The sequence below is a fragment of the Streptomyces siamensis genome, assembly GCF_039543605.1.
Classification (GTDB): Bacteria; Actinomycetota; Actinomycetes; order Streptomycetales; family Streptomycetaceae; genus Streptomyces; species Streptomyces siamensis.
Window position 1 is genome coordinate 340972 of record NZ_BAABKB010000005.1, and the last position, 55055, is coordinate 396026.

The window sequence follows — 55055 nt, forward strand, 5'->3', positions numbered from 1 at the left end:
TCGCGATCGCCAGCCGGACGCCGACCGCGCTCCAGGTGCGGATCAACGGGTCCGCGAAGGCGGTGGGCCAGGCGGAGGGCACCGCTTGGAGCTCCTGGTAGGTGAGCCGCTCCTCCAACTCCGCCACCAGATCGCTGCGCGGGTCCCGCCGGTTGACCGCGTACAGGACAGCCATCGGATCGGGGTGGACACGCTCGTCCTCGGTCAGCAGCCCGAGCAGCCCGTGCTGCTCCAGCCACTCCACGAGGTCCTTCGCCACGTCCTCCGCGGAGTGCCCCGCGAAGAGCCGGCAGACGGGACCGTCGAAGTCGAAGAGGACGTAGCGGGCGCGGGTGATCACTTCCCGAAGGTTCTCTGTCTCTGTTGCCACCGATTCAGTCTGCGCCGTATCAGAAGTCACTAGGAGAGTGTCAGGTCCGTGGTGATGGTTTCCCAGAGGGCGTCGAACCACTTCTGGGATTGCTCCACGAAGGCGGCGTCCCGCTGGCCGGCCCGCTTCTCGAAGGAGAAGAGGAGGGACGCGGAGCCGAGGGCGTCGTACATCTCCAGGATGCCGCTGTCCATGGCCTCCTCCCGCTTGGTGACCATGTAGTACGCGATCAGCGCCTCGGCCTCGTTGAGCAGGTAGAGCTTCACCGGCGGGGTGAAGGGCAGGGCGCGGAAGGTCACCCTGACATCGATGCCGTGCGAGGAGCGCAGGGACTGGAGGTTGTGGCGCAGCACGACGACCTGGGCGTTGCGCTGGTCCAGCCAGCGCTTGTGGACGGGGTCGTCCTCGCCCTGGGCCTCGACGGGAACCGGGAAGGCCAGATTGATGTCCCGCGACGGCAGCAGGATCCGGACGTCGATCGACGCCGGGCGGATCCTGCCCTCGTGGATCTGGCGGACCGGATCACCGAGGGCCAGCATCAGGGTCTCCGCGGTGAGACAAGCGGCGTCGATGCGCACGTGGGGCACGGAGAACGCCTCGGTGAGACGCGGCGCGAGGCCCACCATCGTCGGCTGCGGTTCGTCCCGCACCGGGGGGACCTCGGCGATCCGCGGCGGGCTGCCCTTGCTGACGTTGCTGAGGAGACCGTCCTCCTGGAGCGCGCGGAGGGCCTGGCGGACGGTGCCGCGCTCGACACCGAACTCCTCCGCCAGCTCCGCCTGGGTGGGCAGGCGGTCGCCCGCCCTGAGGTCGCCGGCGCGGATGCGCTCGCGCAGCACGTCGGCGATCTCCTGGGGAGAGATCTTTCTGCTGCCGTTCACTGCCACGTTCTCCTGGGTCACGGCCAAACGTTACAACTTGCGTCCATCTACCGGGAGTTGTTCGGAAGTTGTTTATGGATATCAACCAACTGGGGACAACCTATACATAGTTGGTAGCCAACTCGGTCAAGTTGGCGGAAGTTTTGCCTCCCCTCCCGGCCGTGCTCCAGCCGCCCCCACCGGCCCCGCACCGGTCTTCCCTGAAAGAAGGACCTGAAGCAGGAGGAACCACCATGCCCGCCATCGCCCTCCTCTCCGCCGTCTTCGTCGTCGGCTTCGAACAGCTCGTCCAGTGGCAGTACGGTCCCATGGGCATCGTGGGACTGCTGCTGCTCACCATCGGACTCAAGGCGAAGAGCCCCGCGTGCAGTTCCATCGGGGCCGTCGTGCTCGCCCTGATGGTCGCCGGCCCTGCCCTGTGAGCTACGAGGACCGCCGGCCCGACGGCCTTCGCCCGCAACACCTCCGCCCGGGAGACCTCAGCTCGTGAGCACCAGCTCCGAGCTGATGGTCTCCCACAGTGCGTTGAACCACAGGTGGGACTGCTCGACGAACGTGGTGTCCCGCAGCCCGGCGCCCTGGGTGAACGGGAAGAGCATGGACTGGGTGCCCTGGACGTCGTACATCTCCAGATGTACATGGTCGATCTCCTCTTCACGCTTGATGAGGGTGTAGTACGCGAAGAGGGCCTCGGCGCCGTTGAGCAGGTACAGCTTCACGGGCGGCGTGAAAGGGAGCGCGCGGAAGGTGACGTTGACGTCGATGCCGTGCGTGGAGCGCAGGGCGAGCAGGTTGTGCCGCAGCACCTGGCCCTGGGCGTTGCGGTTGGCCAGCCAGTTGCGCTGGAGCCGGCCGTCGGACGAGGCGTCGACGGGAGCCGGAAAGGCCAGGTCGATGTCGCTGCTCGGGAGCAGCACCCGGACATCCACCTTGGCCGGTTTGATACGCCCGGCGTGGATCTGACGCAGCGGCTCGCCCATGGCGAGGGTCAGCGAGATCGACGTCAGGCACAGCGCGTCTATCTCCACGTGGGGGGCGGCGAAGGCCTCCGTGATCCGCGCGCCGAGCGCCACCGTGGTGGGCTGCGGCCTGGCCTCGGGGCCGGTCAGGGCCTTCTCCGGCTGGTCGGCGACGGTCGCCGGGCTCCCCTTGGACATGTTCACGAGCAGCCGCTCGGACTGCAGGATGCGCAGCGCCTGGCGCACGGCCGCGCGCTCCACGCCGAACTCGTCGGCCAGCTTGGCCTGCGTGGGCATGCGCTGACCTGCTCGCAGCTGACCGGACCTGATCCGCCTGCGCAGCTCGTCGGCCACCTCACGGTGTGACGCGTGTGGCCGTGGTGACCTGTTCCGCCCATTGACGGGGGCATGTTCCGGGTCCACGACCAAACACTACAACTTCCCGCCATCTTTGGGCAGTTACCGGATAGGTGGTTATGAGTCGACCCAACGCGGAGATAAGTAAGAGTGAGTTGGTCGCCAACTTCAGCAACATGGTCAAACTTCCGGGGGGTTGGCCGTCGGAGTCACACCTGTCAGCCAGGTGGGCCGGACGGACGGTCCTCAGCGGGGTCCCGCCCGCTCCGTCCCGAAGGAGGGACCGTCATGCCGTTCATCGCCCTCGCCGTCGCCGCCCTCGCCATCGGATTCGAGCAGCTCGTCCAGTGGAAGTACGGGCCGATGGGCATCATCGCGTTCGTCGCACTGTCCATCGGGCTCAAGGCCAAGAACACCGCGATCAGCGGCATCGGGGCCGTGATCCTCGTGATGCTGCTCGCCCAGTCCGGCTGACGGGCGCCCACCGTCCGGCAGTCCGGCTGACCGGGCTCCCTTCCGGAGGGGAGCCGGGAGCTCGGTCAGTCCGCACCAACGGGCACCGCCCGGCACGACAGGGCACCGCCCGGCACCACCACAACTGAATCGCTACGGATCGACGTCGTCGCCCATCGGGCCCACGGCCCCGGCCTCAAAGGAGGTACGAAGGTACGGAATCAGCTCAGAACAGGTCCGGGCACCACGGTCGCCTGGACGTGCGGAGCAGGGCGTCGGCAACGGAGGCGGCGCCCTCTCGTTCTTCCCGCACCCGCCCCAGCGCGGCGAGCCGCACCGCCGACTCGTCGCCCAGCCACAGCGCCGCCAGTTCGCCCACGTCCAGCGTGAGGTCGGCGGCCCGTGTCGTCGGCGCGCAGGACGCGCCGTCCGGCCCCGCGTCGAGCGCGTACCGGCCGGCCGACAGCCCGTCCCGGTCCGTGACCTCCAGGACCAGCGTCCCCGAACCCGCGTAGGTGCGGGCCTCCAGAGCCCGTACGACGTCCAGGACGCGCACCCACAGCCAGTCCGACTGGGTGGTGATGCGCGCGGCGCGCGGATCGGGCAGGAAGTGCGGCAGCAGGTCGTCGGGAGCCCGCCAGCCCGTCTTGACCCGGGCGATCCAGTCGATCGAGCAGAGGTACCGCCACAGTGCGCGCTCGGCCCGCGGGGTGACCGCCATGAGCCAGTTCACGTCGGCCGTGTTCAACGGCTGCTTGGCGTCACCCCAGTTGTCGTCCGCCTCGTACGAGACCAGGCCCTCGACCTCGCCCTCGGCCGAGCGGTACATCGCGTAGAACGGCTCGGTCCACGGCGAGCGGTCCAGCACGAGCGCGCCGGTGTTGGCCTGCCACCAGCGGTCGTCACGGCTGACCGCGCCGGGCTGGGCGCGGCGGAGCCGCTCGTGCAGTTCGGGGCCGGTCTTGCGGACGTCCTCGCCGTCCACCAGGTCGATGCGGCCGCCGTCGTCCGGGCCCGCCCAGCGGGGATCCAGGCCCGTGCGCGGTACGTCGATGGTCCACTGGGCGGTGCTGGTGGCGGGACCGAAGCCGTACCGGCCGTAGATCGGGTACTCCGCCGCGATCAGGGTCGCGACGACGTCTCCCCGCTCCTTCGCCGCCGCCAGGTCGGCCGCCATCATGTGGCTGAGCAGGCCGCGGCGGCGGTGCGTGGCGGTGACCGTGACGTTCGTGATGGCGTCGGCGGGTACGGCGGCACCGCCGACGACGGTGAGCTCCTGCGGGAAGGACCGGAACGTCGCCACGCACCGGGCACCGTCGAAGGCGCCCAGGGTGCGCTCGGGCACGATGTAGGAGCTGCGGTCCGCGAGCTCCCGCTCCGACACGGCCGGCGACCGCAGGAACCCTGTGTTCAGCGCGCGGATCCAGTCCGCGATCTCGGCCTCGGTGATCGCTCGTACGTCTGTGGTGTCGCGGGGGCTCATGGCGCCACGCTAGGTGTACGGCGCGGCGGATGTCGCGACGTTTTTCACCGCACCACCCCGCCGCCCGCGTCCCGCCCCGGTGCGGACCGGGCGCGTTCCGTCAGAACGCCACCCGGATCTCCCCCACCTCGCGGCCCCCGCCCAGCAGCGGCGAGCGGCCGATGCGTGAGACGACCGGGGCGTCCACGCCGAGCAGGCCGAGCGCGCGGGCCAGCACCGGTCCCAGGGCGCGGCCCCCACCGTCGTCGATCTTGAAGGCGAGGGCGCGGCCGTCCGGCAGAGCCACCGCCTGGACGGCCTCCGCGCCCATCTTGGACAGGGCGCCCGGGATCTCCCGCATCAGCCAGGTGTCGGGGCGGCGCGTACCGGCGACGTACTCGGGGTGGGCGCGCATCGCGTCGGCGACACGGCGCTCGGCGGAGCCGGGGGCCGCGAGGACGAAGGAGCGGAAGGCGCGGGCGAGGCCGGTGAGGCTGATGGCCATCAGCGGTGCCCCGCAGCCGTCCGTGCCGACCGCGGCGACGGGCTCGCCCGCCGCCTCCTCGACCACGGAGTGGATCAGCTGCTGGAGGGGGTGCGCGGGGTCGAGGTAGGACTCGGTGGGCCAGCCGCGCTGTGCGCACACCGCGAGCATCGCCGTGTGCTTGCCGGAGCAGTTCATGGTGACGCGGTCGCGGACCTCGCCGGTGGCCAGGTAGGTCTCGGCCTCGGCCGGGTCGAGCGGCAGGTCCGGCGGGCACTGGAGCTGGGTGGCGGCGAGCCCGTGCTCGTCCAGCATCTTGTGGACGAGATCGCGGTGGAAGGTCTCGCCGGAGTGGCTGGCGGCGGCGAGGGCGAGCCGCTCCCCGGCCAGGTCGAGGCCGGCGCGCAGCACGCCGGCCGCCTGCATGGGCTTGTTCGACGAGCGGGGGAAGACCGGCGCGGTCACGTCGCCGAGCGCCAGCTCGACCGTCCCGTCCGCGGCGAGCAGTACCAGGCTGCCGCGGTGCCGCCCCTCGACGAATCCGGAGCGCACGATCTCGGCGAGGACGGGGTGCGCTGGCGCCGGGGCGGGCTCGCGGGATATGGCGGGGTCTGCGGTGGTGCGGGCGGGAACGGCGGACATCGGCGGTGGCCTTCCGGGACGGGGACCCGTTCAGGCGGCCGGACCCGGAACGTCGCCGGATCCGGGGCCGGGCTCTCGCGCACCGGGCATTTCGGGCCGGGACACGGTCGCCGCCGCCACGGAACCCGGCACCGGGCCCGGTCGCGGCCGTCGCGGACGCGGACCGGTCCCGCCGGGCCGGGCACGGCGCCGCCACCACGTCCCGGATCTCCCGGGCGGGGGCTCGGCCACCGCCACCACGGCCCCGGTCACCGGGCCGCGTGCGACCACCGCCACCGCGGCCCCGGGTCTTCCCGGGCGGCGGCGCGGGAGCCCCGGATCCGGTCCGGCCGGCCGGGAGGTCCCCGGGCCCGGCCGGCCCCGGGGGGCCGCCGCGACCGCCGCACGGCCCCGGGATCACCGGGGCCGCCGCGTCACATGAGCAGGTCGTCTACTTGTGCTTCTCCCTCACGGTACCTGCGGGCGATCTCGGCGCTGCAGTCGTCGGCCGTGCGCTGGAGCTGCTGGCGCCGCCGGGAGACCTGCTGCTCGTAGCGGACGAGCCGTCCCAGGCCCGCGGCGAGCTCCTCGTCGGTGCGGGCGTCGAGGTCGGAGAGCTCGACCTCGGCGAGCATGTCGGCGGCCAGCCGCCGGTACTCCTCGCCATGGGGTGTGCCCACGGTCACGTGGCGGGCCGACGAGCGGTGCCGGGCGGGCGCGTCCGTGAGGATCTCCGGGAGCCGTGCGACGACCGACACCTCCACGGAGTCGGGAGCCTCGGGCCCGCCCGGCTCCGGTGAGGGGATCCGCAGGCCGCCGCGGCGGGCCAGTTCCGCCCGCAGGATGTCGATGCGTCCCTGCAGGAGCCGCCGCACATAGCTGAGGTCGGCCTCGTCGCGCTGGGCGTCCCGGCGCAGCGTGCGCAGTTCGGGCAACCGGAGCACGGCCAGGTCGTGCGGGGGCGGGCCGACGGACAGGGGGCTGTCGGTGCGCTGCGCCGGCGGCCGCGCGGCCGCCCTTCCGGCCCGTGGGCTCGTCCGGGTCAATGACACGGCTGCGGGCGGCTGCCCGGTACCAGGTGTGCTCATCTGCCTCTACCGTCCCCTCGACCGGCGCGGTCCACCCCACGTATGCACCGCAACACACTGCATCGTGCCATCCCAAGTGGTCGCTATGTGACCGAGTGCCCCCGATCGGCCCCAGATGGGGGGTTAGCGCCCCCGGAAATCACGCGAAGGGAGCCGGGCGCGCGTGGACGTCCGCGCAGCGCCCACGCGGGGCTCGCACGGCGCCCGTGGCAGAACTGCGCGGCGTGCGGGACGACCCGCGCGACACCTCTCGGGCGCGGCCCGAGGCGCGTGACGGGACCCGTACGGCACGCGTGGAGGCGACTGATGAAGGCGGGGCCCGCGATGCGGGTGAGGCGCGTGAGAGCCCGCGCGACGTCGCGGCGCGGCGGCACGGCATCATGGGCGGCATGCGTGCGGTGGTGCAGAGGGTGGACGGCGCGAGCGTCGTCGTGGAGGGCGAGACGGTCGGCGAGATCACCGGTGAGGGACTGTGCGTCCTCATCGGGGTCACGCACGAGGACACCAAGGAGAAGGCGGCCCAACTCGCCCGCAAACTCTGGTCCATCCGGATGCTGACGGACGAGAGGTCCTGCTCCGACGTCGACGCTCCGCTGCTCGTCATCAGCCAGTTCACGCTGTACGGCGACGCCCGCAAGGGCCGCCGCCCCACCTGGAACGCGGCAGCGCCCGGCGATGTGGCGGAACCCCTCGTCGACGAGGTCGTCGCCCAGCTCCGCGCGCTGGGCGCGACGGTGGCGACGGGCCGCTTCGGCGCGCAGATGCGGGTCTCGCTGACGAACGACGGCCCGTTCACCGTGCTGCTGGAAATGTGACCGCGGGGCACCGCCCCGCGGTCAGGAGCCGAGAGCCGGGCTAGGGCTCGACCACGACCTCCTGGGCGGCCGCCGTCGAGTCCGCCATGAGCGGCGCGTCCACCGGCACGTTCCGCTTCACCAGGGCCAGGGCGACGGGGCCCAGTTCGTGGTGGCGTACGGACGTGGTGATGAAGCCGATCTTGCGGCCGTCGGGGCCGTCGGCCGCGAGTCGCAGTTCGGTGCCGTGCGGCGGCAGATGCACCTCGCTGCCGTCGAGGTGCAGGAAGACGAGGCGGCGCGGGGGCTTGCCCAGGTTCTGCACGCGGGCGACGGTCTCCTGACCGCGGTAGCAGCCCTTCTGGAGGTGCACCGCGGTGCCGATCCAGCCCAGTTCGTGCGGGATGGTGCGGTGGTCGGTCTCGAAGCCGAGCCGGGGACGGTGGTGCTCCACCCGCAGCGCCTCGTAGGCGAGCAGCCCGGCGGGCGGCCCGTGCTTCGCGGCGTCCTCGGCGTACGGCTCCAGGTCGGAGCGCGGGAGGAAGAGGTCACGGCCGTACGGCGTCTCACGCACGACGACGCCCTCGGGGACCTCGGCGATGGAGCCGGCGGGAAGATGCACCACCGCGAACTCGGCCGTCGAGTCGGCGACTTCGACGCGGTAGAAGAACTTCATCGACTCCAGGTACGCGATCAGCGCCTCCTGGGTGCCCGGCTCCGTGTGCATCCACACCGTCTCACCGTCGTCGACGAGGTACAGCGCGTGCTCGATGTGGCCGTGCGCGGAGAGGATCAGCGCCTCGGTGGCACGGCCCACCGGGAGGTCCGTGACGTGTTGTGTGAGCAGCAGGTGCAGCCAGCTCAGCCGGTCCTCCCCGGTGACGGTGACGACACCGCGGTGGGAGAGGTCGACGAAGCCCGCGCCGTCGGCGAGGGCGCGCTGCTCGCGGAACAGGTCGCCGTAGTGGGCGGCGACGCCTTCGTCCACGCCCTCGGCGGGGACAGCGCCGGGCAGGGACAGCAGGGGGCTCTTCATGCGCCTAGCCTACGACTTGGTAGTTGAACTCTTGAGGGTGCAGTCACGGCAGCGCCCGAAGATCGCGAAATGCTTCATGTCCGTCTCGAAGCCGAAGGTCTCGCGCAGCTTCGCGGTGAACTCGGCGGCGACCGACACGTCGGCCTCGATGACGTTCGTGCAGTCGCGGCACACCAGGTGGATGTGGTGGTGCCGGTCCGCGAGGTGGTACGTCGGCGCGCCGTGTCCGAGGTGCGCGTGACTGACCAGCCCCAGCTCCTCGAGGAGTTCGAGGGTCCGGTACACCGTGGAAATGTTGACCCCCGACGCCGTCTTCCTCACTTCCACGAGGATGTCGTCGGGGGTCGCGTGTTCCAGGGTGTCCACGGCTTCGAGCACGAGTTGCCGCTGCGGGGTCAGCCGGTAGCCGCGCTGCCGCAGATCGCTCTTCCAGTCGGTGCTCACCACACCAGAGAGTCTAGGACCACTCCGGGAGACGATGACTACTTGAAGAACGCGATGCCGTCGTCCGGCATGTCGTCGGGCAGGGCCTTCGCCCAGCGCTCGACGTCCTCCGGGGTGACGACCTTCTTCAGGTGCGCGGACATGTAGGGGCGCAGCTCGACGTCCGGGGTCTGCTTCTCGCCGACCCACATGAGGTCGCTCTTCACGTAGCCGTACAGACGCTTGCCGCCGCTGTACGGGCCGGACGCGGCGGTGCGCGCCACGGCGTCCGTGACCAGGTCGATCTGCGGCTTCTTGTCGGCCAGCTCGCCGTACCAGATCTCGACGACGCCGTCGTCACGGGTCATCACGGCCTCGACCTTGCGGTCGGCGTCGACGCGCCAGAAGCCGGACTCGCTCTCCAGCGGCCTGACCTTGTTCCCGTCGGCGTCGAGCACCCAGGTGTGCGAGTGGTACTCCAGGAAGTCGCGCCCGTCGTGTGTGAACGTGACCTCCTGCCCGAAGTTGCACTTCTCGGAGCCGGGGAAGTCGTGAACGCCCGCGCCGGCCCAGGTGCCGAGCAGGAAGGCGAGGGGGACCAGGTCCTTGTGGAGGTCCGACGGGATCTCGATCATGAGCAGCTCAGAAGTCTCGTAGCGTCAGTTCGGTGACTGCGGTCAGCGCTGGCCCTGGTACAGCTTCTTCACGGTCAGACCGGCGAAGGCGAGCACGCCGACGCAGACCAGGACCAGCAGGGTTTCGAAGAAGATCTCCACAGGGTGCTCCTCGGATGAGCGGATCGGCGGTACACAAGGCCGGGCCCCAGCTTACGCGGCTGGGGCCCGGCTCTCTCGGTCAGGTACGCCCTCGTGGGGCCGCCCGGCTCAGCGGAGCAGCTGACTCTGCAGGATCACCGTCTGCTGGAACGGGACCGCCTTCGCAAGGCCCTTGTGGGACTGCACGACGAGGGCGACGGTGTCGCCCGCCGACAGGTACGCCTCCCGGACCTGCTCGGCGCCGTACGGCTTGCTCTCCGTGTACGCGAACCGGGTGATCTCGTCGACCGCGGCGCGATCCGGGAACTTCTCGTCCCGCTCGGTGCCGGTGACACCGCGCACCGCGAACTGCGCCGAGTCGTAGTTCGCGAGCTGGGTGGAGGCCAGGTCCTCCGCGACGGTCGCGGTGTCGAACTGGAGCAGATAGATCCGCGTCCGCGTGCCGTCGGGCGTGGTCCAGCCGCGCGCGGCGATGTGCCGCAGGCCGTAGTCGGTCAGCAGCTGGCCGACGGTGTCCCGGTCGGTCTTCTCGGCGTACTCGGCCAGGAACGCCTTCCGCGTCAGCCAGCCGTCCTCGCCGCGCAGCGCCGCGTCGGCCTTCGCGCCCTTGGGCGCGGGCAGCACGAGCTCGCGCAGGTCGGCGTAGTGGCTGCCGCTCGCGTTCGTCTCGGCGAACGGACCCGGACTGCCGGACGGCAGCGGCGGCTTGCTGATCGTCGGGTAGTCCCAGCGTCCGTCGGCCTGCGTCGCCAGACCCGGTACGTCGGTGCGCTCCATCCGCGTGATGCCGTACGCGGCGGCCGTACCGACCGCCGCGAAGACCACGGTGGCGGCCGTCCAGCGCAGCACGGCGCGCAGGACCCTGCGGTCCTTCTTCACCTTCACCGCGCTCGCCTCGGGCCCCTGGCCCTCAGCCGTCACGGGCACGGGCACCTGTCCGTCGGCCGTCGCGGGCACCTGGCCCTGGACGGGGGCGGGCGGCGCCTGCGGCAGGTCCGGCACGGGCGGGGCCACCGGGGCCGGCGGCGCCTGGACCGCGGCCGGCGGTGCGGCCGGGGCCTGCGGCTCCGCGGGGGCGGGCGACTCGCTCTGGAGCGGAGCGGCCGTGGCCTCCGGCTCCGCGGGCGTCCCGGTCGGTGTCGTCTGCTCGGTCATACCGCCTCCCCCGGCTCCTCGATGCGGTCGAGCTGCTCGCGCAGGAGCTTCGCGACCCCCTTGGTGTTCAGTGGCTTCGCCGCGTACGCGGTGGCGCTGACCAGCACGTCGCCCTGGTAGGCGGAGCAGACCATCATGTCGAGCTTCTCCTCCTTGTCCTTGGGCGGCAGGAAGCACTTGGCGTTCTTGTGGCCCTCGATCTTCGGCCCGTGCCGGAAGACGGAGAGGGCCTCCAGGAACTCGTTCTGGAACGTCGACATGTTCCGCACGGCCCGCTTGTCCTCGATCTGCGCCAGCTCGACGCTGACGGTGTAGGTGCCATCGTCGTCGAGCGTGGAGCCCCCGTAGAGGTAGCTGCGCATCGCCATGCCCTTGGTGTGCTGCTTGTCGATCTCCTTCTCGATCCGCCGCCGCTGGGAGCGGGGCAGATCGCGGACCGACTCCTTGCGCAGGGCGGCCGCCTCGCCGCCGCTGAGCGCGGTGTCCGAGCCGAACCCGGCGATGTCGGGGCCCCGGGTCCAGCCGTCGTCGTACGGCACGAGCATGGAGGCGAGGGACGAGGAGCTCTTCGCCGCCTTGGCCTCCTCCTTCTGCCCCTTGGGGAACTTCCAGGTGGGCGCGCCCGCGTCGCGGTCGGCGTCCTGGACCGTCACGACGGTGTAGCCGACACCGCCGACGAGCGCGCCGACGAGGACGAGGGAGCCGACGACGGCGGCGACACGGCCACGGCGTACGGGCTTCTTCGCGGGCGCGGGCTCCTGGGCGGGGTCCTGTGCCGGTGCCGGGGCGACATCCTGCGCGGGTGCCGGGGCGACATCCTGCGCGGGAGCCGGGGCGACATCCTGCGCGGGAGCCGGGGCGACATCCTGCGCGGGAGCCGGGGCGCTGTCCATGGGGGTCGCGGGCCGCTGCGCCGGGGTCGCGGGCTGCTGCGGGGGTTCCGGGGTCGTCGGTTGCTCGGTCACAGCCGCTCCATCTGCCGCTTGGCCAGGTCCATGATCTTGGACTTCGGGATCGGCTTGGTGTCGTAGATCCAGATCTCCATGGCGATGTCACCGCGCGAGGCGGACGCCTGCGCCTTGTAGAGGGGCAGGTAGCCGGCCTTCCTCTCGACCTTGAAGAGGTAGACCATGCCGTCGCCCGCGCCCGGGATGGGCCAGCTGCTGGTGTCGTCCGTGTTCCACCAGGAGACGCGGTCGGAGGCCCCGAGGCTCTCCTCCTGGCGGTACTGCACCAGCCGGATCTCGACGCTCTGGTTGCTGCCGACCAGCCAGCTGGTGCCGGCGGCCCGGCGGTACTCCGACTTGACGAGGTCGCCGAACTCGCGGCCCGAGTTCTCCAGCTGGTCGGCGTAGTCGGCCATGTTCAGCCAGCCGTCCTCGCCGGGCTCCCAATCGGGCACCTTCGTGCCCTTGGGCCGCTTGATCAGCAGCTTGCGCAGGTCGCCGTCGGTCTTCACCCGGCGGTCCTGGGCGGCGGACAGCGGCTCGGGGCCTTTGCCCTTGGCCTGCGCCACCACCGGCTGCGACAGCGGCGGCAGCTTGGTGGGCTCGCGGTCGGCCTGCACCAGATAGCCGGCGCAGGTCCCGGCGACGAGGCCGAGCACGGCCGCCGTGGCGACGAGCAGAGTCGTACGGCCGCGCCGGCGCGCGGGCCGCACCGTGGTGCCGTCCGGCCCGGCCGGCACGGCGGACGACTCGGCCGGCACGGCGGACGACTCCGTCGGCACGCTGGCGGACTCCGTCGGCACGGCGGCGGACTCCGTCGGCTCGGCGGACGGTACGTCGGCCGGCTGGGCCGGCGCGGACGGACCGGCCCCGCCCGGAGCGGCCGTGCCGGAATCGGCAACCGGCACAACTCCAGGTACGACCGGTCTTTCAGGTGTTTCGGGTCCTTCAGGTACTTCCATGACGTCCCCCCACAGAACGTGAAGCGCAGATTCCGTATCCGCGCGCACAGGAGACCCATGGCTCATGCATGGAGTTGTACGGGACTTGATTACGATTCGGACTACCATTCGGCCATGGCGAAAAAGCTCGTGATCAAGGTGACGGCGGGGGCCGACGCCCCGGAGCGCTGCTCACAGGCGTTCACCGTCGCGGCGGTGGCCGTGGCCAGTGGCGTCGAGGTCTCCCTGTGGCTGACCGGCGAGTCCTCGTGGTTCGCCCTGCCGGGCCGCGCGGCCGAGTTCGAGCTTCCGCACGCCGCACCGCTGCCCGACCTGATCGACTCGATCCTGGCGGGTGGCCGCATCACCCTGTGCACCCAGTGCGCCGCACGGCGGGAGATCACGGAGGACGACGTCCTCAAGGGCGTCCGGATCGCGGGCGCGCAGGTCTTCGTCCAGGAGGCGATGGCGGACGGCACCCAGGCCCTCGTCTACTGACACCGCCGGGGGCGGCAGGGGCGCGGGCTCACTGGCGCGGCTTCTTGCCGTCCAGCTCGTCCCACCACTTGTCGGACTCGGGATCGCCGGAGGGATCGTCCCACCAGCGGTCCTCGGGGCCGCGCCGGTTGGCCACCATCGCGGCCACCGGAGGAATCACCATCGCCACCACGCACATGCCCACGGCCACGGGAATCGACCAGAGGCGCACGACTCCCCAGGCCAGGACGAAGAGCCCGATGCACGTCCCCATCATGGCGAAGTACACGTGACGCCTGCGTGCGTACATACCACCAGCGTAGGCCCGTGGAAGCCGGGTGGCGCAGGGATGCGCGGGCCCCGGGCAAGCCGAAGGGCCGCACCCCGATCCGGTAAGCGTCCAACCCCCGGGGGTGCGGCCCTTCGGCCGTTCTGGCGGTGCCGTCAGACGGCGATCGCGACCTCGGCGAGGCCGCCGGTCTGGGCGACGACCGTGCGGTCGGCGCTGCCGCCCGGGACCAGGGCGCGCACGGTCCAGGTGCCCTCGGCCGCGTAGAAGCGGAACTGCCCGGTCGCCGAGGTCGGGACCTCGGCGGTGAACTCGCCGGTCGAGTCCAGCAGGCGGACGTAACCCGTCACCGGCTGGCCGTCGCGGGTCACCTGGCCCTGGATCGTGGTCTCACCGGGCTTGATCGTCGAGGCGTCGGGGCCGCCGGCCTTCGCTCCACACATATTTCGATTCCGTCCTTCAGGCCTTGGGGGTTACTTGTTGGCGCCGAGCTCGATCGGCACGCCGACGAGGGAGCCGTACTCGGTCCAGGAGCCGTCGTAGTTCTTGACGTTCTCCACACCGAGCAGCTCGTGCAGCACGAACCAGGTGAGCGCCGAGCGCTCACCGATGCGGCAGTAGGCGATCGTGTCCTTGGCCAGGTCGACCTGCTCGTCGGCGTAGAGCTCCTTGAGCTCGTCGTCCGACTTGAAGGTGCCGTCGTCGTTGGCGTTCTTCGACCACGGGATGTTGCGGGCGGTCGGGACGTGGCCCGGACGCTGGGACTGCTCCTGCGGCAGGTGGGCCGGGGCGAGCAGCTTGCCGCTGAACTCGTCGGGCGAACGGACGTCGACCAGGTTCTGCGAGCCGATCGCGGCGACGACGTCGTCGCGGAAGGCGCGGATCGCGGTGTTCTGGGCCTTCGCCTTGTAGTCGGTGGCGGCGCGCTCGGGCACCTGCGAGCCGTCGACGAGGTCGCGGGAGTCGAGCTCCCACTTCTTGCGGCCGCCGTCGAGGAGCTTCACGTTCTCGTGGCCGTAGAGCTTGAAGTACCAGTAGGCGTACGACGCGAACCAGTTGTTGTTGCCGCCGTAGAGGACGACGAGCGTGTCGTTGCCGATGCCCTTCGACGACAGGAGCTTCTCGAAGCCCTCCTGGTCGATGAAGTCACGGCGCACCGGGTCCTGGAGGTCCTTGGTCCAGTCGATCCGGATGGCGTTCTTGATGTGGTTCTTCTCGTACGCCGACGTGTCCTCGTCGACCTCGACGACGGCCACGTTCGGGTCGTCCAGGTGGTCCTGGACCCAGTCGGCGTCTACCAGGACGTCGCTGCGGCTCATGCTCTTTCTCCTCCGGGGCAGTTGCGGCGGGGCGGGGCGTTAGAGAGAAATGCGCGGTCATGCCGGTGAGGGCTGCGCGGCGCAGGGGTGGCCCCGACGAGAGAGGTCGAGGGCCCGGCTCGCGGAAGTCGGAACGCTTCCGCTCAGAAGGTGCGACAGAGCATGGCGGCGACGCGGCACAGGTCGACTGCCCGCCGCTTCGTGAGATCCGCCTGTCGCTTCATGCGTCCGATCGTAGGGACGGACAGGCGGGCATGTCACCGGTGTGTCGCATGTTGAGATGCGATCATCCACACTGCGGGACGCAACGGCCGCCGAGGCCACGCCCGCACGGTTTCCGGGTTCGCGGATCCGTCATCCCATCTGCTGTACGGACCGGGCCGTCTCGCCCATCGGACACCCGGCCGTCAGGAGGCTCCCACAAGGCCCTCGGGCCGCTGTCGGCGCGCCTGCCCGGCCCACGCCACCGCGCCCCGACCGGCTGCTCGGCCGACTCCCCGACCGGCTCCTCAGCCGACTCCCGACCGGCTACCCGACCGGCTACCCGACCGGCTACCCGACCAGCTTGACGTCCGAACCCTTCACCGAGATGTCGACGCCGTCCTCGGCCGCCTCGACCTTGTCGAGCTCGATGCCGCCCGGCAGCTCGTCGATCTTCTGCTGGAAGTCGGTGATGGACCGGATACGGCCCTCGGCGAGCTCGACGCCCAGCTTGGGCAGGGAGTCGGCGTGCACCCTCACCGTGTCGCCGTGGACGCTGACGGAGCTCAGCACCGAGACCGGCTGGGGCAGCTTGGTGCCGAGGACCGTCGCCGAGACCGTGACCTTGACCTTGCCGTCGCCGCCGTCGGAGAGGCCGATGACCTGGGCGGTGACACCGGGGGCCACCTGCGCGGGCTCGGACTTGGCGGCCTTGAGCAGCTCGTCGTAGGAGATGGTGGCGGTCCCCGTGGCGCTGTCGGCGGTGGCGGAGCTGTAGTCGCCGCTGAACGCGACACCGTGCATCTCGGCGTTCAGGTCGTCGATCCGGATCTTGGCGGTGGCGGCGTTCGTGCCGCCCGTCGACGCCTCGTAGTCCTTGATGCCGATCTTCACGTCGTCGAGCTCGCCGCTGACCACCTGGGTGAGGAAGGGGAAGCCCTCGATGGACACGTCGGGGGTGCTGGACAGACCCTCGGTGCTCTTGATCCGGTCGGCCGCCTCGTCCTCCGCGAATCCGACCGCCACCCGGTCCGCGATCACGAACAGGCCGCCCAGGACCACGACGACGATCAGGATTATTCGCAGCGCGCGCATGCTCGGTGTTCCCCCACCTCGGCCGGCTCGGTCGGTCTGGACGACCCGGGTGGCCGTCCAGCGCGAGCCTAACCCCGGCCGAGCGCGGGCCGGGGGTCCACAGGAAGTTGTCGATCACCTGTGACAAGGCCGCCGGACGGGGCGGCGGGCCTCAGCCCAGCGCCCTGCCCAACAGGTAGACCGCCGGGGCCGCCGCGGCCAGCGGAAGGGCGACACCCGCGGTGAAGTGGACGAACCGGGACGGGTAGTCGTAGCTGGCCACCCGGTGGCCGATCAGCGCGCAGGCACCCGCGCCGAGACCGAGGAGGGCCCCCTTCGCGCCCAGGTCCGTCGTACCGCCCAGCGCGACGCCGGCTCCCGCGGCGGCGAGCAGGGCCACCGCGACGGAGGCCGCCGTCGGCAGCGGCAGCGCACGGGCCAGGATCGCCACGGCGACCGCGGCCGCGCCCACCGTGACGGCGTCCGGTTCGGCCGCGAGGTGTCCGGCCGCGACGATCGACAGCGCCGCCGAGGCGACGGTCGCCATCAGCCCGTACATCCGGGTGTCCGGGTCGGCGTGGCTGCGCAGCTGCAGGACGAGGGTGAGGAGCACCCACACGCCGAGCGTGCCGAGGATCGCGGCGGGCGCGTTCTCCCGGCCGGCCACGAGCAGGGCGACGTCGGCGGTCACCGCGCCCAGGAAGGCGAGGGCGATGCCCTGCCGGGCCGGCCACATGCCGTTCAGCCGGAACCATCCCGCCGCGGTGACGGCCTGGAGAAGGACGAGGGGGACGAGCAGGGCGTACTCCCCGACCGCCGCGGTGCCGGACATCAGGAGCCCGAGCGCCGCCGTCAGCCCGGCGGGCTGGATCCCGGGCTCGATGATCGGCGAGCGGCCCTCGGCGCGGGCCCGCTGCGCGTCGGTGATGCGCGCGTTGCCGGTGAGGGTCGGCGGACCGTACCCGGACGCCCCGTCCTCGGCGGGCGCCCCGGGCTGCTGCGGCTGCGCCTGGACATGTGTCGACTGGGCCTGCGCCTGCTGGTGCTGCGGCTGGACCGGCTGCTGCTGGTACTGGGCCTGCTGGACCGGCTGCTGCTGGTACTGGGCCTGCGGCTGCTGCGCCTGCTGGTGGTGCTGAGCCTGCGGCTGCTGGTGCTGGACGGGCTGCTGCGCCTGGTGGCCCTGCTGCTGGTACTGGGCCTGGGTGTTGTCCCAGCCCTGAGCCGCACCGTGCGCGTTCACCTGCGGAAGCGGCTGCGCCGTGACGCCCGGCCCGTACCCCTGCCCGTACCCGTACGGCTCCTGGTACCCCTGGCCCTGATACGCCTGCTGATACCCCTGCGGCGGAAGGTAGGCCGTGTCCGCGGCCGGCACCGGGGGCTGCATCTGGGTCTCCCAGGTCTGCCCCTCCCACTGCTGGGTGTGCTGCTGCCAGTCGGGCTCGGGCGCGTTCTGCTGCTGCGGGTGGCCCGCCGACGGCTGCGACGCCTGCGACTGCTGCCGATACGGGTCGTATCCCTCGTGGGGATGCTCGTACCTGCCCTCGTGCGGCTGGTTGCTCATCGTCTCGCTCACCCTCCTGCGAACGGCGGGAGCACCTCGACCGTGCCGCCCTCGGCCAGCCGTACCGTCTCATGCTCGCGGGTACCCACGGGGTCACCGTCGATGAGGAACGAGCATCGCCGCAGGACGCGGACGAGTTCGCCGGGGTGTCGCTCGCGGGCCGCGTCGAGCGCCTCGGCGAGCGTGCCCGCGTCGTACGGCTCCTCCGCGACGCCCGCCGCGGACTTGGCGGCGGCCCAGTAACGCACCGTGCCCTTTGCCATCTCGTTCCTCAATCAGTGGCTTCGTGAGAATCAGTGGATCCTGTGAACACCGTCAGGCTAGCTGGCGTGCGTGACGGCCCAGTCGCCGATACGGGCCAGCAGCCCGTCGTCACTGGCGTTCTCGGCATGGCCCATGCCGTGCTCCAGCCACAGCTCGGCCCGACCGCCGGACGCGTCGGCGAGCATCCGCGGATGGTCCAGCGGGAAGTAGCCGTCCCGGTCGCCGTGGACGATCAGCAGCGGGGTGGGCGCGATGAGGGGGACGGACTCGACGGGGGACGCGGGCACCGGGTCCCACTCGCGGTGGTGGATGCGGGTGCGCAGACCGTAGCGGCCGACGACGCGACCGACCGGGCGGGTTACCAGCCAGTGCAGGCGCCGCATAGGGGCGGTGCCCCGGTAGTACCAGCGGGCCGGTGCGCTCACCGAAACCACCGCGTCCGTCCGCGCATCCGTGCGCCCCTCGTGCTCCTGGTCCCGTTCTCCCGGTTCTCCCGGCCGCACGGCCCGCTCCGCCGCGCCCGGTCCGTACAGCGCCGCGTGCCGCAGCACCACGGAGCCGCCCATGGAGAAGCCGACGGTCGCGATCCGTGTGTGTCCGAGCTCCCGTGCCCAGGCGACCGCGGCCGCCAGGTCGAGGACCTCCCGGTCGCCGACCGTGGAACGGCCCCCGGAACGGCCGTGACCACGGAAGGAGAAGGTGACGACCGCCGCGCTGCGCCCGAGGACCTCCGCCGCACGGCGCACGTGGGGGCGGTCCAGATCACCCGTGAAACCGTGCGCGACGACGATCGCGAGGTCACCCGAAGGCGTCGTTCCGGGGTCGTACGCGGCTTCGACGGACACTCCGTCCGTGGTGCGCAGAAACGTGCGCAGCGGGCCGCGCGACGCCGTCTCAAGGGGTGGACGACGGGAAGATCGCGTCACTTGACCTGCCGGACCTGAGCTCATGTGGGCTATTCTGCTGGGCAGAGGACTCGGGCAGCGTAGCCCCCGGGTCCTTTTGTGCTTTCGGAAGCGTTGTATACGAAGCGGGAAACCGCAGGTGTACGGGCGTCGGACGCGCAGCGGATCCCAGGGCGCGGGAACCGCACGTACGAAGCAGTGCCGCAAACGTCCTCGCAGGGACCGAGGAGGAACGAGACGTTATGGGCGAGCGAACCGTGCACGAACATATGACGACCCGGGCAGGAGGGGCGCGATGAGTTCTCTGCTGCTCCTCACCAATGCCCTCCAGCCGTCGACGGAGGTGCTTCCCGCTCTCGGCCTGCTCCTGCACAACGTGCGAGTGGCTCCGGCGGAAGGCCCCGCTCTCGTCGACACCCCCGGCGCCGACGTCATCCTCATCGACGGCCGCCGTGATCTGCCCCAGGTCCGCAGCCTGTGCCAGCTGCTGCGTTCCACGGGACCGGGCTGTCCGCTGATCCTCGTCGTCACGGAGGGCGGCCTCGCCGCCGTCACCGCCGACTGGGGCATCGACGACGTGCTGCTCGACACCGCGGGGCCGGCCGAGGTCGAGGCGCGGCTGCGCCTGGCCATGGGCCGCCAGCAGATCGTCAACGACGACTCCCCCATGGAGATCCGCAACGGCGACCTCTCCGTGGACGAGGCGACCTACAGCGCCAAGCTCAAGGGCCGGGTCCTCGACCTGACCTTCAAGGAGTTCGAGCTCCTGAAGTACCTCGCGCAGCACCCGGGCCGCGTCTTCACCCGCGCCCAGCTGCTCCAGGAGGTCTGGGGCTACGACTACTTCGGCGGCACGAGGACGGTCGACGTCCACGTGCGAAGGCTCCGCGCGAAGCTCGGACCCGAGCACGAGTCGCTGATCGGCACCGTCCGGAACGTCGGTTATCGATTCGTTACGCCCGAAAAGCTGGACCGCTCGGCGGACGAGGCGAAGGCCAAGGCGGCCCGGCCAAAGGCGGATGATGCGGACGAGACGGCTCGCCTGGACGCCGTGGACGCCACCGAGGTGACCGCGGAGGCCTAGAAGCCTCCCGTACGCCCTGCCCAGAGGCGGTCCATCCGCGTAGACTCCGCGCGTGGCCAAGGTGACTCGGGATGATGTGGCGCGACTGGCGGGGACTTCCACCGCGGTCGTCAGCTATGTCATCAACAACGGACCCCGGCCGGTCGCCCCGGCCACGCGCGAGCGCGTCCTCGCCGCGATCAAGGAGCTGGGATACCGGCCCGACCGGGTCGCCCAGGCCATGGCGTCGCGCCGCACCGAACTCATAGGCCTGATCATCCCGGACGCGCGTCAGCCGTTCTTCGGCGAGATGGCGCACGCGGTCGAACAGGCCGCCGCCGAGCGCGGGAAGATGGTACTCGTCGGCAACACCGACTACATCGCCGAGCGCGAGGTCCACTATCTGCGGGCCTTCCTCGGCATGCGGGTCTCCGGACTGATCCTCGTCAGCCACGCGCTGAACGACCACGCGGCCGCCGAGATCGACGCCTGGGACGCCCGCGTGGTGCTGCTGCACGAGCGCCCGGAGGCGATCGACGACGTCGCGGTCGTCACGGACGACCTGGGCGGCGCGCAGCTCGCGGTCCGCCACCTGCTGGAGCACGGGTACGAGTACGTCGCCTGTCTCGGCGGCACGGCCGAGACGCCCGCGGTCGGCGACCCCGTCTCCGACCACGTCGAGGGCTGGCGGCGCGCCATGCAGGAGGCCGGGATCCCCACCGAGGGCCGGCTCTTCGAGGCGCCGTACAACCGCTACGACGCGTACCAGGTCGCCCTGGAGCTGCTGGCGGGGCCCGACCGGCCGCCCGCCATCTTCTGCTCCACCGACGACCAGGCGATCGGTCTGCTGCGCGCGGCCCGCGAGCTGCGCATCGACGTGCCGGGCGAGCTGGCCGTGGCGGGCTTCGACGACGTGAAGGAAGCGGCCCTGACGGACCCGCCGCTGACAACGATCGCATCGGACCGCTCGGCCATGGCCCGCGCCGCCGTGGACCTCGTCCTCGACGACGGCCTGCGGGTGGCCGGCTCCCGCCGTGAACGGCTGAAGCAGTTCCCGTCGCGCCTGGTGGTCCGCCGCTCCTGCGGCTGCGAATAGCTGCCACGGCCGCGTACGGCCCGCGGCGGCCCGCACGGCTGCGCCGGCCCCGCGGGGATCGCGGGACCGGCGCGTCCGGGACGGCTCAGAACAGCAGGTTGTACTGGTTGAAGCCGCTGCCCAGGCCGATCCGTGAGCCGAAGAGGCTGCTGGAGGCCTTGTTGGTGCCCGGGTAGAGCCACAGCTTGCCGCCGGAGTCGCGGGTGACGACATCGGCGATGCCGTCACCGGTCACGTCGCCATTGGCGACGTACGAGGTGAAGTTCCAGCCCGTACGCGCCTGGATCCGCGTCGACCAGGGGGTGTGCTCCTGCTGGGTGCCCCGGTAGAGGTACAGGACGCCCGAGCTGTTGCGGACCAGCAGGTCGGCACGGCCGTCGCCGGACAGGTCGCCGTGGCCGAAGATCTTGACGTTCTTCCAGGACTTGTCGACGACCTTGACGCGCCCGTAGAACTGGCCGTTGCCCTTGCCCGGGTAGAGGTAGACCGAGCCGTCGGCGTCCACCGCGACCAGGTCGGGGCGGGCGTCACCGGTCATGTCGCCGGGGATGGCGTACGACTTGTAGCCGCCCCACACCGAGCTGATCTGCATCCACGTGAACTCGCCGGTGGAGTGGTCCAGGTAGTCCCGGTACAGCTTGCCGTCGCCCTTGTCGCGGACGATCAGGTCCTGGTAGAAGTCCCGGTCCAGGTCGGCCTGCAGGCCCCAGCTGATGCCCTGCCATCCGCTGCCCTGGAAGGCGCGCTGGGCGAGCGAGGTGCCCTTGCTGTCCTGCTCGAACAGCCCGCCGGAAGGGGTGCGCTCCAGGATGTCGGCCTTGCCGTCGAAGGACAGGTCGGTGTCGTCGATCCGCGGCTGGGCGGCCCAGGTGTACGAGGACACCTTGGTGAACACCGGGAAGGCGCCCTTGGCCGTGCAGCCCGAGACGCCCCACGAGACGATGCCGACGACCTTGCCCGCGACGATGACCGGGCCGCCGGAGTCGCCGTTGCAGGGACTCTTGGTGCCCTCGTCGGTTCCGGAGGCCGGGGTGCCGGCGCAGAACATCGAGCCCTCGATGAAGTCGTCCTCGCCGAGGACCGCCCTCATGGCGGAGTCGCAGGTGGCGTCGTCGCGCAGGGTCAGGTCGACCTTGCGGAGCTTGGCCGACAGATCGGCACCCTCGGCGCCGGAGGTCAGGCCCCAGCCGTAGACGGTGGCGGTGCTGCCCGGGTGGTACCAGGGGGTGTCGTTGGCGGCGGCCAGACGCATCCACTGCTGGTCCAGCGGGCGGTCGAGGGTGAGGACGGCGATGTCGTTCTGGATGGTGTCCTCGTTGTAGCGCGGGTGGTTCCACTGGCGCCAGACGCCCGCGACCGTGCCGCTGGTGCCGTCGTACAGGTCGGCGGTGCCGGCCACGACCGCGCCGTTCTTCTTCCAGTCGAGGCCCGCGACACAGTGCGCCGCGGTCAGGACCTTGTTCGGGGCGACGAGCGTGCCGCCGCAGAAGTAGCCCGCGCCCGTCGTGTCGTCGTAGTAGGCGAGCTGGACCATCCACGGGGCGCTCGAGATCGTCGTCTCGCTGCCGCCGATGATGAACGGCGTCTTCTTGGGGGCCGTCTCCGGGGTCGCCTGGTCCTTCGCCGCCTCGACCACCCGGCGGTGCAGTTCCTTGTCGGGGGCGGTCGGGGCGGGGTTCACGGACTGGGCGACGCTCGCGTCGGGCAGTCCGGCCGGGTTGTCGGCGGCGGTCGCGGGCTGCGCCGCGACCGCACCGGCGCAGGTCAGCGCCAGTGCGAGAGCGGCCGTGGGCAACGCCGTGACGGGGCGTCTGAAGCGACCGCGCAGGGCACGTATCACTCGGGGCTCCTGAGGTGGGTGCGTGTGGTGGTGTTCCGTGTCGTGAGAGGCCCGAAAAGGGCGTACGACGCACCGGCCCGAATGACGCGACAGCAGTCGCTGCATCGATTCAGGCCTACCGCGGAGCCCCCCTCCGGCGCGGAGAGCGTAGGCCTCAGGAGTCCCTGTGCACACGCCCTCCACAGCGGTCGGACAAGTATTCGTCCGTCGCCCTCCGTGTCATCACCCTCACGCAACCCGCTGTTTCCCGGGCGCGCGGGCCTTTATATCGGGCATACGAGGTTCTGTCGGGCTTCTCAGGGCACACTCAGGGAGCTCTCATGATCCCGGGACACTCTCAATTGCATGACCGAGAGCTTCCGCCGCAGCGGCGACCACCCCCAGGGCGACGACCACCAGCCGGCACACCCCCTGCACCCGGGGGCGGCTCATCACCGGCAGCACACCTCTTCACCGGTGAACCCCGAGTGGCCTCCCCCGCCGGCGTACGAGCCGGCCGCGCCGTACGCCGTCGAGCCGGGCACCACCGTGTGGCCGGGTACCGGTCAGGGCGGTGACGGAGGCGACGGCCACGGCGGCGGCTGGACCGGGTACCCGGAGCCGGACTCCGCTCCCACCGCGGCGTTCGCCACCGTCCAGGCCGAGCCGGCCGCACCCGCGAAGAAGCGCGCCAAGGGCCCCCTGGCCCTGCTCGCGGCGGTCGCCATAGTCGCCGCGGCCATCGGCGGCGGCACCGCGTACGGCATCCAGGAGCTCACCGGCAACGACACCGTGGCCTCCAGCAGCACCAGCACCAACGTGGTGCCCACCAGCCAGAAGGGCACGGTCGCCGGGGTCGCCAAGGCGGTGAGCCCGAGCATCGTCGAGATCGGCGCGACCTCGAACGCGGGCTCGTCCACCGGATCGGGCGTGATCATCACGACCGACGGCGAGATCATCACCAACAACCACGTCGTCTCCGGCGCCTCGTCGATCAAGGTGCAGCTGAGCAACGGCAAGTCCTACACCGCGCAGGTCGTCGGCACCGACAGCAAGAAGGACCTCGCGCTGATCAAACTGGAGGACGCGCCGTCCGGTCTGAAGACCGCGACGCTCGGCAACTCCGACGGCGTCCAGGTCGGCGACCAGGTCGTCGCGATCGGCTCCCCCGAGGGCCTGACCGGCACCGTCACCAGCGGCATCGTCTCCGCGCTCGACCGTGACGTGACCGTCTCGACCGACGAGAGCCAGGGCCAGCAGCAGGGCGACGGCGGCGGCCGGTGGCCGTTCGAGTTCGGCGGCCGCGAGTTCAACGGCGACACCGGGTCGTCGACGACGACGTACAAGGCGCTCCAGACCGACGCCTCGCTCAACCCGGGCAACTCCGGCGGCGCCCTGATCGACATGAACGGCAACATCATCGGCATCAACTCGGCGATGTACTCGGCCGCTTCGGACTCGTCCTCCTCGTCGAGCGCGGGCAGCGTCGGTCTCGGCTTCGCCATCCCGATCAACACCGTCAAGGCAGACCTGGCCGATTTGCGGGCAGGTGGCTCGGACAGCTGACCGCACGCCCGGACGAGCGTGCACCACCGCCCCCGAGGGGCACCGATCCAGGAGGTTCGTCATGATCAAGCAGATAGCGCACGCGACGGTCGCCGGCATCGATCCGGCCAAGCTGGACCTGGCCCTGGCGGTCGTCGGGGAACTGCACGCCCCCTCCACGACCCGGGCGCCCGAGATCGCGCCGCAGCTGATGGGCCTCCGCACCCCCGCCACCCGGACCCACCGCCGCCGCGTGCGCCTGCACCGGCTGGACGCCCTGCGGGGCTGACCGTGCCCGCCAGGCAGCCGGCGCCGGACCGGTCCGCCGTACGCACCGGGGGCAGCACGCCCCGGCCGGCGGGCCCCCGGCGGCCCGCCGGTCCTCTCCGCGCCCGCCCGGAAACGTGCGAGGCTGAATGAGTCGAGCCCCGTCCCGTCGCACCCCCTAGGAACCGACGCCCATGAGCCCCGCCGATGGCGACCGTGACCCCCAGCGCATCCTGATCGTCGACGACGAGCCGGCCGTGCGCGAAGCACTCCAGCGCAGCCTCGCCTTCGAGGGGTACGAGACCGAGGTCGCGGTCGACGGCGCGGACGCCCTGGAGAAGGCGACGGCCTGCCGACCCGACCTGGTGGTCCTGGACATCCAGATGCCGCGCATGGACGGGCTGACGGCGGCACGCCGGATGCGCGGCGCGGGCACGACCACGCCGATCCTGATGCTCACCGCGCGTGACACGGTCGGCGACCGCGTCACCGGCCTGGACGCCGGCGCCGACGACTACCTCGTGAAGCCGTTCGAGCTCGACGAGCTCTTCGCCCGGGTCAGGGCGTTGCTGCGGCGCAGCTCGTACGCCGCGGCGGCGGTCGGCAGCCAGGAGGACGACGCACTCGTCTTCGGCGACCTCCGGATGGACCTGGCGACCCGTGAGGTCACCCGGGCGGGCCGTCCCGTCGAGCTGACCCGCACGGAGTTCACCCTGCTGGAGATGTTCATGGCCCACCCGCGCCAGGTCCTCACCCGCGAGCAGATCCTGAAGGCGGTCTGGGGCTTCGACTTCGAGCCCTCGTCCAACTCCCTCGACGTGTACGTCATGTACCTGCGCCGCAAGACCGAGGCGGGCGGCGAGCCGCGCCTGGTGCACACGGTGCGGGGTGTGGGCTACGTCCTCAGGTCGGGCGGCGCGGAGTGATCCGCAGGTTCCGGGCCCTGCCGCTGCGGTCGCGACTGGCGTTGCTGGTGGCGGCGGCAGTGGCGTTCGCCGTGGCCGCCGTGTCCGTGACGTGCTGGTTCATCGTGCGCGGCAAGCTGTACGACCAGGTCGACAGCGAGCTGAAGTCGCAGGCGAGCCACCCCATGCGGCCCGCCATCGTCGACAGCATCGCCAACTGCGGCCAGACCGACCAGAGCGACCAGGCACCGGATCCGGGCGAGCTCCGCGCGAACACCGAGTACTACCTCCAGGTGGTCAAGGTCGACGGCGAGTCCTGCGTCTCCTCGAACTCCTTCGGCACCGTCAAGGTCACCGACAGCGACACCGGCCTGGCAAAGAACCCGGTCCGCGACGAAGGCATCCTCCGCAACGGCGTCGACACCAAGGGCAACCCCGTACGCGTACTGACGGCCCCCCTGACGATCGACGGGCCCAACGGCCACCCGACCGTGGTGGCCGACGCCGCCGTCCTGAACGCCCTGCCGCTCAGCGGCACCAACTCCACGCTCAGCGAGCTGGCCGTGTTCCTCCTCGTCGTCGGCGGCGTCGGAGTGGTCGGCGCCGGGGCGGCCGGGCTGGCCGTCGCCCGCGCCGGGCTGCGCCCCGTGGACCGCCTCACCGAGGCCGTCGAGCACGTGGCCCGCACCGAGGACCTCACCATCCGCATCCCCGTGGAGGAGGACAGCGAGGACGAGGTCGCCCGGCTGTCCCGCTCCTTCAACTCGATGACGTCCGCCCTCGCCAGCTCCCGCGACCTCCAGCAGCAGCTCATCGCCGACGCGGGCCACGAACTGCGGACGCCGCTCACCTCGCTGCGGACGAACATAGAGCTCCTCTCCCGCAGCGAGGAGACCGGCCGGCCGCTCCCCCCGGCCGACCGCAAGGCGCTCCTCGCCTCGGTCACCGCGCAGATGACCGAGCTGGCGGCACTGATCGGCGACCTCCAGACGCTGTCACGGTCGGACTCCGGACAGCCCTCCGACCGCTTCGAATTCGTCGCCCTGGAGGACACCGTCGAGGCGGCACTGCGCCGGGCCCGGCTGCGCGGGCCCGAGCTGACGATCACGGCGGACCTCCAGCCCTGGTTCGTGAAGGCCGAGCCCGCCGCGCTGGAGCGGGCCATCGTGAACATCCTCGACAACGCGGTGAAGTTCAGCCCCGAGGGCGGCACGATCGAGGTCGTGCTGAAGGAAGGCGAGCTGACGGTCCGCGACCATGGGCCGGGGATCCCCGCGGAGGAGCTCCCGCACGTCTTCGACCGCTTCTGGCGCTCGCAGTCCGCCCGCGCGCTGCCCGGGTCGGGGCTCGGTCTTTCGATCGTGGCCCGTACGGTGCAGCAGTGCGGGGGCGAGGTGTCGCTCGGGCCCGCGCAGGGGGGCGGTACGGTCGCGACGGTTCGGCTGCCCGGGGCGCCGACGCCGCCGCCGGAACTCTTCGGCACGTACGAGAAGTTCGAGCCCTACGAAACGGAATGACACCCTGGGCTCACCTGAGTAATCGAGCTCACCGGGACACCCCGTCACCCGCAGACACTCCCGGCCCACCCCGGCACCCGCGAACACTCCCGGCCCACCCCGTCCCCCTCGGGCACTCCCGGCCCACCCTGGCTCACCTGGGCATTCCCTGCTTCCCTGCTTCCCTGCCCGTCGCGCCCAACGCCGCGGTCGGCCCACGACGCTTCGCCGCCCCCACCGCCCCTGCCCGGCCCGTCGACCTGAACGGCCTCGTCCTCAAACGCCGGACGGGCCGGAAGTGATTTGAACACGTTCAAAATCTATGTCAGGGTGCGGCATGCGTTCTTGAGCCCGCCCGCCGGTCGCGCACGCGGCCTGCGGAACCCGCTGGGGGTGGAGTGTGTTGCGTCGCTGCCGTAGTGCGCTGATCTTGCTCGCCATGGCCCTTGCTCTCACGGCCTGCGGAAGGTTCACGGTCATGCCGCCGCCCGAAGGCGAACCGGTCGTGCTGAAACCAGCCGAACTTGCGACCACGTGGACCGATGCCGACGGCGGCACCCTGACGCTGAAGCAGGACGGGACGTTCATCGCCGACAAAGTCTGCGTCGCGGTCGGCTGGTACGACAGTTTGGCCTGGTCCGGAACAGGCACCTGGGAGCAAGGCTCCGACAAGAAGCAGAGCTTCGTCGGTGTGACCTTCCACGCCGCTCACTCCTACGACGCCGCTCATCCCGAAAGGGATGAGCGGCGGCCCGATTCCTACGCCGCCTTGAGGCAGGGCAAGGTCCTGAAGCTCTGGGCCCCCGTCGGCGATCCGGACAACGACTACCCGCACTGCATCCTGGCCAGCCCGGCGAGCTGACCCGGCTGCCGCGCGGCCGGGTGACCACGGCAGGGGAAACCACCCGCGGGTCGGGGTCGGGAGCGGGCGCCGGACGGGACGTGAGCCGGCGCCGGACGGCACGGGCGCTGCCGCCGGTCAAGCCAACGGCCGGCCCTCGGCCCCGATCACACCCGCACCCGCCCTCTCACGGAAGGGGCCGTGCCGGTGAATCAAATGCCCGTTGCGGACGGCGCCACGCACCCACCGAGGTCCTACCAGCACCGCCCCGCACGAGGGCTGCAACGGGCGGATCACCGGCACGGACCCGACCCACCCACCGGAGCGGCGGCGGCGAGGTCCGGTGCAGCGAGACGCGCGTACGTGCCGCCGTGGGCGATCAGCTCCTCGTGGGTACCCGACTCCACCAGGCGTCCACCATCGACGACGAGGATGCGGTCCGCGTCGGGCGCCAGCGACAGGTCATGCGTGATCATGACGGTCGTCCGGCCCGCCATCAGGCGGCGCAGCGGCCCGACCACCCGGCGCGCGGCGACCGAGTCGAGCCCGGCCGTCGGCTCGTCGAGGACGAGGACCGGCGCGGCGCGGAGCATGGCGCGGGCGATGGCGATCCGCTGCAGCTGGCCGCCGGAGAGTGTCGCCGTGCCGGGCGCGATCTCGGTGTCGTACCCGTCGGGCAGCGCGCTGATGAAGTCGTGCGCGAAAGCATCCACCGCGGCCTGCTCGATCGCCGCCACGGACGCCCCCGGCCGACCGCAGGCGATGTTCTCGCGGATCGTGCCGTGCAGGACGAGCGTCTCCTGGGGCAGCAGCGTCACGTTCTCGCGCAGGAACTCCAGGGACATGTCGCCCAGCGGGACGCCGTCGAGACGGATCACCCCGTCCGTCGGGTCGTAGAAGCGGGTCAGCAGCTTGGAGAGCGTGGACTTCCCGGCGCCGCTGGGGCCGGTGACGATGACGAGTTCACCGGGTCCGGCCGTGAAGGTCACGTCGCGCAGACAGTCCCGCTCGTCCCCCGGGTAACGGAACGAGACGCGGTGCAGCCCGACCCAGCCGCCCACGGGCCACGCCCGCACCGGTTCGGCCGGGTCACGGACGGCGGGCTCGGCGTCCAGGATCTCCTGGAGCCGCTCCGCCCCGGCGGTGGCGGCGGTGACGGTGAGCCCCAGCTGGCCGAGGGCCCGCACCGGCGGGTACAGGTAGCCGAGGAACGCGGCGAAGGCGAGCAACTGCCCGAGGGACATCCGCCCCTGGGAGATCTCCCAGGCCCCGAGGCCGATCACCGCGAGCACGCACAGCGTCTCGAGGACCTCGACGAGCTGCTCGTACTTCTCGCTCGCCCGCGCCCCCCGCACGGACGCCCGCATCCAGGCGCGCGCCTCACGGTCGAGCCGTCTCTCCTCGGCACGCCGCCGGTTGTACGCCTGGGTGAGCACCACGTTGCCGAGCGCCTCCTCGACGACCGAGGTGATCGCGCCGTCGGCGGCCCGCTCCTCCTGGGAGGCGGCCTTGATCCGCCCGGAGAAGCGGCGTGCCGCGACGAGGAAGAGCGGCGCGAGGACGAAGGTGACGAGCGCCAGGTCCCAGCGGAGCCAGAGCGCGGCGGCCGCGTAGAAGAGTGCCGAGAACGCGGCCGAGACCGTCCCGACGACGCCCGACACGACCATCCGCTCGATGGCCTCGACATCGCCGGTGAGCCGTTCGACCAGGTCGCCCCGCCGGTGGCGCCGGAAGAAGTGCGGGGGCAGCTCCTGGACGTGCCGGAACACCGCCGCACGCAGCCGCAGCACGAATCTCTCGGCGGTCCACACGGCGAGCGAGTTGCCGAGGTAGCCGACGAGCGCGCCGAGCACCGCGACACCGAGCCAGGCGCCGGCGGGGCCCCAGAACGCGGACACCGACCCCGCCCCGAGCGCGTGGTCGGTGAGATCCGCGAAGAGCAGGATGGACGCCGTCTCGGCGAGCGCGGCCAGCACCACGCAGCCGGTGATCAGCACCAGCCAGGTGCGGTCCCCGCGCGTGAGCGGCCAGAACCGCGCGAACGCCTCCCGAACTTCCCGCATGAATCCTCAACTCCCTTTCGGAACCCCGGAATGAACCCCGGAAACGGCCGAGGCGGGGTCACCGGAAAAATTCCGGGACCCCGCCTCGCGGCTGCTGCTAGCGGCCCTGCCGACCCACCGGACGCGGCTTCGGCGCGGCGGCGGCCTTCTTCTCGACGGGCTTCGGCGCAGGCTTGGGAGCGGCCTTGCGGTGCTTCTTGACCGGGGCGATCTTGTGGAAGCTCATGGGTTCTCCTTCTTCCCTGTGGGTGAATTCCCTTTGTCGTTCGCGCTGTTCGCTTTCGACATGGAAAACATTACGGGAGCCCGGACCCTGAAATCGCCAATTCTGCTGAGACCTCGATGAATTACGACTGAAAGTAATTCTCAGAGTGGCGGCGGAACTGAGCCGCCACTCACACAGAACTTATTACCGGCCTCACTTGGAACTTACCTGGGAAACGGACATCCATTTCCCAGGCGCATTCCATGACCGGTGCCGTCACTTCAGAATCGTGATCCGGTTCGCCGCGGGCACCGGGTAGGGGTTGGTGGCCGAGGAGTTGGCCGTCAGGAAGGACTCGAAGGCCGCCAGGTCGTCGCTTCCGACCAGGACACCGGTGCCCTTGCCGAGCTCGGCGAAGCCGTCGCCGCCGCCCGCGAGGAAGGAGTTCATCGCGACGCGGTAGGTGGCGGCCGGGTCGATGGCCGCGCCGTTGAGCTTGATCGAGTCGGTGACGACACGGGCGGCGCCCGTCTTCGTCAGGTCCAGCGTGTAGGTGAGGCCGGAGGAGATCTGGAGGATCTTCGGCGCGGCCTCGTTGGCGCCGCTGACCTGCTGCTGGAGCGCGGTGATCAGCTGCGCGCCGGTCAGGTTCACGAGGTTCACGGTGTTGGAGAAGGGCTGCACCGTATACGCCTCGCCGTACGTCACCACGCCGTCGCCCTCGCCGCCGCTCGCGGCGTAGGTGAGACCGGCGCGGATGCCGCCCGGGTTCATCAGCGCGAGATCGGCCTCGGGATCGAGCGACTTGGCGTGGGCGAGCTGCGCGTCGGCGATCACGTCACCGAGCGGGGACTCGGTGCCGGCGTTGCCGATCTCTCCGGCGATGTAGCCGATGGGACGCGAGGCGATCGGGGCGGAGAGGGTCTTCCACTTGCCGATCAGCGCCGTCATGTCGGCGGCCTTCGCCACGTCACGGGTCACGACGTGGTTCGCGGACTTCACCGCCGTACGGGCGATGTCCCCGGTCCAGCGGTCGTAGGTCAGCGTGGTGTCCGTGTAGAGGCGGCCGAAGGAGGACGCCGAGGTGACCATGCGGGGGTTGCCCGCCGGGTCGTCGATCGTGCACGCGTACGCCTGGTGGGTGTGGCCGGTGACGAGCGCGTCCACGGCCGGCGAGACGTTCTTGGCGATGTCGACGATCGGGCCGGAGATGCCGCTGCCGGGGCCGGGGCTGTCGCAGTCGTAGTTGTACGACTGCGAGACGGGCGCGCCGCCCTCGTGGATGAGCGCGACGATCGACTTCACGCCCTGGCGCTGGAGCACCTTGGCGTACTTGTTGATCGTCTCGACCTCGTCGCCGAACTTCAGGCCCTTGACGCCCTCGGCGGAGACGATGTTCGGGGTGCCCTCCAGGGTCACGCCGATGAAGCCGACCTTGACGCCGTTCTTCCGCCACACCCAGTACGGCTTGAGGATCGGCTTGTCGGTCTTCTCGTCGGTGACGTTCGCCGCGAGGTAGGGGAAGTCGGCGCCGCGGAACTTCGCGTGGTCGTCGTAGCAGCCGTCCTTCGGGTGGCAGCCGCCGTTCTGGAGCCGTGCGAGCTCCTTTGCGCCCTCGTCGAACTCGTGGTTGCCGACGCTCGTCACGTCCAGGTCGAGCTTGTTCAGCGCGTCGACCGTGGGTTCGTCGTGGAAGAGCCCGGAGATCAGCGGGGAGGCGCCGACCATGTCCCCGGCCCCGGCCGTGATCGAGTACTTGTGGTTCTTGCGGGCCTCGCGCAGATGGGTGGCGAGGTACTCCACGCCGCCCGCGTCGATCGTCTTCGTCGTGCCGTCGGCCTGCTGCTCGGTGACGCGGCCGGAGGAGCCGGACGGCGGCTCCAGGTTGCCGTGCAGGTCGTTGAAGGACAGCAACTGCACGTCCTGGTAGCGGCCGCTGCCCTTGTGGTGCGACGGAGTCGCCGTGTCCTGGCCGGCGCTCGCGGGCATCGCGGAGGCCAGCGCACCGACGGTGGCCAGTCCTGCCGCTGCAGCGAGCATGCGATGAGTACGTCTGAGCCGGGGCGTCGGCTGCATGGGATCCCCCCTGGAGACCGGTGAGTGCTGCGGGAGCGAGGACCGCCGCGGGGGCGGTCCGCCGGAACCACGAGAACTGTGGGACGGCTGTGGCTTGTGCACGCACCTTAGATTCAACGCGCGTAGCGCAACAGGGGGTTAGCGGTTACGGACTGGTTGCCATCGCTTCACCGGGAGACGGCCTCCGCCCGACCGCGGCCGCCCGGACGGCCCGCCACGACCGACATCCGCCGCGCTCAACTCCTTGTCCGGAAATCACCGGGCCGTACCCTCGTATGCATGACCAGCGACGACACCGCCCCGTTTGCGCACTCGCGTTCCATCCAGACCTTCTCCGAGCTCACCCCGGCCCAGGCGGAGGACGTGCTCGGGCTGCTCGCGGAGGCCGCCCGGTCCGACGGCCAGCAGGCGGTGTCCGAGCAGGGACGGCTCCAGCTGAAGGGCGGGCCCCGGGAGGGTGTACGGCATCTGCTGCTGACCGTCGGTCCCGAACTGGTCGGGTACGCGCAACTGGAGGACACCGATCCGGTGGAGGCCCCCGCCGCCGAGCTGGTCGTGCACCCGGCGTACCGCGGGCACGGGCACGGCCGGGCGCTCGGCTCCGCGCTGCTGGCCGAGTCGGGGAAGCGGCTGCGGGTGTGGGCACACGGCGGTCACTCCGCCGCCCGGCACCTGGCGCAGGTCCTCGGACTCACGCTGTTCCGCGAACTGCGCCAGATGCGGCGGCCGTTGGAGGGGATGGACCTCAAGGAGCCGAAGCTCCCGGACGGTACGAACGTCCGGGCCTTCGTGCCCGGCCGGGACGACGCCGCCTGGCTGGCCGTCAATTCCGAGGCCTTCGCCCACCACCCCGAACAGGGCTCCCTCACCCAGCGGGACCTGGACGACCGGATGGCCGAGCCGTGGTTCGACCCCTCCGGGTTCTTCCTGGCCTTCCAGAGCGGCGAGCTGGTCGGCTTCCACTGGACCAAGGTGCACGCCGAGGAGCAGATCGGCGAGGTGTACGTCCTCGGTGTGCGCCCCGGCTCCCAGGGCGGCGGCCTGGGCAAGGCGCTGACCACCATCGGTCTGCGTCACCTGGCCGCCCAGGGCCTGCCGACCGCGATGCTCTACGTCGACGCCGACAACAAGGCGGCGGTGACGGTGTACGAGCGGCTCGGCTTCGTGACGCACGAGACGGACCTCATGTACCGGACCGAGTCCTGAGGACGCGCCGGCGGCGGACGGGTTCCGTGCCGGCGTACGCGACCGTCACGGCCGCGCCGGCCAGCAGCCACGCCCAGCGCTGGTGCGCGTCGCCCCAGGCCGGGTCGCCGGCCGAGGGGAACAGCGTCCAGCGGTAGGGCAGCAGCAGGGCCGCGGCGCAGACCGTGCCCAGCAGCCCGGCGGACACCACGACGCCCGGTTCGGCGGCGTCCGTGCACCGCACGGCCACGGAGGCGGCGGCCAGTGCGAGGAGGGCCAGGGCGCCCGCCTCCAGGGTGACCGCGCCGACCGGGGGCCGCACCCGCGCCGGCGTCAGGAGCAGCGCGGCGGTCCAGCACAGCGCCACGAGCGGGGCGACGAGCGCGACCCGCAGCCCGGCGCGTACCGGCCGCCGGGTCGGCACCGGCGCGGTGGTGTGCCGGGCCGGGTCGTCCAGCAGGAAGGCCAGGCCCAGACCGAGGGTGAGTGCGGCGGCCCGCAGCAGGTTGAGGCTCAGCCACGGGTCGGGCTCGGTGGACAGCAGCCGGGGCAGCGCGACCAGGAGCAGCGCCAGGACGGCACCGGTGGTGAGGGCCGACCGGGGCAGGGCGCGCCACAGCGGCGGCAGCAGCGCACCGGCCACGGCGTACGGGCCCGCGCCGGGCGTCGTGCCCGCGGGGGGCGGTGCGCCTCCTCCAGGGGAAGGCGCGGGCCCCGCCGCGGGGGCCGTCCCTAGCCCCCGCACGAGTCACCGTCCGAGGTCTGCGTGCCGCCGTGGCCGGCGGGGACCCCGAGGAGCTCGGCCGCCCGCGCCGTGGACGTCTTGGGGGAGGTGAGCTCCGCCCAGTGCGCCTTCACCTTGGGGACGACGCTGTAGCGGGGACGCCGGAGCAACTCCTGGACGATCCGGGTCTGTTCGGAGGTCAGGGAGACCGGGTTGGTGGGGGCCAGGATGACCTCGGCGCCGTCGACGTGGTCGTCGAGGGTGACGTTCGTGAACGCGGTCGTCGGGTGGGGCAGCGCGCCCAGCGCCAGCCACATGGCCGTCACGCCGCGGGCGTCGCACATCGTGCCGCCGGACTCCTCGTCGCCGGCGACGAGGACCGAGGCGACGCCGACCGCGAACTCGGGGGTGCGGTTGCCGCCCCACCGGGTGCCGACGGTGACGGTGCCACGGGTGGTGGACGGGGCGAGCGCCGCGTCGCCGTCCAGGCCGTAGCGGGCGTCGACCCGCTGGCGCACGGTCAGCCGCTCACCGCCGGCCGCTCCGCCCGCGAGGGACTGGACGCCGTCGACGACGCGTGCCCAGTCGGCGGTGCGGCCGGTCCACTCCGGATAGGCGCAGTACGTCGACCTGCCGTGGGTGACGCAGGACTGCACCTTCTGCGGGGTGACGGTCGCCTCGGTGCGGGCGGCGGCGAGCGAGGCCGGGTCGCCGGGGGACTGCCCGGCGACCCCGGCGCCCGTCGCGGCGAGGGCGAGAGCCGTCACGGCCACGATGGTGCGCGTCCGGCCGCCTCCCCTCAGCACGGCCAGGCACAGCAGCAGTACCACGAGCCCGGACAGGTACAGGGCGTGCCAGGCGGCCGGGCGGCCGATCAGGTCGGACGGGAGCGCGGTGTGGCTCATCTCGGAGACGCTCGGCCACAGCCACCGTTCCCAGTGCGCGTCGCTCGCCCCGACGGAGACCAGGGTGCCGAAGGCGACGATGCCGACGACGAGGAGCGGTGCGGCGAACGAGCTGGTCACCAGCCGGGCGGCCAGGACGCCGAGGACACCGGAGAGGAGCACCGACAGCGGGCCCACGGCCAGTTCGGCCGCCGATCCGTGACCGATGGCGCCGGGCTTGAGCGCCGCCCAGGTGAACTGGAAGGTGACGACCAGCGCGGTGACGGCAGCGAAGGGCACGATGGACAGCCCGTGGGCGATCGTGCGCCGCCAGGGCTCCATGGGGAGGACGTCGAGGTGGCGGTCGGTGTCCCGCCGGCGTGAGCGCAGCACGGCCCGGTTGGCGCAGACGAAGAGCGCGACGCCGAGGAGGATGGGCCCCGACTGGGTGTCGCGGTCGACGTCCTGGAGGACGGGGAAGTCGTCCATGCCGTCCCGGCCGGAGAACATCTGCCAGCCGGTGTAGACGACGTACAGCACGAGGAAGGCGAACACCGGTATCTGCAGGAGCAGTTCACGGGCCTCGAAGCGGGCCAGGGCAAAGACGGCGCGCGTCCTGGAGCCCTGTCCGGGCACCGACGGCTCCACCCCCGTGGGGGCCGTCCGTTCGATCGTGCCGGCGGCGCTCATGCGGCCACCTCCGCGGTCTCGCCGTCGAGGGTGAGCAAGTAGCCGTCCTCCAGGGTCGGTTCGAGGAGTTCGGCGCCCGGGGGCGGGTCGCCGACGTTGCGGAAGCTGCCCGTGCCCGTACGCCATCCGGCGCGGGCGCCCGGGTCGCGTTCGGTGCTGCTCCAGACCCGGCCGGCCGCCCGCGCGGTCAGCTCGGCGGGCGTGCCCTCGAAGCGGATCCGGCCCGAGGCCATGACGATCACGCGGTGGCAGAGCATCGCGACGTCCTCCGTCTGGTGGGTGGAGAGCAGGACGGTGCGCCCCTCGCCCGCCTGGGCGATCAGCTCCCTGAAGCGCATGCGCTGTTCGGGGTCGAGGCCGACGGTCGGCTCGTCGAGGACGAGGAAGCCAGGGTCGCCGACGAGTGCGGCGGCCAGCGCGACCCGCTGGCGCATGCCGCCGGACAGCTTCTTGATGCGCTTGCCGCGCACGTCGGACAGGTCGACGGCGTCCAGCACGCGCCGGACCTCGCGGTGCCGGGCGGTGCGGTCCGTCAGCTCCTTCAGGATCGCCACGTAGTCGACGAACGCGAAGGCGGAGAAGTCCTGGTGGAAGCCGGGTGTCTGGGGCAGGTAGCCCAGCCGGCGCCGGACGTCCAGGCGGCCGGACGGGCTGCCGGGGTCGTGCCCGAGGACGGTGAAGGCCCCCCGGTCGGCGGGCACCGCGGTGGCGAGGACCCGCAGCAGGGTGGTCTTGCCCGCGCCGTTGGGGCCGAGCAGTCCGGTGACGCCTTCACCCAGTCGCAGGGAGACGTCGTCGAGGGCGACGGTTCCGCCGTAGCGGAGGGTCAGGCCGGAGGCGGAGACGGTGGGCGGCATGCGCAGGGGGCTCCTGTCGGAGTGGTGGTCAGGGGCGGCGGTCACGCGGCGCCCCTGTCGGAGGAGTGAGGTGGACGGGAGCGGCGGTCACGCGGCGCGCCCGTGGGAGACGTGGGTGGAGCGGTCGGCAGCGGTGGCCGGCGTGGTCACGCGGCGCGCCCGTGGGAGACGTGGGTGGAGCGGTCGGCGGCGGTGCCCGGCGTGGTCACGCCGTGCCGCCGCGGAAGGTGTCGGTGAGGGGTACGCGGGAGGCGTCGAACCGGTCGCGCACGAGGTAGAGCAGGCCCGTGGCGAGCACCGCGACGGCCGCGGCGACGCCCTGGCCCGCCGCGGTGAACGGCGCGAGCGTCGTGTGCGCCCCGGCCTCCGACCGTGCCGCCAGCAGCACCGCGATCCACGCGCCGCCCACCAGGGAGGGCGCGAGGACCGGCCCGAGCCGGGGGGTCAGCGCGAGGCCGCTCCCGGTGAGGGCGAGGGCGGGCAGCAGCCAGGCCAGCGCGCGCAGCCCGTAGGAGGGGAGGGCGAGGGTGGCGACACCGTTGAGGCCGAGACTCACCGCGAGCACCGCGACCGTGCGGATCATGAGCAGCCGGAAGCCGTGGATCGGCGAGACGACCGCCATCTCGTACGTCGGGTCGAGCGCGGGCCCGTAGGACAGGGCGACCCCGGCGAGCGGCAGCAGCGGTGCGAGCGCCAGGAACGTCGTGGGCGTGGCCGTGGTCCGCACCGCGTCGGCCGCCGCCACCGTCATGAGGAGCACGGCGAGGACCGCGCCCAGCCAGGAGCGGCGCAGCACCGGCGTGGCCGCCAGCAGCCGCGCGGTGTGCTCGGCGACGCCGACGCGCACCAGCAGCGACTCGACGAGGCCCGGCCGCGGGGCGTCCAGCTCGGCGTCGAGCCGTTCCCAGCCGGCGTCCAGGGCGACCGGGTCGCCGATCGCGGCCAGCGCCTCGCGGCACCGCGCGCAGGAGGCGAGGTGCGTGTCGGTGGACCAGAGCCGGGGAGGTGCGGCCTCGCCCCGCGCGTAGGCCCGCAGGTCGTCCTCCGGCACGTGCCAGGGCGTACCGTGTGCGCTCATGCCAGCGCCTCCCTCAGCTGCTTGCGGGCACGCAGCGCCCGCGTCTTGACCGTGCCGGGCGGAATCCCCAGCAGGACGGCCGCTTCTCTGGTGGTGAGTCCGTCGATCACCGTGGCCTGGAGGACCGCACGGAGTTCGGGCGACAGCCGGGTCAGTGCGCCGGCCAGGTCGCCGTGCTCCACACCGGCGAGGACGCGCTCCTCGGCGGAGGCTTCGTCGCGGTGCCGCAGCCGGGCCAGGGCCTGCCGGAGCCGGCCGCGTGCGCCGTCCCCGCGCAGTGTGTCGATGAGCCGGCGCGAGGCGATGCGCCACAGCCAGCCCGCCGGGTCGCCCTCCTCGCGGTAGCGGGCGGTGCCGCGCCACACCGAGAGGAACGTCTCCTGCACGACGTCGTCGACGACCGAGGCGTCGGCGCACCGGCCGCGCAGTCGCGCGGTCAGCCACGGCGCGTAGCGCCGGTACAGCTCCTCGAAGGCGCGACGGTCCTCGTCCACCGCGATGGCCCGCAGCAGTTCTCCGTCGCTTCTCGTTTCCCTCACGCCCCTTCATCGGACGAGCCCCGCCGATCGGTTCACGGATCGGTCCGCGAAATTTTCGCCTTGACTCCGGGGACCATCTTGCACCACCCTTTCACTACTCAATTAGTGAAAGGGGGTTTCGCCATGGGGGACCACGGCATCGAGTACCGCATCGACCGCCGCAGCGGCGTCTCCACCTACCTGCAGATCGTCCAGCAGACCAAGCAGGCCCTCCGCCTGGGCCTGCTGGAGCCGGGCGACAAGCTGCCCACGGCCCGTGAGGTCGTGGAGGCCACCGCCATCAACCCGAACACCGTCCTCAAGGCCTACCGCGAACTCGAACGCGAGGGACTGGTCGAGGCACGCCGCGGCCTCGGCACCTTCGTCCGCAGGACCCTCGGTGCCGCCCCGGCGGACTCTCCGCTGCGCGCGGAACTCGACGCCTGGGCGAAGGACGCGCACGCCGCGGGACTCGACCGCGAGGACGTCGCCGCGCTGTTCGGCTCCGTACTGGACGCGCACTTCCCGAAGGGGGACCAGTGAGTTCCACCAGCACCACCCCGCCCACCGTCGCCGTCGAGGCGCACGGGCTCACCCTGCGGTACGGCAGGCGTTCCGCGGCAGCCCTCGACGACTGCTCCTTCCGCCTCCCCACCGGACGGGTGAGCGCCCTCGTCGGCCCCAACGGGGCGGGCAAGTCGACGCTGCTGGCCACCGCCGCCGGACTGCTGCGGCCCACCTCCGGCACGCTCACCGTCCTCGGCACCGCACCGGCCGAGGCACGCGGGCGCATCGCCTACCTCTCCCAGGACAAGCCCCTGCACCCCCAGCTCACCGTCGCCGAGACGCTGCGCATGGGTGCCGAGCTCAACCCCGCCCGCTGGGACGCCGCGCACGCCGCCGCGATCGTCGAGCAGGGCTCCCTCGACCCGAAGGCCCGGGTCCGGGGCCTGTCCGGCGGCCAGCGCACCCGGGTGGCACTCGCCCTCGCGCTCGGCAAGCGGCCCGAACTGCTGCTGCTGGACGAGCCGATGGCCGACCTCGACCCGCTGGCCCGCCACGAACTGCTGGGCACGCTCATGGCGGACGCGGCCGAACACGGCACGACGGTGCTGATGTCCTCGCACATCGTCGCCGAACTCGCCGACGCCTGCGACCACCTGCTGCTCCTGGGCAGCGGCCGGATACGGCTCGGCGGCGGCATCGACGACCTGCTGCACGCGCACAGCGTGGTGACCGGCCGCGGCACCCCCGCCGACCTCGCCCCGCACACCGTCGTCGAGTCCCGCGTCACCGGCCGCGGCCTGACCGCGCTGATCCGCCGCGACGGGCCGGTCGGTGACGGCTGGGAGACCTCGGAGCCGTCCCTGGAGGAACTGCTCCTCGCCCACCTGCGTTCCCCCTCGGCCCCGGCCCTGCTCACCCCGGGCACGACCGCGGCCCCGGCGGGGGTGACCGCGTGAGCGCCACCGCCCTCGCGGCCCCCGCGCGCCGCGCCCTGCCGCGCCCCCGCGGCCTGGTCTGGACCGTCCTGCGGCTGCACCGCACCGCGCTGTGGATCTGGACCGGATTCGTCGTCCTCACCGCGGGACTGCTGCTGTGGCTGTACGGGCCCGGCGCCGGCGCCACGCAGGAGAAGCTCGACACGCTCGGATACTCCGGTGTGCACGAGGCCGCCTGGTCCTCCGGGATCACCTCCACCTACCTCTCGGGCACCTACAACGACCTCTTCTACGCCCCGTCCTCCCTGCTGGACCTCGCCTCGTTCGCCGTGGCCGTGTTCGCGGGCGGGGCGCTGATCGCCCGCGAACTGGAGACCGGCACCGCGCAGCTCGCCTGGACCCAGTCCGTGACGCCCGCCCGCTGGCTCGCCGCCAAGCTGGCGGTGCCCGCGCTGATCGTCACCGCGGGCACGAGCCTGCTGGTGGTGCTCTACGAACTGCTCTGGTCCGCCCACAGCAACCTCCTGATGGCCGGCATCGGACCGCGCGCCCTGCGCTTCTCCCTCGGCCCGGCCACGGTCGCCACGCCGCTCCTCGGCCTGGCCGTCGGCGCGGTCGCCGGACTCGTGCTGCGCCGCACGCTGCCCGCCCTCGCGGTCGCCGGCGTCGCACAGCTCCTGGTCACCACGTTCCGCGCCAACTCCTGGCCCTTCCAGGGCCATTACCAGCAGCCCGAACTGTCCGTCCGCAGCCGGGCGATCACCTCCACCGGCGCCGAGATCCGCGACCCGGGCTGCTACGCGGACCGCGCCTGCCTCGACCGGCACGACGTCGTCCGCTTCAGCCGCGAGTACCTGCCGTCCCCCGACTACTGGCCCCGCCAGCTCCTGGAGACCGGCGTCCTGCTGGCCGCCACCGCCGTCCTCGTCGCCGTCGCCTTCGGCGTCCTGAAGAGGAGGTCCGCCCCATGAGCGTCCCGAGCCTGCGCCGTCCGTCCGGTCTGACCTGGACCGTGCTGCGCCTGCACCGCGCGGCGCTGGTCGCCGGGGGCGCCGCCCTGCTCGCCGTGGCGGCGAGCCTGGTCTGGATGTACGCCATCGGCGCGGACGCCCGCGCGGCCGTCGGCCCGTGCGGTTCGCCGGGCAGCGGCCTGCCGAGCTGCTCGGCCCTGCGGGCGATCGGCACCGACGAGACGTACGGCGCCGGCATCGACTCCGTCGGCACCGTCCTGTCGTACCTGATGTTCCCGGTGGCCGCCTGGGCGGGCGGCGCCCTGATCGGCCGCGAGCTGGAGAGCGGCACCGCGCAGCTGGCCTGGAGTCAGTCCGTGACGCCGGTGCGCTGGCTCGCCGCGAAGCTCGCCCTGCCCGCGGTCCTGCTGACGGCCGGCACCACCACGGCAGTGCTCCTCACCGTCTGGGCCCGCCAGGACGGCAACCCCGACCTGGTCGGAGCCTGGTACGAGCCCGACGTCTTCGTCTCCACCGGCCCGGTCGCCGTCGCCCTCGTCCTGGCGGGTCTGGCCCTCGGCGCGCTCGCCGGGCTGATGACCCGAAAGGCGCTGCCCGCCGTCGGCGCGGCCCTCGCCGCGGTCCTGGTGCTGCACACCGTGCTGGAGCAGGTGCGGACGGGCCTGTGGCCCGCCGACACGGTCACCGGCCGGGCGGCCCTGCGCCTTCCGGTGAGCTCCCTGGACCTGGAACACGGCGTGGTCACCACCACCGGCAGACGCATCGGCGGCGACCTGACCTGCGTCGGCTCCGACAGCACCGCCGACATCCAGGACTGCATGCGGCACTCCGGCCTGAAGGACTTCTGGGCCACCTACCACCCCGAGTCCCACTTCTGGCCGCTCCAGCTGGTGGAGACCGGCATCGTCCTCGCCGTCGCGGGCCTGGCCACCGCGGGCGCCTTCCGGCTCCTGCGCCGCCGCACCCCGTAGCCCTCCCGCCCCCGGCGGCACCCGCCGCACGGGGGCGGGCCGGTGCGCGGTTCCCGGGCATGCGGACGTCCGGGAGCCGCTCCGCCATATCCCGCACGTCATGTCGTCTTAACCATCGATTCAGACGACCTTGCGACGCTCGAGCAATGAAGCCCGCCGTGCCCGAGCCTTCGCCTCCGCCGGACCACGAGCTCGCGCCGGACAGCGATCCCACGCCGGCGACGGGGAGTGAGCGTACGCCGGTCGTGCGGAACCGGATCATCCGCATCGCCGCGCTGCCACCCGCCCTCTCCGACGCGCCGGTCTCGCCCTCGGCGCGGAAGAATGGGTCCATGAACCAGCCAAGCGCCCAGGCACCGGTCAAGCACCCGCAGCCGTCCGTCGGCTCCATAGCCGCGCACCGCCCGCACACGGTGGCGGCGAACGTCTCCGACCTCGAGCCCGACATCGATGCCGACCTCGATGCCTACGAGGACTCGGCGCAGGACGGCGTCACCCTGCCGCAGGGCCGCTTCCTGGACCGGGAGCGCAGTTGGCTGGCGTTCAACGAACGCGTCCTCGAACTCGCCGAGGACCCGGACACGCCCCTGCTGGAGCGCGCCAAGTTCCTGGCCATCTTCGCCAGCAACCTGGACGAGTTCTTCATGGTCCGGGTGGCGGGCCTGAAGCGCCGCATCGCCACCGGCGTCGCCACGAAGTCCGCCTCCGGGCTCCAGCCCCGCGAGGTCCTGGAGATGATCTGGGCCCGCTCCCGCGAGCTCATGGCCCGGCACGCGGCCTGCTACCAGGAGGACGTCGCCCCCGCGCTCGCGGAGGAGGGCATCCACCTGGTCCGCTGGGGCGAGCTGACCGAGAAGGAACAGGCCCGCCTGTTCACGCTCTTCCGGCACCAGATCTTCCCCGTCCTGACGCCGCTGGCCGTCGACCCGGCGCACCCGTTCCCGTACATCTCCGGTCTGTCGCTGAACCTGGCCGTCGTCGTGCGCAACCCGGTCAGCGGCCACCGCCACTTCGCGCGCGTCAAGGTCCCGCCGCTGCTCTCCCGCTTCCTGGAGGCCTCCCCGAACCGCTACGTCCCCATCGAGGACGTCATCGCGGCCCACCTGGAAGAGCTCTTCCCGGGCATGGAGGTCCTCGAGCACCACACCTTCCGCCTCACCAGGAACGAGGACCTGGAGGTCGAGGAGGACGACGCCGAGAACCTGCTCCAGGCGCTGGAGAAGGAGCTCATGCGGCGCCGCTTCGGACCGCCGGTGCGCCTGGAGGTCGAGGAGTCCATCGACCGGTACGTCCTCGACCTGCTGGTCCGGGAGCTGAAGATCTCCGAGGCCGAGGTGTACCCGCTGCCGGGTCCCCTGGACCTCACCGGCCTCTTCGGCATCGGCGCCCTCGACCGGCCCGAGCTGAAGTACCCGAAGTTCATCGCGGGCACCCACCGCGACCTCGCCGAGGTCGAGTCGGCCTCCGCGCCCGACATCTTCGCCGCCCTGCGCGAGCGCGACGTCCTGCTGCACCACCCGTACGACTCCTTCTCCACCTCCGTGCAGGCGTTCCTGGAGCAGGCCGCGTCCGACCCGGACGTGCTCGCCATCAAGCAGACCCTGTACCGCACCTCCGGCGACTCCCCGATCGTCGACGCGCTCATCGACGCCGCCGAGTCGGGCAAGCAGGTCCTCGTCCTCGTCGAGATCAAGGCGCGCTTCGACGAGCAGGCGAACATCAAGTGGGCCCGCAAGCTGGAGGAGGCCGGCTGCCACGTCGTGTACGGGCTCGTCGGGCTCAAGACCCACTGCAAGCTGTCGCTCGTCGTGCGGCAGGAGGGCGACACCCTGCGCCGCTACAGCCACGTCGGCACGGGCAACTACCACCCGAAGACCGCCCGGCTGTACGAGGACCTCGGACTGCTCACCGCCGACCCGCAGGTCGGCGCGGACCTCTCCGACCTGTTCAACCGGCTCTCGGGCTACTCCCGCCGCGAGACCTACCGGCGGCTCCTGGTCGCCCCCAAGTCCCTGCGCGACGGCCTGGTCGCGCGGATCAACAAGGAAGTACAGCACCACAACGCCGGACGCCCGGCCTACGCGCGCATCAAGGTCAACTCGATGGTGGACGAGGCGATCATCGACGCGCTGTACCGCGCCTCCCAGGCCGGCGTCCCGGTCGACGTATGGGTGCGCGGCATCTGCGCGGTGCGCCCCGGCGTCACGGGCCTGTCCGAAAACATTCGGGTCCGCTCCGTCCTCGGCCGCTTCCTGGAGCACTCCCGGGTCTTCGCCTTCGGCAACGGCGGTGAGCCCGAAGTGTGGATCGGCAGCGCCGACATGATGCACCGCAACCTCGACCGGCGGATCGAGGCACTGGTCCGGGTCACGGACCCGGCCCACCGGGCGGCCCTCAACCGGCTGCTCGAAACCGGTATGTCCGACACCACCGCCTCCTGGCACCTCGGCCCCGACGGAGAGTGGACCCGGCACGCGACCGACGCGGACGGCCAGCCCCTGCGGAACGTCCAGGAGATGCTCATAGACGCCCGGAGGCGCCGGCGTGGCACAGCAGCACCTTGATCCCCCCACCAACCCCGCGGCCCGGTCCTCTCCCCGGCTCCCGGCCCCGCTCGCGCAGCGAGGCACACCCACCGGAGACGACCTCGCGGCCTATCTGAGGGCCCAGGCCACGGAGTTCCTCCGTTCGCTGCGCCAGCACCGGGAGACCGGCGGCGCGGCGAACGGCTCGCAGGAGTCGGTCGACGCGGTGCGCGCCCTGCGCCGCTCGGCCCGCCGCATCAGCGGCAGCCTGCACACCTTCCGTCCCCTGCTCGAAGCGGACTGGTCGGAGGGCATGCGCCCCGAACTGGCCTGGCTGTCCGGGGCCTTGGCGCGCGAGCACGCCTACGGGGCCCGGCTGGAGCGGCTGCTCGGGGCCCTCAACCGGCTCTCCGGCGCCGCCCTGCCCGCGTCGGGCGCCCCCGCGGTCCCCAAGGGGAACCTGACCGTCGGCGCGGCGAAGGCCGGCGCCCTGCTGGACCGTCAGCTCACGCTGGCCCGCACCCGCGCGCACTCCGCGGCCCTCCAGGCACTGGGCTCCTCCCGCTTCCACGCGGTCGCCGACAGCGTGGCCGTGCTCGCCAGCGAGGTCCCGCTGGTGCCCGGCGCGGCCGGCACCGACCTGCGCCCCTCGGCCGCCGCCGCGGAGGACCGGCTGACGGACGCCGTCGCCGCGCTGCCGTTGGTCACCGCGGGCCACCCCTACAACGCGGAGGCACTCGTCCACGGCCTGTCCGCCGACACCGCCCCGCAGCCGCAGGACGCGCCGTGGCACCAGGTCCGGCTGCTGCTGCGGCTGCACCGCTACGCCCGCGAGGTGCTGTACGGAGAGGAGTGCCCGGTGGACGTGCGGTTGCTCGCCGCGGGCCAGGCGCTGAACCGGCACCGGGACGCGGCGGAGGCGGCAGCGGCCGCCGCCGCGGCGGCGCGCACCCCGCGGATCGCCCCGGCGACGGCGTACGCGCTCGGTGTGCTCCACGCCGACCAGCGGCACGAGGTGGAGGCGGCCCGGTTCGCTTTCCAGCAGGCATGGCAGAAGGAAGCCGTACGCACCCCCTGAGGGAGGCCCCATGGCACCCACGGCAGACGACACCATCCGGGCGGCGGGCTGCGTCCTGTGGCGTCGTTCCCCGTTCGACGGGGAGCTGGAGATCTGCCTCGTGCACCGGCCGAAGTACGACGACTGGTCGCACCCGAAGGGCAAGTTGAAGCGCGGCGAGGACCCGCTCACGGGGGCGGTCCGCGAGGTGGAGGAGGAGACGGGGTACGTCGCCGCCCCGGGGGCCGCCCTCCCCGCGCTCCGCTACCTCGTCGCCGGCCGTCCCAAGGAGGTCCGCTACTGGGCCGCCGAGGCGGTGGACGGCCATTTCACGCCGAACCGCGAGGTCGACCGCGTCCTGTGGCTCTCCCCCACGGCGGCCCGTCACCGTCTGACCCAGTCCCGGGACCGCGACCTGGTCGACGCCCTGCCGGACGTGCTGCACCTGGCCTAGGGGCTCCTGCTCCCGGCCCGAGGACCGACCTTCCGCCCGGTACGTACCGCCCTCTCCGGCGTGCGTGTGCCGGGCGATCGCCGCTCTGTACAGATATGAGCTGTTCACAGCGAAATCTGAATGATTCCGTGCATATGCCTAGAGTTGTCGGTGGGACCCGAGTTGCCGGAAACCGGCCTGTGTCCTCGACGTAAGCGTTCCGTGACCTCACCGCACCGTCCGCAGGGGTTCACCCCCCGTTCACTTATGGCCATCGGCGGCTTCACCTGTTCTGCCTAATTTCGGCCTTACCCGGTGCGGAGCGCCTTCTCGACGGAGCCTCCGCATGACACCGAACCTCGCACGCCGCCAACCTGACGGCGGCTCCTGGAAGGAACTCCCGAAAGTGAAGCTTCAGCGCAAGAACCGGCTTCGCGCCCTCTCGCTCGGTGCTGTCGCCGTCTCCGGCGCCCTGGCCCTCACGGCGTGCGGCTCGGACGACACCGGCAAGGACAACGGTGGCGGCAGCTCGTCGGCGGCCAGCAACAACAGCGCCATCAAGTGCGACGGCGCCAAGGGCCAGCTCCAGGCCTCCGGCTCTTCCGCCCAGAAGAACGCGATCGACGCCTGGGTCAAGGCCTACACGGCCGCCTGCAAGGACGTCCAGATCAACTACAACCCGACGGGTTCGGGCGCCGGCGTCACGGCGTTCACCCAGGGCCAGACCGCTTTCGCCGGTTCGGACTCGCCCCTCAAGCCCGAAGAGGCCACCGCGGCCAAGAAGGCGTGCGGCGGCAACGCCGCGGTCGACCTGCCCATGGTCGGTGGCCCGATCGCCATCGGTTACAACCTCCCGGGTGTCGACAACCTCGTCCTGGACGCCTCGACGATCGCCAAGATCTTCGACGGCAAGATCACGAAGTGGAACGACTCCGCGATCGCCAAGCTGAACCCCGACGCGAAGCTCCCCAGCACCAAGATCCAGGCGTTCCACCGCTCGGACGAGTCCGGCACCACGGACAACTTCACCAAGTACCTGAAGGCCGTCGCCCCGTCGGACTGGAAGTACTCCGGCGGCAAGGCCTGGCAGGCCAAGGGCGGCCAGTCCGCTCAGGGCTCCTCCGGCCTGGCCCAGCAGGTGAAGCAGACCGCGGGCGCGATCTCGTACTTCGAGCTCTCCTACGCCGCTGAGGGCATCAGCACCGTCGACCTCAAGACGGAGGCCGCCACCCCGGTCAAGGCCACCGTCGAGAACGCCACCAAGGCGATCTCCACCGCCAAGGTCGCCGGCGTCGGCAACGACCTGGCCCTGGAGCTGAACTACAAGCCGACCGCCGAGGGCGCCTACCCGCTCACGCTGGTCACCTACGAGATCGTCTGCGAGAAGGGCAACAAGGCCGACACCCTGGCCGCCACCAAGTCCTTCCTCACCTACATCGCGAGCGAGGACGGTCAGAAGCTCCTGACCGACGCGCAGTACGCGCCGATCCCCGCCGAGATCATCACCAAGGTTCGCTCCACCGTCTCGAACCTGAGCTGACCCGAGTGTGCGGCCCGCCTCACCGAGGCGGGCCGCACCGTCCGGTGCACCGCCGCCTGGAGCCGCCATCCGGCTCCGCAGACCGGAGACTCACGATGGACATATCGACTCAGAACACTGAAGCGCCTCCCCCCACCCCACCGCGTCCCACCGCCGTGCACAAGCGCACGGCCCGTGGCGCCGCCCGCCCCGGGGACCGTGTCTTCCTCGGCCTCTCCCGCGGGTCCGGCATCCTCCTCCTGGTGATCATGGCCGCCATCGCGGTCTTCCTCACCTACCGCGCCGCCCTCGCGATCAGCAAGGACGACGCGAACTTCCTCACCGCTTTCGAGTGGAACACCAACCTCGAGCCGCCGACCTTCGGCATCGCGGTCCTGGCCTTCGGCACGGTGGTCTCCGCGATCATCGCCATGGCCCTCGCGGTCCCGGTCGCCGTCGGCATCGCGCTGTTCATCACGCACTACGCGCCCCGCAAGCTCGGTGGCCCCATCGCGTACGTGATCGACCTGCTCGCCGCCGTCCCGTCCATCGTGTACGGCCTCTGGGGCGCCATCGTCCTCGTACCGCACATGACCGGTCTGTTCGGCTGGCTCGACCACTACTTCGGCTGGACCGGCATCTTCGAGTGGCAGGGCGGAGCGCCCCGCTCGATGCTCACCGTCGGCATCCTGCTCGCGATCATGATCCTTCCGATCATCACCAACGTGAGCCGTGAGGTCTTCCGCCAGGCGCCGCAGATGCACCAGGAGGCCGCGCTGGCCCTCGGTGCCACGCGCTGGGAAGTCATCCGCATGTCGGTGCTGCCCTTCGGCCGCTCCGGCGTGATCTCCGCGTCGATGCTCGGCCTCGGCCGCGCGCTGGGCGAGACGATGGCCGTCGCCACCGTGCTCTCCCCGACCTTCGACATCAGCGCCAGCCTGCTCGACCCGGGCGGCGGCACGTTCGCGCAGAACATCGCGAGCAAGTTCAACGAGGCCACCACGTTCGGCCAGGACGCCCTGATCGCCTCGGGTCTCGTCCTGTTCGTCATCACTCTGCTGGTCAACGGCGCGGCGCGCATGATCATCAACCGCCGCAAGGAGTACTCGGGGGCCAACGCATGAGCACCGCACCCCTCACCGACAAGCGCCCCAGCACGCTGCGCGGCGCCAGCCTCCCGAAGTGGTCCTCGTGGGCCATCGCCGCGGGAGCCGTCGCCCTCGCCGTGGGCATCGGCCTGGCCGCGGGGCTCGACAGCAAGGTCCAGTGGGGCCTGATCGCCGCGCTCCTGTTCGTCTTCGGCACGTACGGCATCGCCGCGCGCGTCGAGGGCCGCCGGCAGGCCAAGGACCGCGTCGCCACCAGCCTGGTCTGGGTCTGCTTCATCGTCGCCGTCGTCCCGCTCGCCTCCCTGATCTGGGAGACCGTCAAGCGGGGCGTGAAGGCCTTCGACCTCTACTTCCTCAGCCACTCCATGGGCGTGGTGGCCGACAACGAGCCCGGTGGCGGTATCTACCACGCGCTCCTCGGCACCCTGGAGCAGGTGGGCATCGCGACCCTGATCGCCGTGCCGATCGGTGTGCTGACCGCGATCTACCTCGTCGAGTACGGGCGGGGCAAGCTCGCCCGCGCCGTCACCTTCTTCGTCGACGTCATGACGGGCGTCCCGTCGATCGTCGCCGGTCTGTTCATCCTCAGCTTCTGGATCCTGATCCTGGACATGGGCTACTCCGGCTTCGCCGGCGCGCTCGCCCTGTCGATCCTGATGATGCCCGTGGTGGTCCGCTCCACCGAGGAGATGCTCAAGCTCGTTCCGAACGAGCTGCGCGAGGCCTCCCTCGCGCTGGGCGTCCCGAAGTGGCGCACGATCATCAAGGTGGTGCTGCCGACGTCCATCGGCGGTATCACCACGGGCGTGATGCTCGCCGTCGCACGTATCACCGGTGAGACGGCTCCCGTGCTGCTGTTGGTGTGGGGTACGAACTTCATCAACAACAACCCGTTCTCGGGCCCGCAGGCCTCACTTCCGCTCTACATCTACCGGCAGTACGCCGCCGGAACCGAAGTGGCCTACGACCGGGCCTGGGCAGCGGCACTCGCGCTCATCGCCTTCGTCATGATCCTCAACCTGGCGGCGCGTGGCATCGCGCGCTGGAAGGCACCCAAGACGGGCCGCTGACGCGGCCGATCAGCGACCCGAAACCTTGCGAAAGAAGCAGTGATAGACATGGCCAAGCGCATCGACGTGAGCGGGCTCACCGCCTACTACGGCGCCCACCGGGCGATCGAAGACATCTCCATGACGGTCGAGCCCCGCTCCGTGACGGCCTTCATCGGCCCCTCCGGCTGCGGCAAGTCGACCTTCCTGCGCACCCTGAACCGCATGCACGAGGTCACCCCCGGCGGCCGCGTCGAGGGCAAGGTGCTCCTGGACGACGAGGACCTGTACGGCACGGGAGTCGACCCGGTCGCCGTGCGCCGCACCATCGGCATGGTCTTCCAGCGCCCCAACCCCTTCCCCACGATGTCGATCTTCGACAACGTCGCGGCGGGCCTGCGCCTGAACGGCTCCTACAAGAAGTCCGAGCTGAACGACATCGTCGAGAAGTCCCTCAAGGGCGCCAACCTCTGGAACGAGGTCAAGGACCGCCTGAACAAGCCCGGCTCGGGCCTGTCCGGCGGTCAGCAGCAGCGTCTGTGCATCGCGCGGGCGATCGCCGTGGAGCCCCAGGTCCTCCTCATGGACGAGCCCTGCTCGGCCCTCGACCCCATCTCCACCCTCGCCATCGAGGACCTGATCGGGGAGCTCAAGGAGCGCTTCACGATCGTCATCGTGACGCACAACATGCAGCAGGCCGCCCGCGTCTCCGACCGCACCGCGTTCTTCAACCTGTCCGCGGTCGGCCAGCCCGGCCGCCTCATAGAGATCGACGACACGGAGCGCATCTTCTCCAACCCGTCGGTCCAGGCCACGGAGGACTACATCTCGGGCCGCTTCGGCTGACCGGCCCGTCCTCCCCGAGAACCCTCGCGGTGCTGCATGGCGGTGCCACCGCGAGGAAGAAGAAGGGCCCGCCCCCTGGCTCCCGGGGGGCGGGCCCGATTCTTTTCCTGACCCGAACAGTCGGCTACAGCCCGTCCGGAACACGGGGGGCTTCAGCCCGTCCCGAACGCGAGGAGCTTCAGCCCGTCCCGAACGCGGGGGGCTCCAGCCCGTTCCGAACGCGGGGGGCTCCAGCCCGTCCGGCGCTTGAGGACGAGGCCGTCCAGGCCGATCCGGGGGTCCGGGGGCGGAGCCCCCGGGAACAAGGGACGGGCAGGGGCGGAGGGGGCGAAACCCACCCCCGCCCCGGACGCCGAACCCTAGAGGAACGCCAGGTTCACGACCCAGAAGCTGGCGGCAGCCACCACCGCGGCGGCCGGCATGGTGATGAACCACCCGAGCACGATGTTCTTGGCGACCCCCCACCGCACGGCGTTCACCCGCTTCGTCGCCCCGACACCCATGATCGCGGAGGTGATGACATGCGTGGTCGAGATCGGCGCCTTGAACAGGAACGCGGTGACGAACATGATCGACGCCCCCGTCGTCTCCGCGGCGAACCCCTGCGGCGGATCGAGCTCGATGATCTTCCGTCCCAGCGTCCGCATGATGCGCCACCCACCCGCGTAGGTGCCGAGCGACAGCATCACGGCACAGGCGATCTTCACCCACACCGGGATCGGGTCGTCGGCGCCCTGCACGTCACCGATGACGAGGGCCATCACCACGATGCCCATCGTCTTCTGCGCGTCCTGGAGACCGTGACCGAGCGCCATGCCGGCCGCCGACACGGTCTGGGCTATCCGGAACCCGCGCTTGGCCTTGTGCGGGTTGGCCCTGCGGAAGATCCACATGATCGCGCACATGACCAGGTAGCCGACGATCAGACCGACGATCGGCGACAGGAACATGGGGATGACGATCTTGTCGAGGACGCCCGACCAGAGGACGGTCGTGCCTCCCGCGAGCGCCGCCCCCACGAGCCCGCCGAACAACGCGTGCGAGGAGGACGACGGAAGCCCGAAGTACCAGGTGAGGAGGTTCCAGGCGATCGCCCCGATGAGCGCGGCGAAGAGGATGCCCATCCCCTTGCCGCCCTCGGGCGTCTCGATCAGCCCCTTGCTGACGGTGTGCGCGACACCACTGCCGAGGAAGGCACCGGCGAGGTTCATCACGGCGGCCATGGCGAGCGCGGCCCGCGGGGTCAGTGCCCGCGTGGACACCGACGTGGCGATGGCGTTCGCCGAGTCGTGGAAGCCGTTCGTGTACGTGAATCCGAGCGCGACACCGATGGTCACGATCAGTGCGAAGGTGTCCACGAAGCCTCAGGACTCCTTGACCGCGATGGTCTCCACGGTGTTCGCCACGTGTTCGAACGCGTCGGCCGCTTCCTCCAGCACGTCCACGATCTGCTTGAGCTTCAGCACCTCGATGGCGTCGTACTTGCCGTTGAAGAGGTGGGCGAGCAGCTTGCGGTGGATCTGGTCGGCCTGGTTCTCCAGACGGTTGACCTCGATCCAGTACTCGGTGAGGTTGTCCATGGTCCGCAGGCTCGGCATGGCCTCCGCGGTCAGCTCCGCGGCCCGGGCCAGCACCTCGATCTGCTGCTCGACGCCCTTGGGCAGTTCCTCGATGTTGTAGAGGACGACCAGGTCGACGGCCTCCTCCATGAAGTCCATGATGTCGTCGAGGGACGAGGCCAGGTTGTAGATGTCCTCGCGGTCGAACGGCGTGATGAAGGAGGAGTTCAGCTGGTGGAAGATCGCGTGCGTCGCGTCGTCACCGGCGTGTTCCGCTGCCCGCATACGCTCTGCGATCTCGGCCCGGGCGGAGGCGTCCGCCCCAAGCAGTTCCATCAGGAGTTTCGAGCCGGTGACGATGTTGTCCGCGGACGCGGAGAACATGTCGTAGAAGCTCGTCTCCCTGGGGGTCAGACGAAAGCGCACTTGGGGTCCTCGGGGTGCTTCGGTTCGGTCAGGCTGATGCTAGGCGCATCATCCGGCCACGGCTAATGGGCCGTCCCCCAGTGTCGCCCATCGGGCACAGTGATCAGCACAGGGTCCGGTTCCGGCTTCGGGCAAGGGCTCCATACCCAGCAAAGTTCGATACCATATACCCACCAGGGGTATCAGTTGGCGGGAGGACGCGATGACGACCACAGAGGCCGGCGCGACGGCACCCTCCGGCGAGACCGAGGCCGTCGAGGGACCTGCCGGAGGGAGCCCGGAGGCCGTGACGGATCACGACCGCGGGATCCACGGCTACCACAAGCAGAAGGACGAGCACCTCAAGCGTCTGCGCCGTATCGAGGGCCAGATCAGGGGCCTGCAGCGGATGGTCGACGAGGACGTCTACTGCATCGACATACTCACCCAGGTGTCGGCCTCCACGAAGGCGCTGCAGTCCTTCGCGCTCCAGCTCCTGGAGGAGCACCTGCGCCACTGCGTCGCGGACGCGGCCCTCAAGGGCGGTGACGAGATCGACGCGAAGGTCGAGGAGGCGACCAAGGCGATCGGCCGGCTGCTGCGCACCTGACCCGGACCGGGCCGGCCGCCGACGGGACACGGTTCCGGCCGTACCCGCATTCCGTTTCCGCGCGGCGGGAGGTGACCTACGCCTCCCGCGCGCCCCGTTCGTGGGCACGTTCTTCGGCCACTTTCAGCACCTCGTCGATGCTCTCGAGACTGAGCCGGTCCTCGTGGGCGGCCGAGGCCGCGATGATCAGTTCCCCGCACAGCTCGATCTCGGCGAGGGCCACGTGGTCCTGAACTGCCGTACCGCCGACCGGAGCCACGTGCATCACCTCTTCCTGCCGTCACCGACTTCCTAGAGTAGGGAGCGGCCTACACACCGCGCATGGCACGGAAGGGCCATTTCCGGCCCCTCCCTGGAAGCTACTGTTCCGCGATCTTCCCGGCGAAGATGTCCCGCGGGCGCGGCAGCCGTACGTCGGCGGGCACCCCGAAGTCGTACAGCAGCGTCGTCGACGCGACGGCCACCGTGCCCTTCTGGTGGCCGTTGACGAAGCTGAAGCGGTGCCGGACCTTGCGCAGCCGGCCCTGCTCGTCGAGGTAGGCGTCGAACGGCACCTCCGCGGTGGCGAACCCTTTCGCCGCCGCCTTCAACGCGGACCGCTGCCCCTTCGATGCGCCACTGGCGGCGACGTGCAGATCGGCGGTCCCGCGGTAGTGCCGCACCCGCGTCCCGGCCACCTCCGTCTCCCCCACCAAGGTCGCCGTCCGCGCCCCGCGCAGCAGTTCCGCCGCCGCGTACGGGTCGGTGGCACCGCCCGTCACCAGGTTCCCGTCGGAGAGACCGGCCGTGTCCACGCGGACCCATTTGTCCACGGGCACCCCCGCGCCGCGGTTCTTCATGAACAGGGCTCCGGGCGCGAGCAGCTCGGTGATCGGCCGGTGCTCGGCCGTGCCGGCGGGATCCTGCGGGAGCAGCACCTTGAGTTCGCCCTGCTGCTTCCTGAAGTCGTACACGCCCTGCCCGCGGATGGTGACCCGGGTCCCGCCGGTGGCCATCTCCATGGACGTACGGGCCTTGGCGCTGCCCGCGCGCTCCAGGGTGGTGGCGGCCCGGTGCAGCGCCTCGACGGTGCCGGAGCCGGTCCGGGCGTCGTCGGCGGCGGCACCTCCGCCCGCGCATCCCGTGGCACACACGGCCAGTCCCGCCGTCACGGCCGCGACGACCAGCAGGCCGGTCCGCCCTTCCGTCTGAACCACCTGCGCCACCATCGCCTCGCCGACCCCCAGCCGGTCCGTCCTGGGCCCTCCCTGTCGTTCCGGTTAACGACGGGTAGGGGCGGCCGTCACGCGGCTCCCGTCCATTCACTTGCCTTGGGTAACGTTGTCGGCGTGGCGCAGCAGGACGACGACGGCCCTTTCCCCGAACACCGCACGACGACGGTCGAACAGGGCCGCTTCTGTGTGGCCCGGTGCACCTGCGGCTGGAGGGGCCCCGCGCGCCGCGCGCGCAGTCTGGCCCGGACGGACGCGGAGAACCATTCCGAAGGCGTGCTCGGCCCGGGCGCGCTGTAGCCGTTCTGCGACGTCCGCGCGTGGAACCCCGGGGCCCGGCGGCCCGTCTCGTTCCACGGAACCCACAGGAGGCGCACATGCAACGGCGTACGTTCATCGGCGGAGCCACCGCCGTACTCGCGGCGGCGGCGACGTCCGCGTGCGACGGCGGCGGCAGCGGCGGCACCAAGGCGGCGGGCGCCTCCGAGAGTGCCGCTACCGGCACGTCGGTCCGCACGGCCCCCACCAGCACCCGCGCGGCCGCGAACTGGACCGCCCTGTCCAGGGAGCTGGACGGTGCGCTGATCCGCCCCGGCGACCGCAGCTGGCCGGCCGCCCACCAGCTCTACAACACGCGCTTCGACGGGCTGAAGCCCGCGGCCGTCGCGTACGTCGCACACGCGGACGACATCCGCACGACCATGGACTACGCCCGCGCGCACGGCATCAAGGTGTCGATCCGCAACGGCGGCCACTCGTACGCGGGCTGGTCCTCCGGCAACGGCCGCCTGGTGATCGACGTCTCCAAGCTGAACAAGATCCGGGCGTCGGGGAACGAGGCGGTGGTCGGCGCCGGTTCCAAGCTGATCGACGTCTATCGCGCGCTGGCCGCGAAGGGCGTCACCATACCCGCGGGTTCCTGCCCCACCGTGGGCGTCTCCGGACTGACCCTGGGCGGCGGCCACGGGGTGGTGTCCCGGGCGTACGGGCTGACCTGCGACAGTCTCACGCAGGCCACGCTGATCACCGCCGACGGCAAGCAGCTCACCGCGAACGCCACGGACCACAAGGACCTGTTCTGGGCCCTGCGCGGCGCAGGCAACGGCAACTTCGGCGTCGTCACCGAACTGCGCTTCAAGACCCACCCGGCCCCGCAGGGCGTCTCGGCGTACATGACCTGGCCGTGGGCCAAGGCC

59 protein-coding genes (2 of these 59 only partly in view) are annotated in these 55055 nt (G+C 71.5%); 26 read left to right on the forward strand and 33 right to left on the reverse strand.

What is annotated here, in order from left to right; all coding sequences use genetic code 11:
- Together ABEB03_RS13295 and ABEB03_RS13300 are read right to left on the reverse strand one after the other, a co-directional pair.
- Positions 1–400 carry the 5' portion of an HAD family hydrolase gene (locus ABEB03_RS13295; RefSeq protein ID WP_345646801.1) on the reverse strand. Its footprint begins 338 nt before the window's first position, so only the first 400 of its 738 coding nucleotides appear in the window; the start codon lies at positions 398–400; its stop codon lies off the left edge, out of view.
- Positions 400–1278, reverse strand: coding sequence for a winged helix-turn-helix domain-containing protein (locus ABEB03_RS13300; RefSeq protein ID WP_345646804.1), 879 nt, complete (start codon positions 1276–1278; stop codon positions 400–402). Before ABEB03_RS13300 ends, ABEB03_RS13295 begins: the two co-directional genes overlap by 1 nt.
- Before the next feature lie 206 nt (positions 1279–1484).
- Between ABEB03_RS13300 and ABEB03_RS13305 the strand changes: the two genes are divergently transcribed.
- Complete coding sequence (locus ABEB03_RS13305; protein ID WP_028804358.1) at positions 1485–1673, forward strand: hypothetical protein; 189 nt, start codon at positions 1485–1487, stop codon at positions 1671–1673.
- A gap of 57 nt (positions 1674–1730) precedes the next feature.
- Here the strand turns inward: ABEB03_RS13305 and ABEB03_RS13310 are convergent, their stop codons facing one another.
- Positions 1731–2639: a winged helix-turn-helix domain-containing protein gene (locus ABEB03_RS13310; RefSeq protein ID WP_345646811.1), complete on the reverse strand. Its 909-nt coding sequence runs from the start codon at positions 2637–2639 to the stop codon at positions 1731–1733.
- 216 nt (positions 2640–2855) lie between these two features.
- Between ABEB03_RS13310 and ABEB03_RS13315 the strand changes: the two genes are divergently transcribed.
- Positions 2856–3041, forward strand: coding sequence for a hypothetical protein (locus tag ABEB03_RS13315; RefSeq protein WP_028804356.1), 186 nt, complete (start codon positions 2856–2858; stop codon positions 3039–3041).
- A gap of 205 nt (positions 3042–3246) precedes the next feature.
- On the opposite strand, the gene ABEB03_RS13320 is transcribed toward ABEB03_RS13315, so the two are convergent.
- From ABEB03_RS13320 to ABEB03_RS13330, 3 genes are all read right to left on the reverse strand, one after another.
- Complete coding sequence (locus ABEB03_RS13320) at positions 3247–4503, reverse strand: GNAT family N-acetyltransferase (protein ID WP_345646815.1); 1257 nt, start codon at positions 4501–4503, stop codon at positions 3247–3249.
- A gap of 100 nt (positions 4504–4603) precedes the next feature.
- On the reverse strand, positions 4604–5608 hold the full coding sequence (locus ABEB03_RS13325; RefSeq protein WP_345646818.1) for an asparaginase: 1005 nt from the start codon (positions 5606–5608) through the stop codon (positions 4604–4606).
- Positions 5609–6021: 413 nt separating this feature from the next.
- Positions 6022–6675 carry an RsiG family protein gene (locus tag ABEB03_RS13330; RefSeq protein WP_345646821.1) on the reverse strand — a complete coding sequence of 218 codons (654 nt, stop codon included), beginning with the start codon at positions 6673–6675 and terminating at the stop codon, positions 6022–6024.
- 389 nt (positions 6676–7064) lie between these two features.
- Between ABEB03_RS13330 and dtd the strand changes: the two genes are divergently transcribed.
- Positions 7065–7490: a D-aminoacyl-tRNA deacylase gene (gene dtd, locus ABEB03_RS13335; protein ID WP_345647047.1), complete on the forward strand. Its 426-nt coding sequence runs from the start codon at positions 7065–7067 to the stop codon at positions 7488–7490.
- A 40-nt stretch (positions 7491–7530) separates the two neighbouring features.
- Here dtd and ygfZ read toward each other — a convergent pair whose 3' ends face one another.
- The 6 genes from ygfZ to ABEB03_RS13365 form a co-directional block, all read right to left on the reverse strand.
- On the reverse strand, positions 7531–8505 hold the full coding sequence (gene ygfZ / locus ABEB03_RS13340) for a CAF17-like 4Fe-4S cluster assembly/insertion protein YgfZ (protein ID WP_345646824.1): 975 nt from the start codon (positions 8503–8505) through the stop codon (positions 7531–7533).
- A gap of 9 nt (positions 8506–8514) precedes the next feature.
- Complete coding sequence (locus ABEB03_RS13345; RefSeq protein ID WP_028804350.1) at positions 8515–8952, reverse strand: Fur family transcriptional regulator; 438 nt, start codon at positions 8950–8952, stop codon at positions 8515–8517.
- Between the two features lie 35 nt (positions 8953–8987).
- Positions 8988–9563: a heme-binding beta-barrel domain-containing protein gene (locus ABEB03_RS13350; protein ID WP_345646827.1), complete on the reverse strand. Its 576-nt coding sequence runs from the start codon at positions 9561–9563 to the stop codon at positions 8988–8990.
- Between the two features lie 249 nt (positions 9564–9812).
- Entirely contained in the window at positions 9813–10859 is a 1047-nt protein-coding gene (locus ABEB03_RS13355) for a hypothetical protein (protein WP_345646830.1), read from the reverse strand.
- Positions 10856–11824, reverse strand: a complete 969-nt coding sequence (locus ABEB03_RS13360) for a hypothetical protein (RefSeq protein WP_345646833.1) — start codon at positions 11822–11824, stop codon at positions 10856–10858. The genes ABEB03_RS13355 and ABEB03_RS13360 overlap by 4 nt, the downstream gene beginning before the upstream one ends.
- Positions 11821–12609 (reverse strand): hypothetical protein, encoded by a 789-nt coding sequence (locus ABEB03_RS13365; RefSeq protein ID WP_345646836.1) that lies wholly within the window; start codon positions 12607–12609, stop codon positions 11821–11823. The genes ABEB03_RS13360 and ABEB03_RS13365 overlap by 4 nt, the downstream gene beginning before the upstream one ends.
- 273 nt (positions 12610–12882) lie before the next feature.
- On the opposite strand from ABEB03_RS13365, the gene ABEB03_RS13370 reads away from it, so the two are divergent.
- Positions 12883–13245 (forward strand): DsrE family protein, encoded by a 363-nt coding sequence (locus tag ABEB03_RS13370; protein WP_345646838.1) that lies wholly within the window; start codon positions 12883–12885, stop codon positions 13243–13245.
- Between the two features lie 28 nt (positions 13246–13273).
- Here ABEB03_RS13370 and ABEB03_RS13375 read toward each other — a convergent pair whose 3' ends face one another.
- The 8 genes from ABEB03_RS13375 to ABEB03_RS13405 all read right to left on the reverse strand — a co-directional run bounded on the left by ABEB03_RS13375 (position 13274) and on the right by ABEB03_RS13405 (position 18885).
- A complete protein-coding gene (locus ABEB03_RS13375; protein WP_028804344.1) occupies positions 13274–13534 on the reverse strand; it encodes a DUF3099 domain-containing protein in 261 nt (86 codons plus the stop codon).
- A gap of 134 nt (positions 13535–13668) precedes the next feature.
- Positions 13669–13956, reverse strand: coding sequence for a DUF1416 domain-containing protein (locus ABEB03_RS13380; protein WP_028804343.1), 288 nt, complete (start codon positions 13954–13956; stop codon positions 13669–13671).
- 30 nt (positions 13957–13986) lie between these two features.
- Positions 13987–14832: a sulfurtransferase gene (locus ABEB03_RS13385; protein WP_095935208.1), complete on the reverse strand. Its 846-nt coding sequence runs from the start codon at positions 14830–14832 to the stop codon at positions 13987–13989.
- A 143-nt stretch (positions 14833–14975) separates the two neighbouring features.
- Positions 14976–15056 carry a putative leader peptide gene (locus ABEB03_RS45325; RefSeq protein WP_350310325.1) on the reverse strand — a complete coding sequence of 27 codons (81 nt, stop codon included), beginning with the start codon at positions 15054–15056 and terminating at the stop codon, positions 14976–14978.
- A gap of 328 nt (positions 15057–15384) precedes the next feature.
- Positions 15385–16128: an LmeA family phospholipid-binding protein gene (locus ABEB03_RS13390; RefSeq protein WP_095935209.1), complete on the reverse strand. Its 744-nt coding sequence runs from the start codon at positions 16126–16128 to the stop codon at positions 15385–15387.
- Positions 16129–16279: 151 nt separating this feature from the next.
- On the reverse strand, positions 16280–17671 hold the full coding sequence (locus ABEB03_RS13395) for a hypothetical protein (protein ID WP_345646851.1): 1392 nt from the start codon (positions 17669–17671) through the stop codon (positions 16280–16282).
- Positions 17672–17679: 8 nt separating this feature from the next.
- The gene (locus ABEB03_RS13400; RefSeq protein ID WP_028804339.1) at positions 17680–17934 is read right to left on the reverse strand and encodes a MoaD/ThiS family protein; all 255 of its coding nucleotides are present in this window, start codon (positions 17932–17934) and stop codon (positions 17680–17682) included.
- Positions 17935–17991: 57 nt separating this feature from the next.
- Positions 17992–18885: an alpha/beta hydrolase gene (locus ABEB03_RS13405; protein ID WP_345646855.1), complete on the reverse strand. Its 894-nt coding sequence runs from the start codon at positions 18883–18885 to the stop codon at positions 17992–17994.
- A 250-nt stretch (positions 18886–19135) separates the two neighbouring features.
- Here ABEB03_RS13405 and ABEB03_RS13410 point away from each other — a divergent pair, with 250 nt between their 5' ends.
- A complete protein-coding gene (locus ABEB03_RS13410) occupies positions 19136–19924 on the forward strand; it encodes a winged helix-turn-helix transcriptional regulator (RefSeq protein ID WP_345646858.1) in 789 nt (262 codons plus the stop codon).
- Positions 19925–19976: 52 nt separating this feature from the next.
- Entirely contained in the window at positions 19977–20999 is a 1023-nt protein-coding gene (locus ABEB03_RS13415) for a LacI family DNA-binding transcriptional regulator (RefSeq protein ID WP_345646861.1), read from the forward strand.
- Positions 21000–21084: 85 nt separating this feature from the next.
- On the opposite strand, the gene ABEB03_RS13420 is transcribed toward ABEB03_RS13415, so the two are convergent.
- Positions 21085–22839, reverse strand: a complete 1755-nt coding sequence (locus tag ABEB03_RS13420) for a trypsin-like serine protease (RefSeq protein WP_345646866.1) — start codon at positions 22837–22839, stop codon at positions 21085–21087.
- 345 nt (positions 22840–23184) lie between these two features.
- On the opposite strand from ABEB03_RS13420, the gene ABEB03_RS13425 reads away from it, so the two are divergent.
- From ABEB03_RS13425 to ABEB03_RS13445, 5 genes are all read left to right on the forward strand, one after another.
- On the forward strand, positions 23185–24384 hold the full coding sequence (locus ABEB03_RS13425) for a S1C family serine protease (protein WP_345646869.1): 1200 nt from the start codon (positions 23185–23187) through the stop codon (positions 24382–24384).
- Positions 24385–24445: 61 nt separating this feature from the next.
- Positions 24446–24652 carry a hypothetical protein gene (locus tag ABEB03_RS13430; RefSeq protein ID WP_345646872.1) on the forward strand — a complete coding sequence of 69 codons (207 nt, stop codon included), beginning with the start codon at positions 24446–24448 and terminating at the stop codon, positions 24650–24652.
- Positions 24653–24824: 172 nt separating this feature from the next.
- A complete protein-coding gene (locus ABEB03_RS13435) occupies positions 24825–25556 on the forward strand; it encodes a response regulator transcription factor (protein WP_345646875.1) in 732 nt (243 codons plus the stop codon).
- Positions 25553–27052 carry a sensor histidine kinase gene (locus tag ABEB03_RS13440; RefSeq protein WP_345646878.1) on the forward strand — a complete coding sequence of 500 codons (1500 nt, stop codon included), beginning with the start codon at positions 25553–25555 and terminating at the stop codon, positions 27050–27052. Before ABEB03_RS13435 ends, ABEB03_RS13440 begins: the two co-directional genes overlap by 4 nt.
- Positions 27053–27509: 457 nt before the next feature.
- The gene (locus ABEB03_RS13445; protein WP_345646881.1) at positions 27510–27893 is read left to right on the forward strand and encodes a hypothetical protein; all 384 of its coding nucleotides are present in this window, start codon (positions 27510–27512) and stop codon (positions 27891–27893) included.
- 272 nt (positions 27894–28165) lie between these two features.
- Here the strand turns inward: ABEB03_RS13445 and ABEB03_RS13450 are convergent, their stop codons facing one another.
- The 3 genes from ABEB03_RS13450 to ABEB03_RS13460 form a co-directional block, all read right to left on the reverse strand.
- Positions 28166–29935, reverse strand: a complete 1770-nt coding sequence (locus tag ABEB03_RS13450; RefSeq protein WP_345646884.1) for an ABC transporter ATP-binding protein — start codon at positions 29933–29935, stop codon at positions 28166–28168.
- A gap of 97 nt (positions 29936–30032) precedes the next feature.
- Positions 30033–30161: a hypothetical protein gene (locus ABEB03_RS13455; protein WP_257004838.1), complete on the reverse strand. Its 129-nt coding sequence runs from the start codon at positions 30159–30161 to the stop codon at positions 30033–30035.
- Between the two features lie 255 nt (positions 30162–30416).
- Positions 30417–32216, reverse strand: a complete 1800-nt coding sequence (locus ABEB03_RS13460; RefSeq protein ID WP_345646889.1) for a bifunctional metallophosphatase/5'-nucleotidase — start codon at positions 32214–32216, stop codon at positions 30417–30419.
- 279 nt (positions 32217–32495) lie between these two features.
- Between ABEB03_RS13460 and mshD the strand changes: the two genes are divergently transcribed.
- A complete protein-coding gene (mshD, locus tag ABEB03_RS13465) occupies positions 32496–33422 on the forward strand; it encodes a mycothiol synthase (protein WP_345646892.1) in 927 nt (308 codons plus the stop codon).
- On the opposite strand, the gene ABEB03_RS13470 is transcribed toward mshD, so the two are convergent.
- The 5 genes from ABEB03_RS13470 to ABEB03_RS13490 form a co-directional block, all read right to left on the reverse strand.
- The gene (locus ABEB03_RS13470; protein WP_345646895.1) at positions 33400–34044 is read right to left on the reverse strand and encodes an ABC transporter; all 645 of its coding nucleotides are present in this window, start codon (positions 34042–34044) and stop codon (positions 33400–33402) included. The genes mshD and ABEB03_RS13470 overlap by 23 nt on opposite strands.
- 89 nt (positions 34045–34133) lie before the next feature.
- The gene (locus ABEB03_RS13475) at positions 34134–35699 is read right to left on the reverse strand and encodes an ABC transporter permease (RefSeq protein ID WP_345646898.1); all 1566 of its coding nucleotides are present in this window, start codon (positions 35697–35699) and stop codon (positions 34134–34136) included.
- Positions 35696–36556 (reverse strand): ABC transporter ATP-binding protein, encoded by an 861-nt coding sequence (locus tag ABEB03_RS13480; RefSeq protein WP_345647050.1) that lies wholly within the window; start codon positions 36554–36556, stop codon positions 35696–35698. The genes ABEB03_RS13475 and ABEB03_RS13480 overlap by 4 nt, the downstream gene beginning before the upstream one ends.
- A gap of 205 nt (positions 36557–36761) precedes the next feature.
- A complete protein-coding gene (locus ABEB03_RS13485; RefSeq protein WP_345646900.1) occupies positions 36762–37634 on the reverse strand; it encodes a zf-HC2 domain-containing protein in 873 nt (290 codons plus the stop codon).
- The gene (locus ABEB03_RS13490; RefSeq protein WP_345646903.1) at positions 37631–38173 is read right to left on the reverse strand and encodes an RNA polymerase sigma factor; all 543 of its coding nucleotides are present in this window, start codon (positions 38171–38173) and stop codon (positions 37631–37633) included. The genes ABEB03_RS13485 and ABEB03_RS13490 overlap by 4 nt, the downstream gene beginning before the upstream one ends.
- Positions 38174–38296: 123 nt before the next feature.
- On the opposite strand from ABEB03_RS13490, the gene ABEB03_RS13495 reads away from it, so the two are divergent.
- The 11 genes from ABEB03_RS13495 to pstB all read left to right on the forward strand — a co-directional run bounded on the left by ABEB03_RS13495 (position 38297) and on the right by pstB (position 50074).
- Positions 38297–38695, forward strand: a complete 399-nt coding sequence (locus tag ABEB03_RS13495) for a GntR family transcriptional regulator (protein ID WP_345646906.1) — start codon at positions 38297–38299, stop codon at positions 38693–38695.
- Complete coding sequence (locus ABEB03_RS13500) at positions 38692–39615, forward strand: ABC transporter ATP-binding protein (protein WP_345646909.1); 924 nt, start codon at positions 38692–38694, stop codon at positions 39613–39615. Before ABEB03_RS13495 ends, ABEB03_RS13500 begins: the two co-directional genes overlap by 4 nt.
- Entirely contained in the window at positions 39612–40565 is a 954-nt protein-coding gene (locus ABEB03_RS13505) for a hypothetical protein (protein ID WP_345646912.1), read from the forward strand. The genes ABEB03_RS13500 and ABEB03_RS13505 overlap by 4 nt, the downstream gene beginning before the upstream one ends.
- Positions 40562–41536: a hypothetical protein gene (locus ABEB03_RS13510; protein WP_345646915.1), complete on the forward strand. Its 975-nt coding sequence runs from the start codon at positions 40562–40564 to the stop codon at positions 41534–41536. Before ABEB03_RS13505 ends, ABEB03_RS13510 begins: the two co-directional genes overlap by 4 nt.
- A gap of 332 nt (positions 41537–41868) precedes the next feature.
- Positions 41869–44100: an RNA degradosome polyphosphate kinase gene (locus ABEB03_RS13515; protein WP_345646918.1), complete on the forward strand. Its 2232-nt coding sequence runs from the start codon at positions 41869–41871 to the stop codon at positions 44098–44100.
- Complete coding sequence (locus tag ABEB03_RS13520; RefSeq protein ID WP_345646921.1) at positions 44081–45139, forward strand: CHAD domain-containing protein; 1059 nt, start codon at positions 44081–44083, stop codon at positions 45137–45139. The genes ABEB03_RS13515 and ABEB03_RS13520 overlap by 20 nt, the downstream gene beginning before the upstream one ends.
- A 10-nt stretch (positions 45140–45149) precedes the next feature.
- Positions 45150–45572, forward strand: a complete 423-nt coding sequence (locus ABEB03_RS13525) for an NUDIX hydrolase (protein WP_345646924.1) — start codon at positions 45150–45152, stop codon at positions 45570–45572.
- Between the two features lie 385 nt (positions 45573–45957).
- Positions 45958–47091, forward strand: coding sequence for a phosphate ABC transporter substrate-binding protein PstS (pstS, locus tag ABEB03_RS13530; protein WP_345647053.1), 1134 nt, complete (start codon positions 45958–45960; stop codon positions 47089–47091).
- Positions 47092–47186: 95 nt separating this feature from the next.
- On the forward strand, positions 47187–48194 hold the full coding sequence (gene pstC / locus ABEB03_RS13535; protein ID WP_345646927.1) for a phosphate ABC transporter permease subunit PstC: 1008 nt from the start codon (positions 47187–47189) through the stop codon (positions 48192–48194).
- Positions 48191–49249 carry a phosphate ABC transporter permease PstA gene (pstA, locus tag ABEB03_RS13540; protein ID WP_345646929.1) on the forward strand — a complete coding sequence of 353 codons (1059 nt, stop codon included), beginning with the start codon at positions 48191–48193 and terminating at the stop codon, positions 49247–49249. Before pstC ends, pstA begins: the two co-directional genes overlap by 4 nt.
- A 48-nt stretch (positions 49250–49297) precedes the next feature.
- Entirely contained in the window at positions 49298–50074 is a 777-nt protein-coding gene (pstB, locus tag ABEB03_RS13545) for a phosphate ABC transporter ATP-binding protein PstB (protein WP_028804315.1), read from the forward strand.
- 359 nt (positions 50075–50433) lie between these two features.
- Here pstB and ABEB03_RS13550 read toward each other — a convergent pair whose 3' ends face one another.
- Positions 50434–51432 (reverse strand): inorganic phosphate transporter, encoded by a 999-nt coding sequence (locus ABEB03_RS13550; protein WP_345646933.1) that lies wholly within the window; start codon positions 51430–51432, stop codon positions 50434–50436.
- Positions 51433–51438: 6 nt separating this feature from the next.
- On the reverse strand, positions 51439–52059 hold the full coding sequence (locus ABEB03_RS13555; protein WP_345646936.1) for a DUF47 domain-containing protein: 621 nt from the start codon (positions 52057–52059) through the stop codon (positions 51439–51441).
- A gap of 202 nt (positions 52060–52261) precedes the next feature.
- Here ABEB03_RS13555 and ABEB03_RS13560 point away from each other — a divergent pair, with 202 nt between their 5' ends.
- Positions 52262–52648 (forward strand): metal-sensitive transcriptional regulator, encoded by a 387-nt coding sequence (locus ABEB03_RS13560; protein WP_345646939.1) that lies wholly within the window; start codon positions 52262–52264, stop codon positions 52646–52648.
- Positions 52649–52724: 76 nt separating this feature from the next.
- On the opposite strand, the gene ABEB03_RS13565 is transcribed toward ABEB03_RS13560, so the two are convergent.
- The gene (locus tag ABEB03_RS13565) at positions 52725–52913 is read right to left on the reverse strand and encodes a hypothetical protein (protein ID WP_345646942.1); all 189 of its coding nucleotides are present in this window, start codon (positions 52911–52913) and stop codon (positions 52725–52727) included.
- A gap of 94 nt (positions 52914–53007) precedes the next feature.
- On the reverse strand, positions 53008–53856 hold the full coding sequence (locus ABEB03_RS13570; protein WP_345646945.1) for an LCP family protein: 849 nt from the start codon (positions 53854–53856) through the stop codon (positions 53008–53010).
- Positions 53857–53976: 120 nt separating this feature from the next.
- Between ABEB03_RS13570 and ABEB03_RS13575 the strand changes: the two genes are divergently transcribed.
- Together ABEB03_RS13575 and ABEB03_RS13580 are read left to right on the forward strand one after the other, a co-directional pair.
- Positions 53977–54159, forward strand: coding sequence for a hypothetical protein (locus ABEB03_RS13575; RefSeq protein ID WP_345646947.1), 183 nt, complete (start codon positions 53977–53979; stop codon positions 54157–54159).
- A gap of 77 nt (positions 54160–54236) precedes the next feature.
- Positions 54237–55055, forward strand: the 5' portion of a protein-coding gene (locus ABEB03_RS13580; protein WP_345646950.1) for an FAD-binding oxidoreductase. 750 nt of this gene lie beyond the right edge of the window; the window shows 819 of its 1569 coding nt (coding positions 1–819); its start codon is at positions 54237–54239; its stop codon lies beyond the right edge, outside the window.

Excerpts from the sequence above, each read along its gene's own strand:
- ABEB03_RS13305 (WP_028804358.1), top strand. The coding sequence starts at position 1,485 with ATGCCCGCCATCGCCCTCCTCTCCGCCGTCTTCGTCGTCGGCTTCGAA.
- ABEB03_RS13315 (WP_028804356.1), top strand. The coding sequence starts at position 2,856 with ATGCCGTTCATCGCCCTCGCCGTCGCCGCCCTCGCCATCGGATTCGAG.
- ABEB03_RS13320 (WP_345646815.1), bottom strand. The coding sequence starts at position 4,503 with ATGAGCCCCCGCGACACCACAGACGTACGAGCGATCACCGAGGCCGAG.
- ABEB03_RS13325 (WP_345646818.1), bottom strand. The coding sequence starts at position 5,608 with ATGTCCGCCGTTCCCGCCCGCACCACCGCAGACCCCGCCATATCCCGC.
- ABEB03_RS13330 (WP_345646821.1), bottom strand. The coding sequence starts at position 6,675 with ATGAGCACACCTGGTACCGGGCAGCCGCCCGCAGCCGTGTCATTGACC.
- dtd (WP_345647047.1), top strand. The coding sequence starts at position 7,065 with ATGCGTGCGGTGGTGCAGAGGGTGGACGGCGCGAGCGTCGTCGTGGAG.
- ygfZ (WP_345646824.1), bottom strand. The coding sequence starts at position 8,505 with ATGAAGAGCCCCCTGCTGTCCCTGCCCGGCGCTGTCCCCGCCGAGGGC.
- ABEB03_RS13350 (WP_345646827.1), bottom strand. The coding sequence starts at position 9,563 with ATGATCGAGATCCCGTCGGACCTCCACAAGGACCTGGTCCCCCTCGCC.
- ABEB03_RS13355 (WP_345646830.1), bottom strand. The coding sequence starts at position 10,859 with ATGACCGAGCAGACGACACCGACCGGGACGCCCGCGGAGCCGGAGGCC.
- ABEB03_RS13370 (WP_345646838.1), top strand. The coding sequence starts at position 12,883 with ATGGCGAAAAAGCTCGTGATCAAGGTGACGGCGGGGGCCGACGCCCCG.
- ABEB03_RS13375 (WP_028804344.1), bottom strand. The coding sequence starts at position 13,534 with ATGTACGCACGCAGGCGTCACGTGTACTTCGCCATGATGGGGACGTGC.
- ABEB03_RS13380 (WP_028804343.1), bottom strand. The coding sequence starts at position 13,956 with ATGTGTGGAGCGAAGGCCGGCGGCCCCGACGCCTCGACGATCAAGCCC.
- ABEB03_RS13385 (WP_095935208.1), bottom strand. The coding sequence starts at position 14,832 with ATGAGCCGCAGCGACGTCCTGGTAGACGCCGACTGGGTCCAGGACCAC.
- ABEB03_RS45325 (WP_350310325.1), bottom strand. The coding sequence starts at position 15,056 with ATGAAGCGACAGGCGGATCTCACGAAGCGGCGGGCAGTCGACCTGTGC.
- ABEB03_RS13390 (WP_095935209.1), bottom strand. The coding sequence starts at position 16,128 with ATGCGCGCGCTGCGAATAATCCTGATCGTCGTCGTGGTCCTGGGCGGC.
- ABEB03_RS13395 (WP_345646851.1), bottom strand. The coding sequence starts at position 17,671 with ATGAGCAACCAGCCGCACGAGGGCAGGTACGAGCATCCCCACGAGGGA.
- ABEB03_RS13400 (WP_028804339.1), bottom strand. The coding sequence starts at position 17,934 with ATGGCAAAGGGCACGGTGCGTTACTGGGCCGCCGCCAAGTCCGCGGCG.
- ABEB03_RS13405 (WP_345646855.1), bottom strand. The coding sequence starts at position 18,885 with ATGAGCTCAGGTCCGGCAGGTCAAGTGACGCGATCTTCCCGTCGTCCA.
- ABEB03_RS13410 (WP_345646858.1), top strand. The coding sequence starts at position 19,136 with ATGAGTTCTCTGCTGCTCCTCACCAATGCCCTCCAGCCGTCGACGGAG.
- ABEB03_RS13425 (WP_345646869.1), top strand. The coding sequence starts at position 23,185 with ATGACCGAGAGCTTCCGCCGCAGCGGCGACCACCCCCAGGGCGACGAC.
- ABEB03_RS13430 (WP_345646872.1), top strand. The coding sequence starts at position 24,446 with ATGATCAAGCAGATAGCGCACGCGACGGTCGCCGGCATCGATCCGGCC.
- ABEB03_RS13435 (WP_345646875.1), top strand. The coding sequence starts at position 24,825 with ATGAGCCCCGCCGATGGCGACCGTGACCCCCAGCGCATCCTGATCGTC.
- ABEB03_RS13445 (WP_345646881.1), top strand. The coding sequence starts at position 27,510 with ATGCCGCCGCCCGAAGGCGAACCGGTCGTGCTGAAACCAGCCGAACTT.
- ABEB03_RS13450 (WP_345646884.1), bottom strand. The coding sequence starts at position 29,935 with ATGCGGGAAGTTCGGGAGGCGTTCGCGCGGTTCTGGCCGCTCACGCGC.
- ABEB03_RS13455 (WP_257004838.1), bottom strand. The coding sequence starts at position 30,161 with ATGAGCTTCCACAAGATCGCCCCGGTCAAGAAGCACCGCAAGGCCGCT.
- ABEB03_RS13460 (WP_345646889.1), bottom strand. The coding sequence starts at position 32,216 with ATGCAGCCGACGCCCCGGCTCAGACGTACTCATCGCATGCTCGCTGCA.
- mshD (WP_345646892.1), top strand. The coding sequence starts at position 32,496 with ATGACCAGCGACGACACCGCCCCGTTTGCGCACTCGCGTTCCATCCAG.
- ABEB03_RS13475 (WP_345646898.1), bottom strand. The coding sequence starts at position 35,699 with ATGAGCGCCGCCGGCACGATCGAACGGACGGCCCCCACGGGGGTGGAG.
- ABEB03_RS13480 (WP_345647050.1), bottom strand. The coding sequence starts at position 36,556 with ATGCCGCCCACCGTCTCCGCCTCCGGCCTGACCCTCCGCTACGGCGGA.
- ABEB03_RS13485 (WP_345646900.1), bottom strand. The coding sequence starts at position 37,634 with ATGAGCGCACACGGTACGCCCTGGCACGTGCCGGAGGACGACCTGCGG.
- ABEB03_RS13495 (WP_345646906.1), top strand. The coding sequence starts at position 38,297 with ATGGGGGACCACGGCATCGAGTACCGCATCGACCGCCGCAGCGGCGTC.
- ABEB03_RS13510 (WP_345646915.1), top strand. The coding sequence starts at position 40,562 with ATGAGCGTCCCGAGCCTGCGCCGTCCGTCCGGTCTGACCTGGACCGTG.
- ABEB03_RS13515 (WP_345646918.1), top strand. The coding sequence starts at position 41,869 with ATGAACCAGCCAAGCGCCCAGGCACCGGTCAAGCACCCGCAGCCGTCC.
- ABEB03_RS13525 (WP_345646924.1), top strand. The coding sequence starts at position 45,150 with ATGGCACCCACGGCAGACGACACCATCCGGGCGGCGGGCTGCGTCCTG.
- pstC (WP_345646927.1), top strand. The coding sequence starts at position 47,187 with ATGGACATATCGACTCAGAACACTGAAGCGCCTCCCCCCACCCCACCG.
- pstA (WP_345646929.1), top strand. The coding sequence starts at position 48,191 with ATGAGCACCGCACCCCTCACCGACAAGCGCCCCAGCACGCTGCGCGGC.
- pstB (WP_028804315.1), top strand. The coding sequence starts at position 49,298 with ATGGCCAAGCGCATCGACGTGAGCGGGCTCACCGCCTACTACGGCGCC.
- ABEB03_RS13560 (WP_345646939.1), top strand. The coding sequence starts at position 52,262 with ATGACGACCACAGAGGCCGGCGCGACGGCACCCTCCGGCGAGACCGAG.
- ABEB03_RS13565 (WP_345646942.1), bottom strand. The coding sequence starts at position 52,913 with ATGCACGTGGCTCCGGTCGGCGGTACGGCAGTTCAGGACCACGTGGCC.
- ABEB03_RS13570 (WP_345646945.1), bottom strand. The coding sequence starts at position 53,856 with ATGGTGGCGCAGGTGGTTCAGACGGAAGGGCGGACCGGCCTGCTGGTC.